56 protein-coding genes, 1 tRNA gene and 1 pseudogene (1 of these 58 running past the window's edge) are annotated in these 57671 nt (G+C 45.4%); 6 read left to right on the plus strand and 52 right to left on the minus strand.

The features are described from left to right. Positions 1-135: 135 nt before the first annotated feature. The 19 genes and pseudogenes from A7K50_RS11370 to ilvE form a co-directional block, all read right to left on the minus strand. On the minus strand, positions 136-702 hold the full coding sequence (locus A7K50_RS11370; protein WP_131930015.1) for a hypothetical protein: 567 nt from the start codon (positions 700-702) through the stop codon (positions 136-138). A 309-nt stretch (positions 703-1011) separates the two neighbouring features. Next, complete coding sequence (locus tag A7K50_RS11375; protein ID WP_119776362.1) at positions 1012-1557, minus strand: putative immunity protein; 546 nt, start codon at positions 1555-1557, stop codon at positions 1012-1014. Between the two features lie 302 nt (positions 1558-1859). Further along, on the minus strand, positions 1860-2024 hold the full coding sequence (locus tag A7K50_RS11380) for a tyrosine-type recombinase/integrase (RefSeq protein WP_199698294.1): 165 nt from the start codon (positions 2022-2024) through the stop codon (positions 1860-1862). A gap of 689 nt (positions 2025-2713) precedes the next feature. Next, positions 2714-3043, minus strand: a pseudogene (locus A7K50_RS11390) (DUF3102 domain-containing protein); the annotation flags it as partial. Positions 3044-3293: 250 nt separating this feature from the next. Then, positions 3294-4010: a hypothetical protein gene (locus tag A7K50_RS11395; RefSeq protein WP_119776367.1), complete on the minus strand. Its 717-nt coding sequence runs from the start codon at positions 4008-4010 to the stop codon at positions 3294-3296. A 990-nt stretch (positions 4011-5000) separates the two neighbouring features. Beyond that, entirely contained in the window at positions 5001-5144 is a 144-nt protein-coding gene (locus tag A7K50_RS14210; protein ID WP_165904921.1) for a hypothetical protein, read from the minus strand. Between the two features lie 16 nt (positions 5145-5160). After that, on the minus strand, positions 5161-6333 hold the full coding sequence (locus A7K50_RS11400; protein ID WP_119776369.1) for a uroporphyrinogen decarboxylase family protein: 1173 nt from the start codon (positions 6331-6333) through the stop codon (positions 5161-5163). A gap of 3 nt (positions 6334-6336) precedes the next feature. Continuing rightward, positions 6337-6975, minus strand: coding sequence for a cobalamin-dependent protein (locus A7K50_RS11405; RefSeq protein ID WP_119776370.1), 639 nt, complete (start codon positions 6973-6975; stop codon positions 6337-6339). Positions 6976-7295: 320 nt separating this feature from the next. Then, positions 7296-8324, minus strand: coding sequence for a 4Fe-4S double cluster binding domain-containing protein (locus A7K50_RS11410; RefSeq protein WP_119776372.1), 1029 nt, complete (start codon positions 8322-8324; stop codon positions 7296-7298). Between the two features lie 56 nt (positions 8325-8380). After that, a complete protein-coding gene (locus A7K50_RS11415) occupies positions 8381-8812 on the minus strand; it encodes a MarR family winged helix-turn-helix transcriptional regulator (RefSeq protein ID WP_119776373.1) in 432 nt (143 codons plus the stop codon). 203 nt (positions 8813-9015) lie between these two features. Continuing rightward, positions 9016-10074, minus strand: a complete 1059-nt coding sequence (leuB, locus tag A7K50_RS11420; protein WP_119776375.1) for a 3-isopropylmalate dehydrogenase — start codon at positions 10072-10074, stop codon at positions 9016-9018. Then, positions 10067-10555, minus strand: coding sequence for a 3-isopropylmalate dehydratase small subunit (locus A7K50_RS11425; RefSeq protein WP_019226847.1), 489 nt, complete (start codon positions 10553-10555; stop codon positions 10067-10069). The genes leuB and A7K50_RS11425 overlap by 8 nt, the downstream gene beginning before the upstream one ends. Continuing rightward, on the minus strand, positions 10548-11822 hold the full coding sequence (gene leuC, locus A7K50_RS11430) for a 3-isopropylmalate dehydratase large subunit (RefSeq protein ID WP_019226846.1): 1275 nt from the start codon (positions 11820-11822) through the stop codon (positions 10548-10550). The genes A7K50_RS11425 and leuC overlap by 8 nt, the downstream gene beginning before the upstream one ends. Positions 11823-11948: 126 nt before the next feature. Beyond that, positions 11949-13484 (minus strand): 2-isopropylmalate synthase, encoded by a 1536-nt coding sequence (locus A7K50_RS11435; protein WP_119776377.1) that lies wholly within the window; start codon positions 13482-13484, stop codon positions 11949-11951. A 518-nt stretch (positions 13485-14002) separates the two neighbouring features. Beyond that, positions 14003-14998: a ketol-acid reductoisomerase gene (gene ilvC, locus A7K50_RS11440; protein WP_119776378.1), complete on the minus strand. Its 996-nt coding sequence runs from the start codon at positions 14996-14998 to the stop codon at positions 14003-14005. A gap of 34 nt (positions 14999-15032) precedes the next feature. After that, a complete protein-coding gene (gene ilvN, locus A7K50_RS11445) occupies positions 15033-15512 on the minus strand; it encodes an acetolactate synthase small subunit (RefSeq protein WP_119776380.1) in 480 nt (159 codons plus the stop codon). Beyond that, positions 15512-17263, minus strand: a complete 1752-nt coding sequence (ilvB, locus tag A7K50_RS11450; RefSeq protein ID WP_119776382.1) for a biosynthetic-type acetolactate synthase large subunit — start codon at positions 17261-17263, stop codon at positions 15512-15514. Before ilvB ends, ilvN begins: the two co-directional genes overlap by 1 nt. A 4-nt stretch (positions 17264-17267) precedes the next feature. Further along, the gene (gene ilvD / locus A7K50_RS11455; protein WP_119776383.1) at positions 17268-18965 is read right to left on the minus strand and encodes a dihydroxy-acid dehydratase; all 1698 of its coding nucleotides are present in this window, start codon (positions 18963-18965) and stop codon (positions 17268-17270) included. Between the two features lie 229 nt (positions 18966-19194). Further along, a complete protein-coding gene (ilvE, locus tag A7K50_RS11460; protein ID WP_119776385.1) occupies positions 19195-20061 on the minus strand; it encodes a branched-chain-amino-acid transaminase in 867 nt (288 codons plus the stop codon). Between the two features lie 380 nt (positions 20062-20441). Here ilvE and A7K50_RS11465 point away from each other — a divergent pair, with 380 nt between their 5' ends. From A7K50_RS11465 to A7K50_RS11475, 3 genes are all read left to right on the plus strand, one after another. After that, positions 20442-21731: a homoserine dehydrogenase gene (locus A7K50_RS11465; protein WP_119776386.1), complete on the plus strand. Its 1290-nt coding sequence runs from the start codon at positions 20442-20444 to the stop codon at positions 21729-21731. A 345-nt stretch (positions 21732-22076) separates the two neighbouring features. Then, positions 22077-22976, plus strand: a complete 900-nt coding sequence (gene thrB / locus A7K50_RS11470; protein WP_119776388.1) for a homoserine kinase — start codon at positions 22077-22079, stop codon at positions 22974-22976. A gap of 236 nt (positions 22977-23212) precedes the next feature. Beyond that, entirely contained in the window at positions 23213-24763 is a 1551-nt protein-coding gene (locus A7K50_RS11475) for a transcriptional regulator (protein WP_119776389.1), read from the plus strand. On the opposite strand, the gene A7K50_RS11480 is transcribed toward A7K50_RS11475, so the two are convergent. From A7K50_RS11480 to A7K50_RS11600, 26 genes are all read right to left on the minus strand, one after another. Then, on the minus strand, positions 24735-25319 hold the full coding sequence (locus A7K50_RS11480; protein WP_119776391.1) for a lytic transglycosylase domain-containing protein: 585 nt from the start codon (positions 25317-25319) through the stop codon (positions 24735-24737). The genes A7K50_RS11475 and A7K50_RS11480 overlap by 29 nt on opposite strands. A gap of 146 nt (positions 25320-25465) precedes the next feature. After that, positions 25466-26053 carry a dephospho-CoA kinase gene (gene coaE, locus A7K50_RS11485; RefSeq protein ID WP_119776392.1) on the minus strand — a complete coding sequence of 196 codons (588 nt, stop codon included), beginning with the start codon at positions 26051-26053 and terminating at the stop codon, positions 25466-25468. Between the two features lie 8 nt (positions 26054-26061). Beyond that, positions 26062-26724, minus strand: a complete 663-nt coding sequence (gene ytaF / locus A7K50_RS11490; RefSeq protein WP_119776394.1) for a sporulation membrane protein YtaF — start codon at positions 26722-26724, stop codon at positions 26062-26064. A 108-nt stretch (positions 26725-26832) separates the two neighbouring features. Next, complete coding sequence (locus A7K50_RS11495; protein WP_119776528.1) at positions 26833-28707, minus strand: ABC-F family ATP-binding cassette domain-containing protein; 1875 nt, start codon at positions 28705-28707, stop codon at positions 26833-26835. Between the two features lie 74 nt (positions 28708-28781). Next, the gene (gene mutM / locus A7K50_RS11500; RefSeq protein WP_119776396.1) at positions 28782-29603 is read right to left on the minus strand and encodes a DNA-formamidopyrimidine glycosylase; all 822 of its coding nucleotides are present in this window, start codon (positions 29601-29603) and stop codon (positions 28782-28784) included. A 12-nt stretch (positions 29604-29615) separates the two neighbouring features. Continuing rightward, positions 29616-32417 carry a DNA polymerase I gene (gene polA, locus A7K50_RS11505; RefSeq protein WP_119776398.1) on the minus strand — a complete coding sequence of 934 codons (2802 nt, stop codon included), beginning with the start codon at positions 32415-32417 and terminating at the stop codon, positions 29616-29618. A 223-nt stretch (positions 32418-32640) separates the two neighbouring features. Further along, the gene (locus tag A7K50_RS11510; RefSeq protein ID WP_119776400.1) at positions 32641-33123 is read right to left on the minus strand and encodes a polymer-forming cytoskeletal protein; all 483 of its coding nucleotides are present in this window, start codon (positions 33121-33123) and stop codon (positions 32641-32643) included. A 152-nt stretch (positions 33124-33275) separates the two neighbouring features. Further along, the gene (locus A7K50_RS11515) at positions 33276-34964 is read right to left on the minus strand and encodes an AMP-binding protein (protein WP_119776402.1); all 1689 of its coding nucleotides are present in this window, start codon (positions 34962-34964) and stop codon (positions 33276-33278) included. Between the two features lie 16 nt (positions 34965-34980). After that, a complete protein-coding gene (locus A7K50_RS11520) occupies positions 34981-35532 on the minus strand; it encodes a cupin domain-containing protein (protein WP_026156158.1) in 552 nt (183 codons plus the stop codon). A 160-nt stretch (positions 35533-35692) separates the two neighbouring features. After that, positions 35693-36229: a 2-oxoacid:acceptor oxidoreductase family protein gene (locus tag A7K50_RS11525; protein WP_119776403.1), complete on the minus strand. Its 537-nt coding sequence runs from the start codon at positions 36227-36229 to the stop codon at positions 35693-35695. Beyond that, a complete protein-coding gene (locus A7K50_RS11530) occupies positions 36229-36972 on the minus strand; it encodes a thiamine pyrophosphate-dependent enzyme (RefSeq protein WP_119776405.1) in 744 nt (247 codons plus the stop codon). The genes A7K50_RS11525 and A7K50_RS11530 overlap by 1 nt, the downstream gene beginning before the upstream one ends. Positions 36973-36974: 2 nt before the next feature. Then, positions 36975-38039: a 3-methyl-2-oxobutanoate dehydrogenase subunit VorB gene (gene vorB, locus A7K50_RS11535; protein ID WP_119776406.1), complete on the minus strand. Its 1065-nt coding sequence runs from the start codon at positions 38037-38039 to the stop codon at positions 36975-36977. Positions 38040-38044: 5 nt separating this feature from the next. Then, a complete protein-coding gene (locus tag A7K50_RS11540) occupies positions 38045-38269 on the minus strand; it encodes a 4Fe-4S binding protein (protein ID WP_083916684.1) in 225 nt (74 codons plus the stop codon). Beyond that, positions 38257-38922, minus strand: coding sequence for a hypothetical protein (locus A7K50_RS11545; RefSeq protein ID WP_020490919.1), 666 nt, complete (start codon positions 38920-38922; stop codon positions 38257-38259). Before A7K50_RS11545 ends, A7K50_RS11540 begins: the two co-directional genes overlap by 13 nt. 128 nt (positions 38923-39050) lie before the next feature. Continuing rightward, complete coding sequence (locus A7K50_RS11550) at positions 39051-40001, minus strand: hypothetical protein (protein ID WP_119776408.1); 951 nt, start codon at positions 39999-40001, stop codon at positions 39051-39053. A 363-nt stretch (positions 40002-40364) separates the two neighbouring features. Next, positions 40365-40667, minus strand: a complete 303-nt coding sequence (locus A7K50_RS11555; protein WP_020490921.1) for a hypothetical protein — start codon at positions 40665-40667, stop codon at positions 40365-40367. 281 nt (positions 40668-40948) lie between these two features. Further along, a tRNA-Leu gene (locus A7K50_RS11560) sits at positions 40949-41035 on the minus strand. Between the two features lie 110 nt (positions 41036-41145). Then, entirely contained in the window at positions 41146-41343 is a 198-nt protein-coding gene (locus A7K50_RS11565; protein ID WP_119776410.1) for a DUF2007 domain-containing protein, read from the minus strand. A 21-nt stretch (positions 41344-41364) separates the two neighbouring features. Beyond that, on the minus strand, positions 41365-41850 hold the full coding sequence (coaD, locus tag A7K50_RS11570; protein WP_119776411.1) for a pantetheine-phosphate adenylyltransferase: 486 nt from the start codon (positions 41848-41850) through the stop codon (positions 41365-41367). A gap of 98 nt (positions 41851-41948) precedes the next feature. Beyond that, the gene (locus A7K50_RS11575) at positions 41949-45365 is read right to left on the minus strand and encodes a DNA polymerase III subunit alpha (protein WP_119776413.1); all 3417 of its coding nucleotides are present in this window, start codon (positions 45363-45365) and stop codon (positions 41949-41951) included. A gap of 273 nt (positions 45366-45638) precedes the next feature. Continuing rightward, positions 45639-46946, minus strand: a complete 1308-nt coding sequence (locus A7K50_RS11580) for a DRTGG domain-containing protein (RefSeq protein WP_119776414.1) — start codon at positions 46944-46946, stop codon at positions 45639-45641. Positions 46947-47025: 79 nt separating this feature from the next. Beyond that, positions 47026-47244: a small, acid-soluble spore protein, alpha/beta type gene (locus A7K50_RS11585; protein ID WP_119776416.1), complete on the minus strand. Its 219-nt coding sequence runs from the start codon at positions 47242-47244 to the stop codon at positions 47026-47028. 16 nt (positions 47245-47260) lie between these two features. Continuing rightward, complete coding sequence (locus tag A7K50_RS14215) at positions 47261-47395, minus strand: cleavage protein (RefSeq protein ID WP_199698291.1); 135 nt, start codon at positions 47393-47395, stop codon at positions 47261-47263. 188 nt (positions 47396-47583) lie between these two features. Then, positions 47584-48279, minus strand: coding sequence for a metal-dependent hydrolase (locus tag A7K50_RS11590; RefSeq protein WP_119776417.1), 696 nt, complete (start codon positions 48277-48279; stop codon positions 47584-47586). Beyond that, positions 48276-49451 carry an MraY family glycosyltransferase gene (locus A7K50_RS11595; RefSeq protein WP_119776419.1) on the minus strand — a complete coding sequence of 392 codons (1176 nt, stop codon included), beginning with the start codon at positions 49449-49451 and terminating at the stop codon, positions 48276-48278. Before A7K50_RS11595 ends, A7K50_RS11590 begins: the two co-directional genes overlap by 4 nt. A 57-nt stretch (positions 49452-49508) precedes the next feature. Continuing rightward, the gene (locus A7K50_RS11600) at positions 49509-49985 is read right to left on the minus strand and encodes a tRNA (cytidine(34)-2'-O)-methyltransferase (protein ID WP_119776420.1); all 477 of its coding nucleotides are present in this window, start codon (positions 49983-49985) and stop codon (positions 49509-49511) included. 228 nt (positions 49986-50213) lie between these two features. Between A7K50_RS11600 and A7K50_RS11605 the strand changes: the two genes are divergently transcribed. Beyond that, entirely contained in the window at positions 50214-52136 is a 1923-nt protein-coding gene (locus A7K50_RS11605; RefSeq protein ID WP_119776422.1) for an aconitate hydratase, read from the plus strand. Positions 52137-52337: 201 nt separating this feature from the next. On the opposite strand, the gene A7K50_RS11610 is transcribed toward A7K50_RS11605, so the two are convergent. From A7K50_RS11610 to A7K50_RS11630, 5 genes are all read right to left on the minus strand, one after another. Further along, positions 52338-52931: an HD domain-containing protein gene (locus A7K50_RS11610; RefSeq protein ID WP_119776423.1), complete on the minus strand. Its 594-nt coding sequence runs from the start codon at positions 52929-52931 to the stop codon at positions 52338-52340. A 91-nt stretch (positions 52932-53022) separates the two neighbouring features. Beyond that, complete coding sequence (locus A7K50_RS11615; protein WP_119776425.1) at positions 53023-53235, minus strand: DUF3006 domain-containing protein; 213 nt, start codon at positions 53233-53235, stop codon at positions 53023-53025. Between the two features lie 42 nt (positions 53236-53277). Next, a complete protein-coding gene (locus tag A7K50_RS11620) occupies positions 53278-54264 on the minus strand; it encodes an MBL fold metallo-hydrolase (RefSeq protein ID WP_119776427.1) in 987 nt (328 codons plus the stop codon). A 31-nt stretch (positions 54265-54295) separates the two neighbouring features. After that, complete coding sequence (locus tag A7K50_RS11625) at positions 54296-54727, minus strand: hypothetical protein (RefSeq protein WP_119776429.1); 432 nt, start codon at positions 54725-54727, stop codon at positions 54296-54298. A gap of 2 nt (positions 54728-54729) precedes the next feature. Beyond that, positions 54730-54930 carry a helix-turn-helix transcriptional regulator gene (locus A7K50_RS11630; RefSeq protein WP_119776431.1) on the minus strand — a complete coding sequence of 67 codons (201 nt, stop codon included), beginning with the start codon at positions 54928-54930 and terminating at the stop codon, positions 54730-54732. A gap of 311 nt (positions 54931-55241) precedes the next feature. On the opposite strand from A7K50_RS11630, the gene A7K50_RS11635 reads away from it, so the two are divergent. Together A7K50_RS11635 and A7K50_RS11640 are read left to right on the plus strand one after the other, a co-directional pair. Then, positions 55242-55739 (plus strand): Lrp/AsnC family transcriptional regulator, encoded by a 498-nt coding sequence (locus A7K50_RS11635; protein WP_020490936.1) that lies wholly within the window; start codon positions 55242-55244, stop codon positions 55737-55739. After that, entirely contained in the window at positions 55736-56905 is a 1170-nt protein-coding gene (locus tag A7K50_RS11640) for an aminotransferase class I/II-fold pyridoxal phosphate-dependent enzyme (protein WP_119776432.1), read from the plus strand. Before A7K50_RS11635 ends, A7K50_RS11640 begins: the two co-directional genes overlap by 4 nt. A 59-nt stretch (positions 56906-56964) precedes the next feature. Here the strand turns inward: A7K50_RS11640 and A7K50_RS11645 are convergent, their stop codons facing one another. Then, complete coding sequence (locus A7K50_RS11645; protein WP_026156163.1) at positions 56965-57588, minus strand: flavin reductase; 624 nt, start codon at positions 57586-57588, stop codon at positions 56965-56967. 55 nt (positions 57589-57643) lie between these two features. Further along, positions 57644-57671, minus strand: the 3' end of a protein-coding gene (locus tag A7K50_RS11650) for a CCA tRNA nucleotidyltransferase (RefSeq protein WP_119776434.1). The gene runs 1553 nt beyond the window's last position; only the last 28 of its 1581 coding nucleotides appear in the window; its start codon lies off the right edge, out of view; its stop codon occupies positions 57644-57646.

Below are 57671 nucleotides of genomic sequence, written 5' to 3' on the forward strand. Positions count from 1 at the left end.
GAAAGCCAGGTTTCAGATAACGTTTAGGCATTCCCGCCGCGCCCTGACCACATTCATAATCCTCCAAGTGGCGGGAATGCTGTGTTAGGCGAAGTCGGACGCTTATAATTCAGAGCCCGCCAGGACGGCGGGCCCTTATACAACCGGCTTCCCATCCGAGTCTAATAAGTAACTATCTCCATTCCAGTCTCTAACTTTTATTCTATCGTTTGAAATGAACAAACAATCTTCTCCTTCAGGATCTACGAAAATATCTGCCCCAGAGAATTGCCATTTGATATTTCCGCTCTTATCTATGCGTGTAATTTCCAGTTCACCATTAACTAAAAAATCACCTGAAAAGCGATAAATACCAAAACAACAAGCATAGTCGCATTCGGTTTGCCAATCTAATACTAAATCCGGAATCGACAAACAAGAAGCTTTGTTCCCTACTATAATTATTAAACTACTGTCATCAATTACAAAGGATTTTGGATGAACCCTAGTAGGGCCACCAGAGCTCATTACAATTGCACTTTTTAAGACATCTCCATCTTTCATAATTGACAAACCACATTTACTCAAAAAATGATGATTGGCGAGTGACCTGTCGTAATATTCATTATCATATATGTACTTATTGTCAGTTGAGTTCAGAGTATACATTAAGTCATCATAAATCTGTAAAATATAGTCACCATCAAACAACTCAACATTCATAAAAAATCTCTCCGATTCTTCTTCAAAATCGACTCGCGCCAAGGATGGCGCGACCCCCGTCCGATTTCGCCTAACGTCTCGTGAATTCCCGAAGTCTGGTTACTACATTCATATTCTCTCAGATTTTGGGAATTCACTGTTATATGCAGTGCCACACTTCTTGCTCAGAGGCCGCCAGGACGGCGGCCCCCTAAACTCCCACATGATCATACTTTAATAATGTGGGCATCTCATACTTTCACACCATATAAATTGGAATTTGTCAATCTTTCTTTTTTCTTAAAATAAATACTACTCATAATTGCAAAATCAATCCGCCATCATAAAATCTGCCCATTCACACGGATAGTCTTTATAATGTTCTCGCCAATAATATATCTGCTCAATATATTCTTGCTTACGCTCCTCAACAACTTTTTTGCATTCTGGTACACCATAGTGTCTAATTATAGCTGTCAAATCATAGATTGGAAAACCGATAGCATGTCCATTCGCATGAACCACGCCGCAAGCTTGCCCGATGGCATGGCACAAAGCTATATCTTCAAGAGAGTCGATTTCCTTTGCCACTGCGTGAGCCTGCAAAATCGCGCGCTTAGCCACGGGCATTTTTACTTTACCAGCAGCCCAGTCTTTTGATGCCAGCACAGCGGATTCGAGTCGCTTTTCGTTCGGATAACGCTCAAACAACCTTTTAACAGTTTCATCGGCAAATTCAAATGCCCACAAGACCATTGTCCGATGATTTTGTTCTTGAATCAATGCTGCTAAATCGGCTAAAAATTCACTATCTTTAGCAAAAAGAATCTGATTTTTTCTCTTAATTCTGTTTTGCACTTCGTTAAGCCAATTCAAATTTTTTCTCTCCTTTGACAGATAAATTCTTGTTTATCTTATGCTATACAAATTTATTCAATCAGAATAGATTAACAATATAAAATAGCTACATAGTAATCTCCATAATCCGCGCATGGAGGCGCGGCGTTTTGTGGCATTGCATATAACGTCCTTTTTCCGCATATGTTGCGGATTACATCCAAATATGGAGGTAAACCGCAAGGGTTGCGGAGATATTTCCTTTAGCAGAATTTACTTCTTTTAAACCTCCATGTCCAGTGCATCGATTGGGCTGTGTATTTTAGCTAGATCCCGTTGGCTTACATGGGTATATATTCGCTAACATATTTTCTTAAAATATTTAGTGTAATTTCAGATAGAATTGAATACCGGTCTTTTCTCCCTTTGGCCTGCCGGATATGGATAAGCATTCTGCTTTTATCAATGTCATTCACTTGCAGATTAACCACTTCACTTACCCTTATAACTTAATTGCACTGATACTTTGATTTACAAATGAGTGCGAATGTTTTTTATCTATCATCAAATGCACAAGATAATTTCTAATGTCCTCTGTTGTCACTTTGCTCTGATCCTTACCAATAAACAAAAGAAATCTTTTGATATGTCCAAGATACCCTTGTCGAGTTTTAAAGCTATACCCCTTTAGAATTAGCTCCTGATCCATTTTATTGAATAGACATAGTATTTTTTTAGGTTCGAATTCAATTAAGTTCAACCACTTCTCTGTACATTTGTTCAAGAATATCTTATCGTCAAAAACTTTGTAAAGAGAAAGAATTGTATCCACTGATCTTGGTACAATCCAGCATCGCAGCCCTGAGTCCCACCTTCGCCCTTTAATAGATTTGATCTTCTCGACTCTTTCTGCTGTATACTCAAAAGTTACAAAGAGTTCCCTTTGATTTTCTTCCCGGGGTTGACATATACAGCCATCTTTCTGCTCCATTCTTACATAATGGAAATATTACTAATAAATACCATTGCAAAAATATTTTAACTTCTTTAATTTGCATGGTCAATCCTAAAAAATAATTTTGGTATTATTTAGGGAACTCCTTTTTATGTCACAACGGGGAGCACCATATTTTATGAGTCCAAGATTTTTTTGACTCACATGGGTATATTTTTCTGTAGTATACCTCCTCGAATTCGGATTCGGCTCCGAATTTGAGTTGGTAAGCTGTCCTTCTCCATACTCTTTGAAGATACGCATCAGTTTATTGGCCCTGCTCTGGGAGAAATCGACCGACTCCTCCAGCCACTTGCCCCATTCTCCGAACTTAAGCAGGGACTTGGCCTCCGTCAACCGTCTTCCAATCTCTACGGTGGCGGCAAGATAGATATTCTCAGCCTGATATTTGATCATGTTAATCTCAGCCGCGATTACATTCGGCGTGCGTCCGCTGATGACATCAGGTACTGTATTGGTTTCTGGATCATTCTCCGGATCGGTTGCTGTATCCTTTGCTGGATCCGTCATGATATCCACACTCCTTTGGAGTAATTTCACTTACAGGATATGTGGCCATGGCTTAAAAGTGTGACAACCTCATTCGTTAAGCTTTTTATTATAGGGAAGTAACTTTCTTATTTTCTTTCTTACTTCCCCCAAATGTGTACGCTTCACCTTGCTGTTGCCAGTTTCGGCAATGCTCTGTTAAATGAAGCTGGTCGCCCCCATATCCAGAGGGCGACAGGACGTCGATCCCTTAAATCAAACAACAATATTTCTAAATTTCTATGGAAAATGTATCAAGAAAGGTTTTAGTATCAAATAGGTTAGCCCATTTCATTTTATCAATCTTAATTATATAAGAGCCGTCATTATTAGTAGGTAGTGGTTCGTAAGAACCATCTATAATAAGTCTCCATTCATTCTGAGTTTTGTAAATATCACTCTTAACAAAATATGGATCTAGAACGCTCCCTGTAGTATTATAAGCTTTTTGATAGTCTCCTTCTTTTGAAAAGTCAGTTAAATCTCGATAAATAATTGGCCCGCTAGTAAATCCAAATTCCGGATTTGCATTTATTTGAGCTTTACGAAGCAGCTCTAAAAGCTCCTCAGAATTAAACAAAAGCACATAATCACCAAATTCTTTTATTGCCAACTTGTAATCATCAGCAAAAATATAGTTAGGGTCATTATAAAATAATATATCCTTTGTAATCATTGAAGCACAGAACAACAAAATAGAATCGTCCCCAACTATTGATTTCATAACAGTAGTTGGCTTAGGTATATAATCGAAAATATTTTGACCAGATTTATTAAGAACTTTTAAACTTGACGGATCAATCGGAACTTGCCCCTCTCTATTATCGCCACGATATATTGTTATATCAGTACGACATTTAGAAATTGGATTAAAATAAATTGACCCATTAGATAACATTTCTAAATGTCTCCGTTTCCCAAACTTTGCAATCAAATAGTTATCTGTCAATTTACCACCTCGAGGTATAGCTTAACATTCCTGTTGAACTCAAATGCCAATCTTCTGAATACGCGCCAGGACGGCGCGGCCTTTGCGGCCAATTTCATTTAACGGTTGGGTGTTACCGTAGCGTCATACTACTTTCATATTGGCAAAGTTACGGTAACACCTTGTTATCTGCTGCCCGTCGGAAATACTCCAGATAAACCGACACATTCATATTTCCTGGATATAAATAGTTGAACTCATGAATATCAGCCATCAATGGATATAAATGTAATTTCTGGGCAAATTGACAAATTCCTTCTTTGCTAAATTCGCAACCGCGGGTCTGTTGACAAATGGGTGTAAGACATCCACAATCCAAATTAAAATTTGGCTATTCTTGGAATTACTACACAGGTGTACTCAAAATCTAAAACGACAAATTTTCAAACTCACTCTATTGGTCTTGTAGAATCAAGCAATATCAATGTCTAAAATGATATAATTAAATAGGGTGATGGTGTAATCAATCATCAAAAAGTCGACTACCATTACAGACATTATATAAATAAATATCACTGAACCTAGACCCATTTCTTAACGATAATTCCACATTATCCCTCAATTTCCTTTATATTTATTCTCTTAAATTTAACGTAAATATTGAAAAGAACAAATAATCACAGCTTTTCAAATCATCGGATCGGGTGGCAAAGGCAATTCCCCAAAAGGCTGGAAATTAAGTTCCCTTGCTATAGTATTATTGCATCTCAACCTCAACTAGAGGTCTATTTGACTATTTGCCCTGTAAAGCCCAGAATATTTTGGGGAAGGACAGTAGCCGAAAAGAAAAATAAAAGCCTTATAAGGCTAATAAAGCTTAACTAAATCTTACTTTTCGGCAAAGTGAAGCAATTGGCAATGGCTTCAAGGTGTTTTCCCAAAATCAAAAGACTGTAACGATTTCAACCATCGTTACAGTCTCTTTACATTGGTCTTCCTTATTCTCTTTGTTTAAAAGAGCGCCAGGAAAGTTACATAGGCGAAAATCATTTCCTGCCCGATATCCCAATTCGTACCCATCGCAGGATCTTTATCTGCGAGCTCCGGATGCTGTTTAACGATATCACTCCAAGAGATCAACAATTGTTCTTCCATCGTGAAGCACCTCCTATTAATAAATACCATACTCCATAACAAACTTGTTTACGGCAATGATGTTTTCCGCCTTGCCGTCAGCTGCCGAAATAAGTTCCTTATCGGTAGAAAAAATATATCCTCCGCCAGGAGCCAGATCATCCAATAATTCTTTCGCTTTAGTAATACATTCTTCCTTCGTACCATATTGTAATAACGTTACCGGGAAAAGCCCTAGTATACACATGGTATTTCCAAGCTTTTGTTTAAGTTCTTTAGGATCACCGTGTTCGAACCATCCCAGTGTTTTCTTGACAGGTAATTCTTGAAGATGATTATAGTAACGTGACCAATCTCCTTCATAGAATGGCATTGGAATTACTCCGTTTGCAACGAAGGCCTCCACAATCGTTTTAAACATAGGCCAGTAAAATTTATCAAAATCTGCTGTCTTAAGCATAGGAGGTAAATGTAAAGGGAGTAGGATGATTTTGGGGTTTGCTTTCGGTGGTGTTGAAAACATCTGACCCATTCCAAACCTTATTACTAACGGAGTAAGTGCTTGAGCAGCCTCTAGCAATTCTTCAGGGCGACGACGCATATCCATAAATGCGCCTTTAATACCCCGGAAGAAATCGGCAATCCAATCTAATGGCATTATCGCTAAACCATCAAATAGCATAGGTATTCCATACTGGGATATTAGATTAGCCTCTGCAGCGCCCTTTTTCGCTCCATACATACCAAATTGCATAGCGCCTTTTGCTAGTGCTAAATCTTTTGCAGGTGTGTCTTTAGCTAATTCGGCATATTTCCGCGGCAAAACTTTTTCAACCATGAACCTAAACGGGTCTTTAATAAATTCAGGATATTCTTCGCTAGTCATTACTTCCGCATTCTCATCTGAATATTGAACAATGTTGCTCTCATTTAAATAATGAAAAGATTTACTGCCTAAAGCCTGATACATGCCACCAGGCCTGGCGTAAAACATGTGCAAGACGTCCATCGGGATGTCGTTAACTACTTTTAGAATAGACTTACTGCATTTATCCAAATCCCAGTTGGATTCGGAATCAGTGTACCCTGCATAGTAGGAAGACCATGTTCCAAGAGCGGAAGAAATCGGAACACGATCCGGTTGTTCCAGATTAATGGCTTTATAAACTCTTTCTACACGTTTTTGGTAAAGATTCATAACTTCACTCATCAATCAACCCACCCATCTTTGGCATATTTTGACCCCTTCAGCTGCGTTTGTCGAAAAGGCATCGGCCCCTATGCTTTTACAAACATTCTCATTAACAGGTACTCCGCCGATAATCACCTTGACCTTATTTCTGAGGCCCGCATTGTTCAGTCCATCAACCGTTTCTTTCATACTATCCAGCGCTAAAGTCAGTACGCCGCTTAAGCCAACAATATCAGGGTTAACTTCTTTTACCTTGTCCACGATCTGGCTAACCGGAACATTGATCCCTAAGTCGATCACCTCAAAATTTGCGGCTTCAACCATGGATCTGAAAATATTTTTGCCTATGTCATGAAGATCTCCGAAAACGGTAGCCAGGACAATTTTTCCGCCTTTTGCTGAGAACCCTGCACTTAAAACCGGTTTGAGTTTGTCCATTACGCTTTGTAACATTTCCCCGGCAAAGACTAAGTCCCCGATAAAGTACTCGCCCGAATCATAGCGTTCACCTACGAGCGTCATACCTTGCTGACAGGCTTTAACAATTTCTTGGACTTCTGCGGCGTTGTCATCTTTGCTTAGCACTTCATCAATCGCCTTGTTTAACACGTCTTCGTCCAAATCGGACATCGCTTGAGTCAGGACTTTCAAATCCACCACTTTCAATCATCCTCCTTAAAATTTTTCTTTGATACCGTTGCGTTGACAGTTTTTTAGCCTGGAATGATAGCTTCCAATCCGCTGTCTATACAAGTAAATATATCAAAAGAAAAGTCCGCATTTCTTATCACGTGGAAAAGATTTTAATCTTTTTTAAATTTTTAAATTATTAGCCAAAAAATTGAGAACAAATTAACCCCTTTTGGTCTCAGCAAAACTTGCAATTGTATATTAGAAAAAGAGCCTCCCAAAATAATTCTGGAAGACTCTTTTACCTATGCTTGATAAAAAATGATGATCCCTTGCTTTACTGTAATTGATTATCTGTTGAAGACATCTTTGTAAATCGTCTGTGCTATATCGCGAATCTTTTCATTTTCATTATTGCATGCCTCCAAGATATATTGCTTGTAGCTTTCCTGATAATTATTCCGCATGAAATTCAATACGTTTACTTTCCATTTCCATAATTCATCCGGAGAAAGGTAAAAGAATTTTGGCTGTATGTTATGCTTATAAAATTCTTCTTCCATTTTCATTATGTTTTCTGGTGTAAGACAAAGCGATATTTCTAAAACACCGGGAAATTCATCCTTCTCCGTCCATTTGCCGCTGTTCATCGGGCATGCGTCCTGACAGGCATCGCACCCGTAGATCCAGGTTCCAAAACTCTTGCCAAGAGGATCGTTTGCCAAATCACGGCCGCCAAAAGTGGTGAGAAAGGAGACACAGCTGAGCGGATTCATTGTATAAGGCGATGAAAGAGAGCAGGTAGGGCAGGCTTTGATACAATTGGAGCAGCCTTCAGGACAAATCGGTAAATTAGTTGATTCAACCAATTCCATATCCCTGTCGGTAATCCACGCTTCTAGTTCCACCCAGGAACCGGATTCCGTATAAAAGAAATTATTTTTGCGTATGATTCCAAGCCCGGCCTTCATGGCCGCCCAGCGCAATCCAACGATGCCAAAATTCCGGTTTGAGGCTGTTTTGAGTCCCAGGTCCTGCAGAAATTGTTCCATCGCAACGCTTCTCTTGAATTCCTTAGATTCCGTATTGACACGTCCGTCAAATAGATAGTGTTTAGCGATATGCCCTTTTAACTCCCCAGGTGCTTTATAATGTCCAAAATGAGAAACAGCGACGATAACAGATTTTGCCCAGGGGTACCGCTCTTGCAGATCCGTCAAACGGCTTTGGCTCCGATAGAACATCTTTGAGACGGGGACTTTATCGATACGTTCCCTTAGACATTTATCATAACCTTCTAAATCCTGAATACGGACAATCCCACACTTTTCATAACCGAATTCATAAGCCTTATCCTGAATCAAATTCTCTACATGCATGATTTTGCTCTCCTTTATATGACATAGTGTATGTGTATATACACGGATAAGGCAAATTAAGATCCCAACCTCTCAATCACGGAAAGGAGAGATGTTAATTTTTCAATATTTTCTTTTCCGAGTTCCTGTTTAATGAAATTCTGCGCATCGTTCCACAGGTATTCCGCCTCAATGTATTTCTCAATCCCTTTTTGGGTTAATTGAAGCTGACGGTTCCGGGCGCCTTTTTGAGAAACATCAATAATTAAGAATGCAGCTTCCAGAGGTTTAAAGTTACGGACTAAAGTCGTCCTGTCCAACCTGATTTTTATAGCCAGGTCACTGACACTAATGGGACCAAAAAACTTTAGATGCTTCAAAATTGAATACTGGCTGACTGTCAATCCGCTTGGGGCCAGCTTTTCATCATATATTTTTGTAATTGCCGAAGCAGCCCTACGTAAATTCAGACAATTACAGATTGACGGCTTCTTTTCATTGTTTTTCATATAGGAAATCACCTCGTATAGTGTATATACACTATATGCATGGTATTATAAAATGATTATGTTGTCAACATTATATTATAGAGCCTTATTTGCTTTGAAATTTTCAAATTACACCATCCTTTGTCACGGATGACACAAAAAAAATCAAAGACCGCAATGATTTCAACAATCATAGCGGCCTTATTCTTAAACACTGTTAAACCTTACAGCGCAGCCACCACTGCGTCTCCCATTTCTTTTGTCCCGAGCACCTTATCTCCAGGTTTGGCCAGGTCGGCTGTCCTGTAGCCCTGATCCAGAACTTTGGTCACAGCATTCTCTATTCTACCGGCTTCTTCGTTCAAGTCAAACGTATAGCATAGCATCATCGCCGCCGAAAGGATCGTCGCCAGTGGATTTGCCTTGTTTTGACCAGCAATGTCCGGTGCGGAACCGTGAGCAGGCTCATACAGTCCTTTCTTACCGTTCAGGCTGGCTGAAGCGAGCATGCCGATCGAGCCGCCGAGCATCGAAGCCAGGTCGGTCAGGATATCTCCAAACATATTCTCTGTGACGATCACGTCGAACTGTTCCGGATAACGCACTAGCTGCATGGCGGCATTGTCAACATACATATGCGTCAGTTCGACATTCGGATATTTTTTTGCAACATCTTCAGCAATCTCCCGCCAGAAACGAGACGACTCGAGCACATTGGCCTTATCGACCGAGCAGAGCTTTTTCCGTCTGCCTCTGGCAGTTTCAAAACCAAGCTCAATGATCCGGCGGACTTCTTCCTCATTGTAGAGAAGGATGTCATAGGCTGCCCTGGGATTCTCATTTCTTCCCTTTTCACCGAAGTAGATCCCGCCGGTCAGTTCGCGAATCACAACCATATCCACATTTCTGACGACTTCTTCCCGTAAGGTGGAAGCTGAAATGAGCGAAGGAATCATTTTGACTGGACGGATATTCGCGAAGAGACCGAGTTCTTTTCTGATCGGCAAAAGCGCACCAAGCTCAGGTCTTTCCTTAGCCGGTAGCGTATCCCATTTGGGTCCGCCGATCGCACCCAAAAGTACTGCATCAGCCTTCTTACAAGCATCCAGTGTTTCGGCAGGCAGTGCTTTGCCGACTTCATCAATTGCGGCTCCGCCGATCAAATAACGATCGAATTCAAACTTGACCGGGCAGTCTTCTAATGCTGCCTGAAGCACTTTCAGCGCTTCAGGAATAATCTCTCTTCCAATCCCGTCGCCGGGCAATACGGCAATTTTAGGCATTCTTTCTTTTCTCCTTTACGTACGGAACCAGCCCACCGGCTTTGATCAGTTCCTGCATAAATGGCGGAAAGGGAGTAGCCTGAAAACTTGTTCCTTTGCTGATGTTTTGGATCGTGCTGCTCTGGAGATCGACCTCGACTTCGTCACCGGCCTCAATGCCTCTGACAGCTTCCGGGCACTCCAGAATCGGCATCCCGATGTTCAGCGCATTCCGGTAAAATATCCGCGCATAGGATTCTGCGATGATGGCTTTGACACCGGCAGCTTTAATCGCCAGCGGAGCATGTTCCCTGGAAGATCCGCAGCCAAAGTTTTTGCCGCCGATCATCATATCTCCGGGTTGCACGTTGGCCGCAAAAGAAGCATCCGCATCTTCCATACAATGGGCGGCGAGATGTTCCGGTTCAAAGCGGTTCAGATAGCGGGCCGGGATGATGACATCCGTGTCAATATCATGGCCGAATTTCCAAGCTTTACCCATTATCAACGACCTCCCTCGGATGAACGATTTGTCCGCATATGGCTGAAGCCGCAGCGACTGCCGGATTGCACAGGTATACTTCGCTTTCAGGATGACCCATCCGGCCTACAAAGTTCCTGTTTGTGGTGGACAGCGCCCGCTCACCTTTGGCCAGAATCCCCATATGGCCGCCCAGACATGGCCCGCAGGTCGGCGTACTGACTGCTGCTCCGGCTTCAATCATGGTCTGAATCCAGCCGCGGCTCATCGCTTCAAGCAGGATATCCTGGGTGCCCGGGAAAATCAGGCAGCGGATATTCGGATGGATCTTCTTCCCTTTCAGAATCTTAGCCGTGATTTCGAGATCCTCAAGACGTCCGTTCGTACACGAGCCTATCACAACCTGATCTATTTTCAAACCCTTTGCTTCCTCCACCGATTTGGTGTTCTCCGGAAGATGCGGGAAAGCGATCTGCAGCGGAATATCTTCCGTGTCAAATTCGTAAACCTTCTCGTATACGGCATCCGGGTCGCTATGATAAACTTTATAATCCCTTTTTGCCCTGGCTTTGACGTACGCCAGCGTAATCTCGTCCGGTTCAATGATCCCGGCCTTGCCGCCAGCCTCGATCGCCATATTGCACATCGTCAGCCTGTTGTCCATAGAGAGTGCTTTGATGCCGTTTCCCGTAAATTCCATCGCTTTATAGCGGGCACCGTCAACGCCGATTTTGCCGATGATATATAGAATCAGGTCTTTGCCGCCGACATACGGCTGGAACTTTGTGCCGTGAAAAACAAATTTCAAGGTCTCCGGAACTCTGAACCAGGCTTCGCCTGTGGCCATCCCGGCCGCGCAATCCGTACTGCCTACGCCGGTCGCAAACGCACCGAGTGCACCGTACGTGCAGGTATGGGAATCGGCGCCAATGATCAGGTCACCGGGAAGTACCACCCCCTGCTCCGGAAGCAGACAATGTTCGATGCCGACTCTTCCGGTATCCCAGTAATGTTTAACCTCATGTTTCCGGGCAAAGTCGCGAACGATTTTGCATTGTTCCGCGGAGGCAATATCCTTGTTCGGGGTGAAATGGTCAGGTACCAGTGCAATTTTTTCTTTGTCGAATACCTTCTCAATTCCTAATTTTTCAAACTCTTTGATCGCGACCGGAGCTGTAACATCATTGGATAAGACCACATCCAGTTTGGCATTGATGATTTCTCCGGGAACGACTTTATCTACTCCGGCATGGGCTGCCAGAATTTTTTCGCTTATCGTCATACCCATGGGCAACAACCTCCTTTTTCATGTGCTCCTTAACATTATCTCATCTCCGTAAACATTCCGTACGCGCAGATGAGATAATAAGTATCCGCAATCATGCATCATCGCGGCCTGTTTTACCTCCAGTTATCATCTTTGCTTCAGGCTGATCCAACCTTTACCGAGCGCCCTGTTGACAGCCTGGACATAGGCCTTGACGCTGGCCTCGATAATATCCGGACTGACACCCCGGCCGGCAACAGTGTGATCACCGAACGAAACCGTTACGGTTACTTCACCCTGAGAATCCTCGCCGACGTCAATTGCCTGTAACGAGAAATTCTGCAGTTTTCCTTCAATCCCGACAATTTTGTCGATTGCCTTATAGGCAGCCGCTACAGGGCCGTCACCATAAGCCGCTTTCGCCAGCTCATTATGATGCTCTTTCCCATCTTTCAGCTCTAGGCCAATCGTTGCCGTAGGCTTCAGGTTATTTCCGCTTAGAATCTGCCAGTAATTTAAGGCCAGTGTTTCCTCTGCCTCCTGCGTTTCAGCAAGCGCATAAAGATCAGCTTCCGTGATAATCTTTTTCTTCTCAGCAAGGATTTTGAAGTCTTCAAAAAGCTTCTCAAAGCGTTCTTCACTGACTTCAATGCTCAGGTCGTCCAGAGACTGTTTGACCGCATGCCTCCCGGAATGTTTGCCGAGGACAATCGTATTCATGTCAAGTCCGATGGCATCCGGGGACATAATTTCATACGTACTGCGTTCTTTGAGGACTCCGTCCTGATGAATGCCTGATTCGTGCGCAAAAGCGTTTTTACCTACGATCGCTTTATTGGGCTGGACCCTCATACCGGACAGTCTGCTGACCAGACTGCTGGTCCGGGAAATCTCCCGGGTGACGATACCTGTCTCGACCTCATAAAGGTCTTTCCGGGTATGCAGCGCCATGGCCAATTCTTCCAGCGCAGCATTCCCGGCCCGTTCTCCGAGGCCGTTGACCGCACATTCAATCTGATGAATGCCTGCCTTAACTGCGGCCAGGGAATTCGCGACGGCCAGTCCGAGATCATTATGGCAGTGGACGCTTACTTTGACTTTTTCAATACCATCGGTTTTGTCCATGATCGCTTTGACAAACTGAGCAAATTCTGCGGGCATCGCATACCCGACAGTATCCGGAATATTGATTACAGTTGCGCCCTCTTTAATGACCAGCGAGAATACTTTGGCCAAAAAATCTATATCGCTGCGCGAAGCATCTTCAGCACTGAATTCTACATCACTAACTTTGGATTTTGCCAGCTTGACCCCATAGACAGCGCGTTCCAACACCTCATCTGGTGTTTTTCTAAGTTTGTACTGCATATGAATCGGAGATGTCGCAATAAATGTATGGATTCGTGGGCTTTCCGCAATATGGATCGCCTCCCAGGCCCTTTCAATATCCTTGGCTTCTGCCCTGGCAAGCGCAGCAATGGTCGTATTTCTGATTTTTTCAGCGATCAGGGATACGGCCTGAAAATCACCCAGAGAAGTGATCGGAAAACCAGCTTCAATAACATCCACACCCAGTTTTTCTAGCTGACGGGCAATCTGTAGCTTCTCTTCCATATTCAGCGCAACGCCGGGAGATTGTTCCCCGTCCCTTAACGTCGTATCAAAAAATTCAATCCGTCTCACCCTATCCACCCCCTGCGACTTTATGATATCCAGTAAATTCGTTTCTAAGATTCGTTCTTATGATTATCCGGGTAGGTCTCCGTAATATATAGCCGCTTACGGCAATTGAGCCCTCCTGGCTCAAAAAGCCGCGCTGCGCACTCCTTGCTCCGCTTACGCTGGCTATATATTACGGAGACTAATCTTTGGAGTATATTTTAGTTATATTATTCTGAAAAATACATTGTTGGAATCGACATGCAAGTATAACATTCTAGAACACAGATTCTTTTAAAAAACCAAACATCTAAATGCTATATTCTGGAAAAAGTTAGCTTATAAAAACTGCTGTATCATACTTAGGATCAGTCTGTGGGCCACAGTTCCGCGACAAGCGAAGCATGGATTGCGCAGCGCGGCTATTTGAGCCATGGAGGGCTCAATTTGCCGAAAGCGGTATTGTGGCCCGCAGACCTACCCGAATATATTATTGTACCTGCGAACCTACTCAAATAGTCAAAATAGGGATTCGGCAGGCTTTATTTTTTCTTCAGCCACGGCATCATGGAACGAAGCTCTTGACCGACTTTTTCAATCTTATGTTCGGCATCCCTGCGGGTCATGGCATTGAATACGGGACGGCCAACCTGGTTTTCGGAAAGCCATTTGCGGGCAAACTCTCCGTTTTGGATTTCAGAAAGTACTTTCTTCATTTCCTTGCGGGTTTCTTCCGTAATGATCCGTCTACCTACCATCAGGTCCCCGTACTGGGCAGTATCGGATACGGAGTAGCGCATCCGGCTGATTCCGCCTTCATACATCAGGTCGACAATTAATTTCAGTTCATGCAGACACTCAAAGTAGGCGATCTCCGGCTGATAACCGGCTTCGACAAGGGTATCAAAACCGGCGCGGACCAATTCGGACGCACCGCCGCAAAGCACGGCCTGCTCACCGAACAAGTCCGTTTCAGTCTCTTCTTCAAATGTCGTTTCGATCAAACCGGTGCGGGTACAGCCAATTCCCTTAGCGTACGCAAGACCGATCTGCTTGGCATTGCCGGTAGCATCCTGATAGACGGCGATAAGTCCCGGTGTTCCTGCACCTTCGGTATAGGTTCGGCGGACAAGGTGTCCCGGGCTCTTCGGAGCAACCATGATTACGTCGACATCAGCCGGCGGCACGATCTGACCAAAGTGAATGTTAAAGCCGTGTGAAAAGCAAAGTACTTTGCCAGCGGTAAGCGACGGCTCGATCTCTTCCCGGTAGATCCTGCTCTGGGTCTCATCCGGCAGCAGGATTTGAATCAGGTCTGCTTTGGCTGCTGCTTCAGCAACCGTCATCACAGTCAAGCCGGCTTCTTCGGCTTCTTTCCACCTTGCGCTGTTTTTGCGCAAGCCCACGATAACATTCAAACCGGAATCTCTAAGGTTTTGGGATTGGGCATGACCCTGACTTCCCCAACCCATTACCGCAATCGTCTTTCCTTTCAGCAGTCCCAAATCAGCATCTTGATCATAATACATTTTAGCCATTTTATTTACTCTCCTTATTCATTATTTTTTAATTTTAATTATCGGACCGGGCAATCGCGATTTTACCGGTTCTGACAAGTTCGAGAATACCGTAAGATCTCATCGTTCTGACAAACGCATCAATCTTTTCTTCATCACCGGTTAGCTCAATAGTTAGATTATTTTTGCCCATATCGACGACTCTGCCTCTGAAAATGTCCACCGTCTGGAGTACTTCGAGCCGGGTGTCCGATTTAACCTTTACCCGAATTAGGGCCAATTCCCTGTTTACCACCGACTCCTGGCTCAGATTGGTCACTTTATGGACGACAACCAGTTTATGCAGCTGTTTAGTGACCTGTTCAATGACCTGGCTGTCACCCTCGACTACAATCGTCATCATGGAAAGGTCAGGATTTTCAGTCTGACATACCGTCAGACTATAGATATTGTAGCCCCTCCGGGAAAACAGGCTTGATACCCTTGCCAGAACCCCCGGATCATTTTCAACCATTACAGCGAGTGTATGCAGCATTATTCCTTCCCCTCCAGTATCTCTGTTATTCCCTGACCGGCAGGGACAAAAGGAAGTACAACTTCATCCGGTGAGATCGTGAAATCCAGCAAAAATGGTCCGGGCGTTGCGACAGCTTCCTTCAAGGCATCCTCAACCTGGTCGGCCTGCTCGACTCTGCGCCCTTTGATCCCATAGGCGTCAGCAAGTTTCACAAAATCGGGATTGGCATCCAGCTGGATCTGGCTGAAACGCTCGTTAAAGAGCATTTTTTGCATCTGCCTGACCATGCCTAAAACCCCATTATTCATCAGGACTATTTTTATGGGAAGGTGATATTGGACCGCGGTGGCGAGCTCATGGATACTCATTTGTAAAGAACCGTCTCCGGTAACCAGAAAGACCAAACTTTCAGGTTTGGCAAACTGGGCGCCGATTGCAGCCGGAAGACCAAATCCCATCGTGCCCAGACCGGCACTAGTAATAAAATGTCTTTCTTGATTAATCGGACAGAATTGGGCCGCCCACATCTGGTGCTGGCCGACATCCGTCACCACAACCGCTTCTTCCCCGCTGATTTTTCCCATTGCTTCCAAAATCGTCTGCGGATTGAGGCGGCCGTCCTGCTCATAGCTTAGCGGGTATTCCTTTTGCCAGTTCCTGAGTTCCTTCCACCAATCCTGAATGACCGGCGGATTGATTTTGGTAACAAACTCTTCCAGGACAAGTCTGGCATCTCCAACAATCGGGATATGTGCTCGGATGACTTTGCCGATCTCGGCAGGATCTATGTCAATATGAATGACTTTCGCTTTCGTGGCAAAACGGTGCTTCAGCCCGCTCGTGACCCTGTCGTCAAAGCGGACACCGATCGCAATCAGTAAATCGCACTCATCGACGGCGAGATTTGCAGTAATGGTCCCATGCATTCCGACCATCCCTAAATGATTCGGATGCTTGGACGGGACACTGCCAATGCCCATCAGCGTTGTGACCACAGGAAGATTGGCTTTTTGGAGCACTTCCTGAAGAATCTTACCGGCGCCGGAGGTTATGACGCCTCCCCCGGTATAAACAATCGGTTTCTTGCTTTGGGCCAGCGCTTTAGCTGCTTCAGAAATCTGACCGGAGTTTCCTTTAGTAAAGAATTTATAGCTTTTGAGCGTAACTTTGGACGAATAAGGCTCAGTGACCTCTGCTGCCATAATATTCTTCGGCAGATCGATCAGGACCGGACCCGGACGTCCTGTACTGGCAATGTAAAACGCTTCTTTCACGATACGCGGAATGTCTCTCGCATCCTTGACCAGATAGGAATGCTTCGTGATCGGCATCGTAATTCCCGTAATGTCAACTTCCTGAAAAGAATCCGTCCCCAACAGATGGGTCGATACCTGACCGGTTAAAATCACAAGCGGAATGGAATCCATATACGCATTCGCAATTCCTGTAACCATATTGGCGGCTCCCGGACCTGAGGTGGCCAGACAGACACCAACCTTGCCGCTGACCCGCGCGTAGGCATCAGCGGCATGAACAGCACTCTGCTCATGTCTCGGCAGGATATGACGGATCGAGCTGTCCAGAAGCGCATCATACAGTGCGAGCAAAGATCCGCCGGGATACCCGAATATCAGCTCTACCCCTTCCTGGTCCAGTACATCGAGCAGCGCTTTGGCACCATTATAATTATCCAAAGCAAGACTTTCTTCGTCTTCCCAGGTAATTTCAGGGTCTCTGGCTATTAAGGCGTCTTCTTTGGACCTATCCATCTATTCATTCCTCCTTAAGTGTCCGGAAAGCTGCTCCTTTATTGGCCGACTGGGCAAATTGGACGTAACGTCCCAGATATCCTGTCCGGCCTGCTACTTTATACACTTTCTCCAACCCTTTCTCCGGGTTAAAGCTGTTTCTTCTTTCTACTTTTTCAGATTCGGGCAGAAGCCAGTCGATGGTCCGTTTTTCTAAATCAATCCGAATCATATCGCCGTTTCCGACAAACGCAATCTCCCCGCCGAGCGCTGCTTCAGGAGAAATATGCCCGATCGAAAGTCCGCGGCTGCCTCCGGAAAAACGTCCGTCGGTGAGCAGCGCCACAGAAGAATCAAGCCCCATCCCCGCCAGCGTTGCGGTTGGCCCGAGCATCTCTCGCATACCCGGTCCGCCTTTCGGTCCTTCATAGCGGATAATCACGACATCGCCCTCTTTAATCACGCCGCTGCGAATCGCTTCGGCTGCCAGGTCTTCTCCGTCGTAAACCTTGGCCGCGCCCTCGAAGACAATATCCCTGTTCGCCAGAGCTCCTACTTTAATCACGGCTCCTTCCGGTGCCAGGTTGCCAAACAGGACACAAAGTCCGCCTTTGGCGGAATACGGATCAATCAGCGGCCGGATGACACTCGGATTTTTGACAGCCGCGCTGCTTAGCCTTTCCGCCATGGTAGTGCCGGAAACCGTCATGCCGGAACCATCGATCAAACCGGCATCCAACAAGCTCTTTAAAACGGCACTGATCCCGCCTGCTTCATTGACTTCGACGAGATAATGCCCGTTCACCGCCGGACTCAGTTTACAGATCTGAGGGGTCCGATCACTGATTGCATTGATCTCGGCCAGGTCAAATTCGATTTCTCCTTCAAATGCGATCGCAGGCAGATGAAGAATGGTATTGGTTGAACACCCTAACGCCATATCAGCGGCAACGCCGTTCCTGATTGAAGTGCTCGTTACGATATCACGCGGCCGGATATTATCCCGCAGCAGATTCATAACCTGATAACCGGTTTCTTTGGCCAAGCGTATTCTCTCGGAATAAACAGCCGGTATTGTACCATTGCCGGGCAGCGCCATGCCTATGACCTCTGTCAGGCAGTTCATGGAGTTTGCCGTAAACATTCCGGCACAGGAACCACAGGTCGGGCACGCATTTTGTTCGAGGCCCTGAAGCCATTCCTGGCTTTCCTGGCCGCTATAGACTTTGCCGACGCCTTCGTAGACGGTAATAAAATCAACATTTTTCCCCTCGTGACGACCCGGCAGCATCGGTCCGCCGCTCACGACGATGGCCGGCAGATTCAGCCGCATTGCAGCCATCAGCATTCCAGGGACGATTTTATCACAGCTTGGAATAAATACCAGGGCATCGACAGCATGTGCTCTGGCCATAATCTCAATGGAGTCGGTAATCAGCTCCCTGCTCGCGAGCGAAAAATGCATCCCGACGTGTCCCATGGCAATACCGTCACAGACACCAATCGTCGAAAATTCGAGCGGCGTACCGCCATTTTCTCTGACTCCGGCTTTAACTGCTTCGGCAATTTGACGCAGATGCATATGCCCGGGCACAAATTCATTAAATGAGTTGACGATACCGATCAAGGGTTTTTTGATTTCCCGGTCGGTAAGTCCGAGAGCTTTAAATAGAGACCGGTGAGGTGCCCTGTCAACTCCGATTTTTACTGCATCACTGTTCATGGGATTGCTTCCTTTCCTGAAATTTTTTTGTCTTTAATCTATTGTTTGTCTTCCACCTATTAATATAATCATTTGGGTCTTGTCTGCGCGCCACATTCCGCTCTCGGCAGATAGCGCCCTCCATGGCGCTATCTGCCGCGCTCCGCATCCATGCTCCGCTTACGCTGGAACTGTGGCACACAGACCCAGCTATGAAGGTTTAAATGTCTAGTTATTTAAAGAACAGTTACTAGATAGGCTCTCCCTCTGTCTTGACATATTCGTGGAATTTAGCCAGCAGCTTTTTAAATACGGGTCCTGGTTTACCGTCCCCTATCTTTCTGGAATCCAGCGTAATAATCGGAATCAGCTCAGCCGCCGTACCGGTCAGGAAGCACTCATCAGCACTGTAGACATCAATCAGATGAAACAACTCTTCTTGAACGGTGATCCCTTCCTGGCGGGCTAAATCGATGACAGAATCACGGGTGACACCTTTTAAAATCCCGGCATAAACTGGAGGTGTGGTTATAACTCCGTCTTTGATAATAAAAATATTGTCGCCGGTGGCTTCACTGACATACCCTTCCTGATTCAACATCAATGCTTCCATCAGACCTGCCCTGTTGGCTTCAATCTTAGCCATAATGTTGTTCAAATAGTTTAGGGATTTGATTCTCGGGCTTAACGCATCCGAACTGTTCCGGCGGGTGGCAGCCGTAATGATCTCCATCCCATTTTCGTACATGCTCTGCGGATACAATGAAATATTCCCGGCAATACAAATAATTTCCGATTTAGGGCATTTCCTTGGGTCTAAACCCATATCTCCGACCCCTCTGGAAATAATCAAGCGGATATAAGCATCTGTAAGGCTGTTTTTTCTTACAGTTTCCACAACGATATCCATCATTTCCCGACGGCTTACCTCAACGTTTAACAGGATTGCATTAGCGGAGTCATACAGTCTGTCGATATGTTCCTTTAACTTGAACACCCGGCTATTATAGGCCCGGATCCCTTCAAATACACCGTCTCCATAAAGAAAGCCATGATCGAATACAGAGATTTTCGCCTCCTGGCTGTCAACAAATTTACCATCGCAATAGATAATCATGTGAATACTCCTTTCCGAAACTCAATTTTGATTTCAACACTATCTATATTGTAACGAAACACAATCAACATGTAAAATATACCTTAATAAAAAAAAACAGGGAGTCTAATTGCTACACTTCCTAAATGTGCATATTCGTATATGAGAAAAACTCTACGTCTTTCTGAAGTATCATTATCTTTTTAACACTGTGTTATAGCACATATAATTATTTTATCTAAGTGTATATGATACAGTTAACTGTGTCAATATATTTTAAATGTACTTTTGATCTGCATTGAACCGATCGAAAAATATCCTTGCCAATTCCAGGATAGCTTGATATAATGTCCACTGTACAGAAACATTTGTTCATTCAGAAGGGATAGGGAGGAAATATTATGAAGAAAATTGTAATTGGTTTACTGGGTTTTGGAACTGTCGGATCAGGTACAGCCGCCATACTGAAAAATAACCGGTATGACATCAGTACCCGTACCAACGCTGATATAACCATAAAAAAAGCTCTAGTCCATGATATCCATAAACCTCGGCCGGATTGCTACGGCATTGTTTTGACAGACGATCCTAGGGAGATCACAGATGATCCTGAAATTGACATTGTTGTCGAAGTGATGGGCGGTATTGAGCCAGCCCGTACGCTTATCCTGACTGCAATGGCAAACGGCAAAAATGTAGTGACTGCCAATAAAGACCTCTTAGCTCAAAACGGTGAAGAACTACTTGAAGCTGCGAAAAAGAACGGTCGGGATTTGTATTTTGAAGCCAGTGTTGCTGGCGGCATCCCGATTATCGCTGCCTTAAGACAATCCCTAACCGCCAACCAGATTTCCTCACTGCTTGGAATCATTAACGGTACGACCAATTATATTTTATCTGCTATGACCGAACAGGGACGCAATTTTGCTGATGTCCTGAAAGAAGCCCAGGAGCTCGGCTATGCCGAGGCTGATCCGGTCTCCGACGTAGAAGGGCTTGATGCTGCCCGCAAACTTGCGATTCTTTCTTCCCTGGCTTTTAATACGCGCGTGACGTTTAACGATGTTTATGCCGAAGGGATTTCTAACATTTCTCCGGAAGACATTCACTACGCGGATGAACTCGGCTGCGTGATTAAGTTGCTGGCCATTGCCAAAAATCAGGAAGAAGGGATCGAGGTCAGGGTACACCCCGCCCTGATTTCAAAAAAACATCCGCTGGCCAATATCAGCGGTGTGTACAACGCGATTTATGTCACCGGTGATGCTGTCGGAGAAACCATGTTTTACGGAAAAGGCGCCGGAGCTTTACCTACAGGCAGTTCCATTGTAGCCGACATTATCCAGATTATACGCAATATGTCCGCCGGATCCGAAGGACTCCTAAATTGCGGCTGTTACCGCAACTATCCGATTATCTCAACGGATGATTTTACAACAGCTTATTACATCCGGCTTAAAGTGAAAGACGAGCCGAAAGTCTTTGCAACATTGGCGTTATTCTTTGCTGAAGCCGGCATCAGCTTTAATTCTATCATCCAGAAACCGCGGCCGGATAAAAGCGCCGAAATCGCACTGGTGACCCACCCCTGCCGGGAAGGACAACTCCGTCAGGCCATCCAGTCCCTGAATTCCTACAGCAAACTGGATAAAATCTATAATGTTATTCGGTTGGAGACGAATGGAATTTGACCGGCTCCAACTTACATTCTAAGTAAGTTATCCAAGCTAGGACAACGTTTTTCAAATAAATAAGCAAGTATATGCAGCCCATAAATATTTAGGGCTGGTCTGGGTGTCACAATTCCGCTTGCGGCAGATAGCGTCCTCCATGGCACTAACAGCCGCGCTCCGCATCCATGCTCCGCTTGACGCTGGAACTTGTGGCACCCAGACCTAATATGGGGTATTGAGGTTCGAATAAAATTATTTGAGCAATGAATTTAAGAATGTTGTACCGACTGTTTACTTCCCTCAATAATTGTTATAGAATTTATTCGAATCAATGGCATAATCGTCGAAAAAATGGAGGAAAAGATGTTCCAAGTAAAAGTACCAGCAACTTCAGCAAATCTCGGACCAGGTTTTGACTGCATGGGACTGGCTTTAAGGCTATATAACTATATCCAGGCTGAAGAAAGTGAAACACTGGAGATTATCCTTAAAGGCACCTATACGAGCAATATTCCTGCAGATGAAACTAACCTCTTATGGAAAACAGCCTGCAGGCTGTGGCAGAAAATTGGTTTCCAGCCTAGGCCGTTAAAAATCATCCTGGAAAGCCATGTTCCGCCTGCCCGCGGACTGGGAAGCAGTTCCACCGCCGTCGTTGGCGGGCTGATCATCGCAAACGCGGTAGCCGGAAACCCCTTAAACAGGCTTCAATTGCTTGAAATTGCTTCTGAAATCGAAGGCCATCCGGATAATGTCTCGCCTGCTCTTTGCGGCGGGATCACCCTGACAGTCATGGATGAAAACAAGCTTATTCCGAGGACGCTGGCAAAGTCTCCAAAATTCAAAGCCGTCGTCGTGATCCCGGATATTCTGGTTGAAACTGAAAAAGCGCGCGGGATACTGCCTGCTTCTGTTTCCAGGACTGATGTGATCTTTAACGCTTCCCGCGTTGGACTTTTAGTTGATGCGTTTATTAATGAGGAATACGATTTATTGGCGGTTGCCACTCAGGATAGGATTCACCAAAATCAGCGGGCTTCTCTGATCTCCGGTATGCCTGAAGCTTTAAAATCTGCTGTTCGCGCTGGCGCGTACGGTGCGGCTCTGAGTGGTTCAGGACCGACTTTGATTGCTTTTTGCCCCTATGGAAAAGAAGATCAGATAGCCATGACGATGAAGAGCGTACTCCAGGAGAATGGTTTGCCTTCTGCAGCCCTGACCCTGGATATTGATTCTGAGGGAGCCGTGCTGACCGAAATTTGATTTTGAGGTAAGCCCTAAACAAGAGTAAATCAACCTATAAGATACTGTTGATAGTTTTATCTATTGGCAGTATTTTTTTACTTCGGACTTACGTCATGTACCCTAACCGCTCTTGACTATTTGCACCATCCTTGGTTTGTCGCTCCTTGCCCGGATAAAAATTTTGTCAAAGAGCATGACAAAATTCTTGCTATTGCTTTAAAATTTCTACATAATTAATCCTGAGGAGGATTTTTATGACTTTTGCAGAAAAATTAGATTTTTTAATGAATATTACGAAAACAAGCAATAGCGCTCTGGCTCAGCATATCTCCGTAGATGCGTCTTTGATCAGCCGTTTTCGGCGCGGAGAACGCCAGCCTTCCCGCAACGCCAACTACCTGAGGACAATGTCTTCCTATTTGGCGCAGCGCTGTACCAAAGCGTATCAAATTACTGCTGTATTTGAACAGCTCAACATGCTGCCGACGGCAGAATCTCAGATCGAGCAGTTTAAAGCCCTGATCCATCAGTGGCTTTCAGGTGAAATCGGCAATGACACCGAAACAGTCAGCGAATTTTTAAACGAACTGTCCAATTTCAAGTTCAAAAATCTGTCCCTACCGGAAAGCAATGAGGAACCAGAACTTGCCATGGAGCTGAAGATGGATGGTGCCGTCTTCTTTGGTGAGGAAGGTAAACGGGAAGCTGTGAGTACATTTCTGACCATGCTGCTGTCCGGCAAGATTTCCCAAACACTTCTTTTATACAGTGACGAGCGGATAGACTGGTTAACTGGGGATTATTCCTTTGCAAAGAAATGGGCTGCATTGCTTAGAAAGGCGATTATAGCCGGAAATAGGATCAAAATCATCCACACGGTCAGCAGGGATTTGGATGAAATGCTCTCGGCAATCACTCAGTGGATGCCCATCTATATGACCGGAGCTGTGGAACCCTATTATTGCCCAAGAAAACGGGATGGGATTTTCGGTCGGACTTTGTTCATTGCCCCCCTGACCGCCGCCTTAACTTCAACTTCTGTAGAAAACAAGACAGCGAATGCCGCTAATTTTCTGGTGACAGATAAAAAAACGGTCAGCGCTCTGACCGATGAATTCGACGATTATCTGTCCATCTGCCGTCCGCTGATGAACATCTATACCCCGGGAAGTCAACAGGAATATCAGAAAAAGTATTCACTGGCACTGACCCATTTTGATAGCACGGAAGCTGATACAATCCTGAAAACCGAATCACTTTCCATGGTAACCATGCCTTCTGCAACCTTCGAACATATTTTGACCCGGATCGGCAGCACGGAAAAAAGAAACATCCTGTCCTACCATAAAAGCCGGACCAGAACTTTTGAAAAAAACCTTCTCCAACATCAGTACTATGAAATTGCGGCTCTCCCGGATCCTGTCCGTATGAAAAAAGGTGAACTGCGTATCGGTTTCTCTTCCTTCATCATCCACGATCAGGAACTATATTATACGCTGGAAGAATACACGGCTCATCTCCAGCACCTTATCTTTCTACTCGAAAACTATGAGAATTATCATCTGCGTCTTGTTTCCAAGGAAGAAAAGAAGGACTATTTGATTTATGCCAAAGATGCGGTCGGCGTGATGATTGCGAAGACCTCCCTGCCTTTTGTTGTGTTTGAAGTCAATGAAAGCAATATGACCTCGGCTTTTTGGGACTCTCTCCACAGTGTTGCAGTCAAACAAAAAAGCAAAAACGACAGACAGCTTACGATTACTAAATTAAAAGCATTTATTCTCGCCCTCCAGAATGTTGAGTAGCATAAAGGGCCAAATATTTTTCATAACTTCTGTAGACTTTCTCGACATATTCCCTGGTCTCTGTAATTGGAATTTTCTCCATACGGTACGCATTCGGGTCCTTCGTCCAATCATCCAGCCAGCTTTGCACCCTACCGATCCCGGCGTTATAAGCCGCCAGGGTAAGAACCGTATTGCCGGAAAACTCCTTATTCAAAGAAGCAAGGTACCAAGTGCCGTAACGAATATTGGTTTCCGGATCAAGTAAGTCAACCTTTGCGTAATCTTCATTGAGCCAGACAGCTATCTCTTTCGCTGTCCCCGGCATCAGCTGCATCAATCCGACCGCCCCTTTGGACGATTTTGATTTGGTGATGAACCTGCTTTCTTCCCTGATTACGGCAATCACCAGCAATGGATCTATTCCATACTTGGCGGCATATTTTTCAACCGTCTGCTTGTATGGAAAAGGGTACATCATTCTGCCGACAAAATTTGACTGGTATACAGCCAGAATCATAAGCAATAAAAAAATAATTGTTATGGTCTTAACAATTTTCCTCTTTGCGATAAACAAAACGCACCCATCCTATTTCATATATTCTAATATCTTGTTAACCCTTAAATGATAACATCATTTTTTTATTATCTTTTGATTATCCGTATGTTCATCTAAGCGGAGATATGATTTAATTCTGAAACATTATATACGACAACGCTGCTTCAAGGCAAGTCGAAGTCTTTCCAAATCATTTCAAGTTGTTTTTCAGTTTCTCTCCAGTCCCTGGAATTATCAATGACCCGGTGGGCTTTCTTTTTTTTGTCCTCAAGCGGCATTTGCGCGGCTAGCCGTCGCTCGGCCTCTTCCCTGGTCAAGCTACTTCGTTCCATCAGCCTGGTGATTTGTATTTCAGCAGGGACATAAACGACCCAAACCTCGTCGACAAATTTTCCCCATCCCGTCTCCAGAAGCAACGGAATATCCAGGATAATCAGCTTTTCACCTTGGATCTCTACTTTCAGGCATTGATCCTGCATCTGCTGCCAGATCAAAGGGTGAACAAGTCTCTCAAGCCTTTGCCTGGCCTCTGGATCGGCAAATATGATTTTTCCCAGCTCCGCCCGGTCAATCTTTCCATCTAGGACGCATTCAGATCCAAACTCTTTGCCGATCAAAGGGATTAACGCCCCGTCATACAACCTATGAACTGCGTCATCCGCGTTAAAGACCGGGATGCCCTTCTGCGCAAACCAGTCGGCAACACGCGTCTTGCCGCTCGCTATTCCTCCTGTAAGTCCAATTTTGATCATGTTTAACCTCAAATTATTTTTAATGACCCGATGAGTATCAGGACAATCCCCGGCAGATACCTGACTCTGGCCAACACGCTCGCCGGAAGTCTGCCTGTCAATACCTGACCAGTAAAGATCATCAGAATCTGCATCAATGTCACCATCCCGATGACATACCAGAGAATTCCTGTCAGCGCAGCGGCTACGCCCGAAGCAAACGCATCCAGGGACAATGCCACGCCCAGAAGCAGACTTTCATTCAGTGTAATGACTCCGGAGCCGTCAATGTCTGCCGCATCAGGTGTCTTCAGAACCTGAATGACCAGACCGAAGAAATTTAAATGAATACTGAACAAAGTACGATATGGATTGTCATCTATCTGCCCAGCTGCAGCTGTCATTACCGGTACAGCTTCGGGAAGTTCCGCTCTGTTTCTCAAAGTCTGAATCAACTGATACAAGCCGATTGCAATAAGAACGACTGCTCCCAGAATACCGGGATGGATCACCGTAAGCTGAGACGTGATCAGATGTCCGCAGTACATGGAGACTGTCATAGCGAGTGTCGTACAAAAACCAATGATCATCATGGAACTAAGCGGGATCCGAATCCTCTTCAGACCGTAGGCCATCCCTACCCCTAAACCGTCAAGACTCAAAGCCAAAGCAAGGATCATTGCCATTCCCATATTCTTTTACCCCTTAAGTATTTCCTTCGGGATAATATATGGCTGTAACCTCGTTTTGGTGTGCCGCGCTGGCTCATCTGTGGTCGTCGGTCTGTCAGTTTTTTCGTACTAATCCTGGTAAGCCAGCCACTCCTCCATCAGATGATCGAGCTCTGTCTGCACTTTCTCATACGACTGGTGAAGTGACAATGTCAGTTCATAATCACTGGCTGCGGCATCGAGCTTATCCTCAATTTCTTGAAGTAATAATTCTGTTTCCGCAATTTTTTCCTCAATTTGTTTGATCTTTTTTTCTATCCGTTTGGTATTCTTGGACTCTTCCCTGTAATCTCTGGCCTTTTGAATCTCTTCATTTTTACAGATCTGATCTTGGGCGGCTTGAGCAGATTCTGTTTCTTCATCTTCACGCTTCTCGCTCATTTCACGATAGGCCGTGTAGTCTCCCTCAAATACCTTCAGACCATTCACTGTCAGCAATGCAATCTTATTGACGATTCGGTTCAGAAAGTACCGGTCATGGGATACGGTCAAAATTGTCCCATTGTAATCCTGCAACACTTCCTCCAGGACTTCTCTCGTCTCCATATCGAGATGGTTGGTCGGCTCATCAAGCAAAAGCAGGTTCCCCTGATTCAGAAAAAGCTTGCAAAGTGCCAGCCTGCTTTTCTCTCCCCCGCTTAAACCAGCAACAGGTTTGAATACATCCTCTCCCCGGAAGCCAAAACGGGCTAAAACATTGCGTATTTCCGGATCGTCAAGCGTTGAAGAATAACGGATTTCGTCCATGACAATTTCCCTTAAGCCAATATTCTCATGCTCCTGGGAATAGTAGCTGACGGAAACATTCGCCCCGGTTCGGATCGTACCGTTATACGGGATTTGTCCTGTAACAGCTCTTAACAGCGTCGTCTTTCCAATCCCGTTTCTGCCGAGCAGGGCAATCTTATCACCCCGGCGCAATTCCAAACCTACATGTTCAAATATGGTCTTCTGCCCGTACTTAACGGCCAGATCGTCTATTTCGAGAACCCGGTCACCTGAGCGGGTTTTGGCCTGGAGGCTTATGTTGAGTTTTTTCGAATCTTTCGGCGCATTCACCGGTGTAATTCTTTTCAGCATGGATTCCCTGCCCCGGGCTTGTTTAGCTTTGATTCCGGCGCCATGACGCCGGATATACTCCTCCAGGTCCGCAATTTTTTTATTGATCCGTTCCGCTTCTCTGGTCAGCGATATTTTTTCAATATTCCGCTGCAATTCAAATTCCGAATAATTGCCGTTATAAGCTTTCAGGAACCTATCCTCAATCAGGAAGGTGCTGTCCACGACCCTGTCCAGGAAGTACCTGTCATGGGAAACGACAAGCACAGCTCCAGCATAATCGCCCAGGTAATTTTCGAGCCATTCCAGTGCTTCAATATCAAGATGGTTCGTAGGCTCGTCAAGAATCAGAACGTCCGGATCACGCAGCAGAAGCTTGCCAAGCGCCAGACGCGTTTTCTGACCACCGCTTAAATGATTAGCTTCAGTCGTCTGATGCCGGTCCATCCCGAGTCCGGTCAGGATCTTGCGGATCCTGGCTTCGAGCGCATAACCACCCGCCCTTTCATATTGTTCCGTAAGCAGACTGTACCTTTCGAGCGTCTTCTCGTCGGCCTGTTCCGCCATTTTATTTTCCAGGGATCTGAGATTGTCCCGCAGATCAAGAATATCTTGACGTTCAGCCAGCATCAGCTCAAATACTGTACCGTGTTCTGCTGTGGCTGCAGTCGTCTGCGGCAGATAACCGACAGTACCCTGCCAGTTGATATCTCCGCTTTCATGAGCAATCTCTCCCATGACAGCCCTGATCAGTGTTGTTTTACCTGCCCCATTGGCTCCGACCAGGCCGGCTTTTTGACCCTTTTCCAAACGCAGCGTTATATGATCCAGCAGGGTGCTCCCTGCTACCTCAATTTTAAGTCCATTGCAATAAAGTATGCTCATCCTTCTGTGAAATACTCCTCTTGGATTCTTTCTTCCTGCATTAAAAGTTATGCCTTCTTCAAAACGGATTTCATCTATCTCTGGCAGTTTGGACAATACACCGTTGTCCTTCCGACTACTTTGATTTTAGCCAATTGACCTCCGCAATATTTACACTCCTGACCGCTGCGTCCGTAAACCATCAGATTTTCCTGAAATGCACCCTTCTTGCCGTCTGCATCACGATAATCACGAAATGATGTTCCGCCAGCTGTGATTCCTTCCTGCAGAACCTCACAGATCGCATCGTAAAGCAGAATAATCTCCGACACCTTTAACGAAACCGTATTCCTATCCGGCAAAATGCCTGCGCGGAACAATGCCTCGTCCGCATAAATATTTCCGATACCGGCTACGACGGTCTGATCCAGCAGCGCAGCCTTGATCGTACTCTTTTTCCTGGCGAGACGCATCCCGAGCTGATCAAATGTAAATGACTCGTCCAGCGGTTCCGGCCCAAGTTTAGCCAAACAAGCGGCGTTACAGGACATTTGAAAAGGCACCAGCTGTATTCTGCCAAATTTCCGGATATCGGAGTAATGAAGTTCTCCCTGATCGAGCCTAAACAGGACATGCGTATGTTTATCTGGCTCGTGCAGCTCAGGATAATAGATCAAACGTCCGGTCATCCTGAAATGAATGATCATCGTAAGGCCGTGACTCAGGTTCATGAGCAGATACTTGCCGCGTCTGTCAAGGCTTTCAATCGTCCGGTTCCTGACCAAAGCGCTGAAATCCTCATCCGCCAGAGAAACTGCTGCCGGAGGCCATCGGACTTCGACATCTTCAATTGTCTTTCCCAGAATCCTTGCAGCCAGGGACAGCCGGATACTTTCTACTTCGGGCAGTTCAGGCATCAGATCGACCTCCTAAAACAACAGCGCACCCACCTGATAAGGGACCATATCATACCAGTTACTTCCGACTTTGCAGTCTACCAGCAATGGAACAGAAATCGAGAAAGCCTGCTCCATCTCTTTCTTGACAATTGCTGCGACCTTTGGAAGCGCTGACGGTTCGACCTGGACTACCAGTTCGTCGTGAACCTGAAGTAAAATTTCTGCCTGCAGGCCCTCAAGCGCTTCAGCTACTTTGATCATCGCAATTTTCATAATATCAGCCGCACTTCCCTGGATCGGCGTATTCTTGGCGATCCGTTCGCCAAACTGCCGCGTCATTCTGTTTGGATGAGACAATTCGGGGATTTTCCGCAGCCGGTTCAGCAGCGTACGAACCTCTCCCTTTTCTTTGGCTTCAATGACAGTATCTTCGAGATACCGGTGAACACCGTTGTATCTTTCAAAATACTGGCTGATATAGTATTTTGCTTCTTTTCTGGAAATGGTCAGATCGCGGGCCAGTCCAAAGTCCGTCAGACCATACATTAAACCAAAGTTAACCGCTTTGGCCTTGCGCCGCATATCTGAATTGACTTCGTTCAGCGCTACGTCAAACACCTCGGCAGCTGTACGTCTGTGCACGTCTTCCCCGACCAGGAAAGACTCACAAAGTATCGGATCTTTCGAATAATGCGCTAAAATTCTTAATTCGATCTGAGAATAATCCGCGGATAACAAAAGCCAGTCTTCCTGAGTTGCCTGGAAGACCTTCCTAAGTCTCCGGCCTTCTTCCAGACGGATTGGAATATTTTGCAGATTCGGTTCGGTACTGGAAAGTCTGCCGGTAGCTGTAACCGTCTGCTGAAACGTGGTATGAATTTTGCCGTCACAGCACTGAGCCAGCAGGCCCTTGACATAGGTGGAATTCAGTTTGACCAGCTGCCGGTATTCCAGTAGTTTTTCCACGACAGCGTGCTCCGTCCGTAATTCTTCCAGCGTTTCCGCATCCGTTGAATAACCCGTTTTGGTTTTTTTGAGTGGCGGGAGCCCTAAATTCTCAAATAGAATCCTGCCAAGCTGCTGCGGCGAATTGATGTTAAAGCTTTCACCGGCCAGATTATAAATCTCGCTTTCTAATCGGCTGATCTTAACCTCAAGTTCCTGACCATATTCCTGGAGTTTTTCCTTGTCCAGTGCAATGCCGGTCTTTTCCATCCTGGCCAGTATGAGGCTTAGAGGCTCTTCAACCTCATGCAAGAGCTTTTCAAGATCGTCTTCCGCCAGCTTTTCCATATAGGAAGCGGCAAGTTTCCGTAGCAGAGCTGCTTCCCGTGTCGGCGTATTCGAAAACAGATCCGTCACATAATCCCCCAGCAATTCGGAAGCGCTGTAATTGGACCGGTTCGGGTTTAACAGATAAGCGGCCAGGCTTAAATCCAAATCAACGCCGGCAAATATCTTATTCTCATTCAGTAGCAGTGAATACAGCCCCTTGCTGTCTGCAAGCACTTTGCGGACACCGTCGTCAGCCAGGATTTCTTCCCAGAGACGCAACACACTTGGAGCAGCATCATACCGATTCAACGAATACGTATGATGTTCATCACAGATCCCCATTTCAGTCCAGAGCCCCTGATGAATATTCCTTCCCTCAAAACGATAACTGAGTGCGAGGACCGGTTTCTGCTCAAGCCAGGTATTCAGCAGCTCCAGCCATCCTTCTCCGTCCATGTTCTTTTCTTGCTGGACAGTATCAATGGTCTCTGCCTTGTGATCTTTCATGCCGCCTTTATTCTGATCTATATTCGGCTCTCCATCTAAATCTTTAATCAAATCTCCATATCGGTCATTCGTTAAATCTGGCTTAGAAGCAGCTATCTCGTGAGTTTTAATCTCCTGATTTCTGTTACCTGATGCTTTTTGCTTCTTGCCTTTTTCAACCATTTGCTCAGGCCCCCTTACCGCAGCGAGGCTCTGTTCAAACAGCGACGCAACTTTATATAAGCTGTAGCTATGGAGGATCTTTCTGCAGGCATCTTTGTCCGGCTCCGTCCATTTTAAGTCGTCAAGAGAAAACGCGACCGGCACATCGTGAATCATTGCTGCGAGCTTTTTGCTTAAGAGTGCCTGATCAGCGTATTGATTCAGCAGTTCCTTTAATTTATTGCCTTTGACCTCATCCTTGTTCTGCAGCACATTTTCGACGGACCCGTATTCGTGAAGCAGTTTCAGTGCTGTCTTTTCCCCCACACCGGGAATCCCGGGGATATTGTCCGAAACGTCCCCCATCAGGCCTTTCAGATCAATAATCTGGGCAGGCTTCAGCAAATATCTTTCTTCCAGCCGTTGTTCGTTATAACACTCAACTTCTGAAATCCCTTTCATTGTCAGCAGCACAGAGCTATGCGGTGAAATCAACTGAAGAGCGTCCCTGTCTCCGGTAAAGATTAAAACTTCTATTTGCTGGGCAATCGCCTGATCATTTACTGTCGCTATGATATCATCCGCTTCGTAACCTTCCATTTCCAAAATCGGAACGGCCATCACGCGCAGAATCTCTTTCAGATAATTAAACTGTGGACGCAAGGTCTCCGGAGTTTCTTTCCGGTGGGCTTTGTAGCCTTCAAACTGCTCGATGCGGATCGTTGCTTTCGTCTTGTCAAAAGCAACGACCCAATAGTCAGGTTTCTGCTCTTTCTGGAGCCTGAACAGCATGGTTAAAAAACCGTGTACAGCATTCGTCGGAAGCCCTTCGTTGGAAGTAAGTGGTGGAAGCGCATAGAAAGCTCTATTTATAAGACTGTTACCGTCTAAGATCAGCATTCGGGGCATTGTAAAACTCCTTTCAAGAACGTTTCTTCAGAATCTACCTCGGAATCATTCGTCAAAAACAATTCGTTTGAATATACCTTTCTATATCATAACCTTTTCTGGAATCAAGTACAACAAGTACACAGCGCAGAAAAATAAACGGCTGCATTGCTGCTAGCCGTTTATATCCGCTAATTTCATTCGTTCATCATCTATAGAATGCACCATCTAATACTCTTTCTTTTTAAGGCATTCTGTTATAGACAATAGGCTTAAAGGATAATTTTGACTTCTTTTTTCCTTCTAATGATACAGGAGTTTCGTTAGGCTCGCTTTCATATTCCGTCTCGAGATTGGATTCCAGTTCAGTTATGTCCTCTTGTTGACCATGATTCTGGCTCTTCCCTATAAACTTTGCTCCCTGTTCAATCTGAAGCAATTTTGTTTTTATATCACCGTAGACTACAGCAGTTGAAGCAATCTCCAATAAATTCTCAGCTGTGATATTTCCATGTACTTCTCCCTGTATCCGAGCGTTTACGGCAAAAACCTCCGCTGTGACTTTTCCGTGCGGACCTACAATCAGATTTCCTTTTGTTTCAATCGTACCTTCCAGCTCCCCGTCAATCACCACATTGACTCTGGAACTGATTTTTCCTGTTATTTTGCATTCTTTGGCAACATACATATCGTTATCTGTTTTTTTACCAAATTCAACGATTTCCATCTTATTCCCTTTCACTTTCCATTATTAAACAGTATATAAATCAAGGATATGCCAAATAATGCTATTTTCCCATAGGCCAAAGGTCCTATATTCATAGGACCTTTGTAGGATATTTCAGGAATAGCTAATGCGTTTATTTATTATCTTCTTTACTATTCGGATCGCAAATCCTTTTCCCTGATTTCAACCCTGCGGATTTTTCCGCTGATCGTTTTGGGGAGCTCGTTCACAAACTCGATGACTCTCGGATATTTATACGGCGCAGTTACCTTTTTGACATGATCCTGCAATTCCTTCATCATGGCTTCCGAGGGTTCATAACCCTTGTTCAGTACGATCGTCGCTTTGACGTTAAATCCTCTGATTGGGTCTGGTACACCCGTAACAGCTGATTCCAAAACTGCGGGATGCTCCGCCAGAGCCGACTCAACTTCAAAGGGTCCGATGCGGTAGCCTGATGATTTAATAATGTCGTCATTCCTGCCGATATACCACAGGAAACCAAGCTCATCACGGTAGGCAAGATCGCCGGTATGGTACAGGCCGTCATGCCAGGAACGCTGCGTATTCGCTTCATCCCGGTAATAGCCCATGAAAAGGCCTTTCGTCTTGGTCTCGTAATCCGGAGCTTTAATGCAAATTTCCCCGGTGACCCCAGGGTCAACCTCTTTGCCGTCTTCATCCGTAATCACCATCTGATACCCCGGTGTGGGCATCCCCATCGAACCCGGTCGTGGCTGCACCCATGGATACAGGATTGAGCAGCAAACGGTTGTTTCCGACTGCCCAAAGCCTTCAAAGATACGCAGTCCGGTAGCCTGCCGCCATTGATTGAATACTTCCGGATTTAAGGCCTCTCCTGCAGTGCAACAGTGTTTGAGTGAAGAAAGATTGTAGCTTTTCACATCTTCCCGCAGCATAAAGCGGTACATGGTCGGTGGTGCACAGAAAGTCGTTATCTGGTACTTTTCCAGTTTTTGCAGAATATCCGCACCATTGAAGGTGTCAAAATCATACGTAAAAATCGCTGACTCCCCTAACCACTGGCCATACATTTTACCCCAGAGAGATTTCAGCCAGCCGGTGTCGGAAATTGTGAAATGCAGACCGCCAGGCTCTACTCTGTGCCAAAAAATGCCAGTCATAGTATGTCCCAAGGGATAAGCATGGTCATGCGAGACCATCTTGGGGTAGCCGGTCGTTCCGGAGGAAAAGGCCATAATCAACATATCCGTGACTTTGGTCGCTTCTTCGCCGGTAGGGCGTTGCCATTGGTCAGACGCAGCTTCAATCCCGGCTTCAAAATCGAGCCAGCCTTCTCCTGCATCCTTATGTTTGGTAACCGCTTTCATTTGAACCGTTTTGCATTCCGGAGCAGCCTCGTCAAAATGCCGAGTACAATCACCGTCTGCTGTAATCACGGCCATCTTGATACCTGCCGCCTGGCAGCGATAGATATAATCTTTTGCCGTCAGCAGGTTCGTGGCCTGAACAGCCACTGCACCAATTTTATGCAGAGCCATCATCGCATACCAAAACAAATAGCTTCTTTTTAAAACCAGAAGGACAAGATCTCCTTTTTTAATGCCAAGTGACTTAAAATAGTTCGCTGTTTTATCAGACCAGCGCTTCATTTCAGCAAACGTGATCCTTTTTTCTTCACCGCTATTGCCTACCCAGAGCATCGCCAGCTGATCCGGCTTCTCCTCAGCTAACTTGTCAAGGACATCGTAGGCAAAGTTAAAATCATCCGGACAGGTCACCTTAAAATTTTTATATAAATCCTCCAGCGTGACATAGTCGTCGCGGTGTCTGCCAATATATTTCTCATACATGATCATATGTGCGCGTCCTCCTTTATTTCATGACGATGGCCAGGAATTTTGCCGGAACATCACCATGAGCCTTCATCGCGTGGGGAACGGACGAATCAAAGTAAACGCTGTCACCTTCACCGAGCTCGTAAACCATCTCACCGATAAAAAAATCCATGGATCCTGAAACCAAGTAATTGAATTCTTGCCCGTCATGGGAATGACGTTCCGGTATCGCATTGTTCGGCTCTACTGTCACCATAAACGGTTCAGCTTTCTTATTACGGAATGTAAATGCCAGGTGCTTGTAATTGTACGCTTTTCGGCGGTTGATCTCATACCCCCCGCCGGCTCTGACCACACAGCAGGTGGACAGCTTTGGCGACTCGCCGCTGATGATATCCAGGACATCTACTCCTAAAATACCCGCGACATTGTATAGAAAACTAAACGAAAAGTCTTTTTCTCCTGCTTCATACTGAAGATAATCCGCCACCGGAACATCAAGTTCCTCAGCAATTTTCTCTGACGTGAAGCCTGTAGACTCGCGCAGCATCAAGAGACGTGCGCCCATATCCTTTAGTTGATCGGTCAAGTTAATGGCACCTCCTTATAATCTGCTTGTTTTAAAATAATTGCCGAATCGTACTACTATACTATAACACTATGTTTCAATAGTATCATGCTGTAATACAATACGGCAATACTTTTGCGATACTTTTTTAAATACTTACGTCAAAACGAGAACACTTTCGTTAAAAATGATACCCTATTTCTATCGCTTCGATGTTGGATGCCAGAAGATCTTTCTTTCTCTCCGGAATGGACTTGGATACGGCTTTATTCAGCATCTCCAGATCAAAAATACCGGCTTCCTTGGCAATTTTCCCAACCATGACCATATTTGCAAGTCCTTTCAGACCGGCATCTTCAGCCAGCTTCGTTGCCGGAATATAAAAGGTCTGGACATCGGTACGCTGTACCTGAATGGAGATCAGTGAAGAATCAACAATGATTGTCCCGTTTTTCTGGACGTCACTTTCAAATTTTTCGAGGGACGGCTGGTTCATTGCAACCAACATCCCGGGATAGGTAATAATCGGTGATCCGATCGGCGTATCACTAACAATCACGTTGATATTAGCTGTGCCGCCGCGCATCTCCGGCCCATAGGACGGAAGCCAGCTGACTTCCTTGCCTGTGAGCAGCCCGGCATAGACAAGGATTTTGCCGGCAAACAGCACACCCTGTCCGCCAAACCCTGCAATCATAAGTTCAAGTGTCGTGCTCATTAGAAAACCTCCTTATCCTTATAGACACCCAGCGGGTAGTAAGGAATCAGGTTCTCCCGCAGCCAGGTGAGCGCTTCAACAGGCTCAAGACCCCAGTTGGTCGAGCAGGTCGACAGAACCTCGACAATCGTAAAGCCTTTCCCGGCCACCTGATATTCAAAAGCCTTTTTGATTGCCTTTTTAGCGTTAATCACATTTTTAACACTGTCAACAGATACGCGTTCCGCATAGGCCGTTCCGTCAACCGTGGAAAGCGTTTCGCAGATTTTGAGGGGGAAACCTGCGTACTTTGGATCTCTTCCGTAAGGAGAGGTCTGCGTGATCTGACCTGGGATGGTCGTAGGGGCCATTTGTCCGCCGGTCATGCCGTAGATAGCATTGTTGACAAAGATAATGGTGATATTCTCACCTCGGGCCGCTGCATGAATGGTCTCAGCCGTCCCAATAGCCGCAAGGTCTCCATCACCCTGGTACGTAAAGACGATATTGGCCGGATTGGCGCGCTTAAGGCCTGTCGCAACTGCCGGAGCCCGGCCGTGCGCTGCCTGCGCCATATCACATTCAAAATAGTTATAAGCAAGCACAGCGCAGCCAACAGGGGCGACACCGACTGTTTTTCCGGTAAGATCAAGTTCGTCAAGAACCTCTGCCACCAGCCTGTGAATAATCCCGTGGGTACAGCCGGGGCAATAGTGACTGGATACATCTGAAAGTGCTTTCGGTCTTTGAAAAACGATTTCCATCATTAGCTCCTTTCCGCCTGCGCAGCGTTTTCTATGGCTTCCAATACAGACTCGGGAGTCGGAACCATACCGCCGGTACGGCTGCAGAGATGAACCGGACGACTGCAGCGAATGCTCAGTTCTACGTCCTGAATCATTTGTCCCATACTCATTTCGACCACCACAAAAGCCTTTGCTTTTTCCGCTGCGGCTTTCAGTTGATTTTTCGGGAACGGCCACAGCGTCACCGGACGAATCAGCCCTGCTTTAATACCCCTTTGACGGGCTTCGTTGATTGCATTTCGGGCAATTCTCGCGCAGATGCCGTAAGCAACAATGATCACTTCCGCGTCTTCGGTCAGATAATTGTCTGTTCTGGCAATTTTCTCAACGTCCGCATATTTTTCGAAACGTTTCAGGTTAAGCATCTCGAGCTCTTCGGCTTCGAGATAAAGCGAATTGATAATATTTCTTTTCCTTTGACCTTTTGTTCCGGTCAGCGCCCAATCCTTGGTAACGGTCGAAGCCGCTTCTCCGCGGCTGATGTCTACAGGCTCCATCACCTGTCCGAGCATCCCGTCGCCTAAGATCATCGTAGTCATCCGGTAACGGTCAGCCAGTTCAAAAGCTTCTACCGTCAGGTCAAACATCTCCTGAACCGTATTCGGTGCGAGCACGATCATGTGAAAATCCCCGTGACCGGAAGAACGCGTTGCCTGAAAATAGTCAGACTGGGACGGACGGATTCCGCCAAGTCCAGGACCGCCGCGCTGGATATTCACCAGCACAGCTGGCAGATCACTTCCTGCCATATAGGACAAGCCTTCACTTTTCAGGGAAATTCCCGGGCTTGATGAAGATGTCATCGCACGGACTCCCGCTGAGGATGCTCCGTAAACCATGTTAATGGCCGCAATTTCACTTTCCGCCTGTAAATAGGTTCCCCCGATTTTCGGCATACGTTTAGCCATATACGCTGCAACCTCAGTCTGAGGCGTTATCGGATATCCGAAGAAATGACGGCAGCCAGCCATAATCGCTGCTTCGGCAATTGCTTCGTTTCCCTTCATTAATACTTTTTCCGCCATTTTCTTTAATTCACCTCTTTTTCAATCTGAATACAAACATCTGGACACATAATCGCACAGAACCCACAGGCAGTGCACGCTTGCTGATCGGTCATTTCCGCAGGATGAAATCCTTTGCTGTTAAGGGCTTCGGGCGAAAGCCTGAGCAGTTTCTTAGGACAAGCGTTTACACAAAGAGAGCAGCCTTTGCACCTGTCTGCCTCGATTGTTAGTTTCGTCACTTTTGCCATTCATACTCCTCCAAATCTATTGGAAATATATTTTGAATATTACTTGCCAGTCCCGGTGCCAGACTTCTCTGCACGGTTGTCATCACAATCGGCAGTCCCGTTCTTTCAGAAATTTGCTCTGCGTAAGGAAGTGAATCCATAACATCGGAGGCGGTAGTAGCATTACCCAGGTTGGAATTATTAATAATTCCGGAAAATTCGATTCGCGCTGCCGCTTCAATTTCATATTTAATTTTAATCGTTGCTTCAGCATCACGGCTTAAAGGCCGGTACATATTCACAACAATGTAGGCAGCAGCATCTGTACGGTGAAGCTGTTCGTAATAGCGGCCGAGAGCATAGGCTCCTCTGTCATCACCGCCAACGTCAATCACCGCATAGGCATCGCGTTCGTCAAATATCGCATTGATTTCTCCCGGAACAGCAGGAATATCAACATTCGAGTTCGCATAATCCGAGGAAATCAGCTTAATCTCTGACCTTTTCAGCATCTGCGCGCTGTCTTTCGTTCTAAAATAAGGGTTAACAATATCCAGATCGGCAATAATGACTTTCTGATGACTTTTTTTCAGCCACAAGGCGTAGTTAACAGCGACACTCGTTTTGCCGCTACCATAGTGACCGGCAAAAATAGTAACCCTTGCACTCTGCACACGAGACCTCCTAAAGTGAGAATGATAAGACAATTAAAATTAATAATACCATTAATTCACGTTTGATATCAACTTCAATACATATTTAATACTGAATGTTTGGCTTATTTAATGGTTGCTTCGTTGTTTTATAATCCAAATAAATCCTTTAATTCCAGCGCGACATCGGTATCCATATAGGTCAGCATCGCGAGCTTTAGATCACTTTTTTCTTCCGCGGTAAGCTTGTTGTATTCTAAAATAACCCTGCCGGCCTGATCGCGATAAGGTGAGGAAGGATTTTGGATCAGATTATTGACAACCGTCATCATGGATCCGACGATTTGTTTTTCCTGCGCTGTTTTCACATTTGTATAGACGGTCCCTAACTGACTGTAAACAGTACGTAGCAGTGCTTTTGTCGCTTCTGAATTAATTTGAGAGCTACTTCCTCCTTGACCGGATGAATTCGCACCTCCAGCAGTACTTTTGCTGTTCGAAGCCTTTTCATCTTTCTTCACTTCGAATGTCATTTTGTCAGGTTTTACCGAAAATGCTATGATCTCAAAAGGAAAAATTTCATCTGTCAAAATAAGGGTGTGGCCTTCAAGGGTAATTCCTTTATCGGCTATCGCCCTGATCTTGCTGATTTTATTGAGGACCAAGCCTTTAGGCAGTGATATTTTGCCTATTTTAAACTTTTCCGGTATATAGACTATGCTCCCGTCACTGTAAAACAGATACCCTTCGGAATACAACTGAAATTTGATTTTTTGCCCAATTTTTCCCCCAATAAATATCTCAATCTTGTTTTTCCCAAGCTTGGAGGCAAGCTGTGTAAAATACGGAACTGACTGCAGTTTCTTTTCGCAATAAAAAGCCATTGCGCTGTTGATCTCATCTTGACTAAATTCAATTGTCCCGCCCTGTTTTTTGATATTCTTCACCTTATCTGCCATTTCTGTCACTGAGACAGTCTGGTAGGCAGGCTCATCTTCTGACCATAAAGCCATAACCGCCGAGATAATCATCACAAACACAATAAGACAGGCAATGCTGACTCCTAAAACTTTTTTTGATAAAAATTTTAGTCCGAACAAAAAAACACTCCCTCTCAGCTCTTACTGCCAGACAGTATAACCTGAAGCGTATTGCACCAGATCTCTAACTTTATACCGACATCTATGTTAAGAATACCATAAGAACGATTCGATTACATCCATCGTTCCACAATACATCATGGTCCGATAAACAGCAAATACGGGTGTTTAGATTCAAATCCGAATCATAACCACCCGTATTCGTCAATTGTCAATTGCGAATTTTTCACCTTTTAATATGTTGTCGTTTTACACTGAAACCAATGTAAAACCTGCCAATTTACTTGCAGTTTTCTAAATTCTTTAAAACAATAGAACCCAAAAAACTTAAAGTAATTGTGAGGGTTACAAAAAGGCACGCAATTAATTCTTTGGACCAAATAAATAAATGGAAAAGTATTCTTCTCCATCTTTTTCAATCCTATACATTGCTTTTTTCTGTTTCGAAGGCATTTTCACAATATTAAAATTATTTGTTATAAAATACCCGAAACCGAGCTCATTCATTGGGAAGTATAATATCCCGTTGTCATCTTTAATTGGTTTAAACGTATCATAAGAAATCTGCTGGATCTTTATGCCATCCGAAGCCTGTTCTGAAAATATAAGCTGGCAGTGTTGATACATCTCAAAGTCATGATACAGTTCAGCAAATTGGTTTTCCATTTCAATCCCCCCTTTCCGGTTTTATTACTTCGCTATGAAGATTTCTTTTCCTGCTAAAAACTCAAAATTTAGCTGATATCCTAAATTTTATACAGGCATATACATGTTTAAAGCATTTCTTGACTCATTTTGCAATCTCCTTAATGACTATATCGTACACGTCTGAGAATAAATTACTTTAGTATATTCGCTATAAAAACCAAACAACCGCTGAATAAGCCATTATTTTTTCTCAGTAAAAAGGCAAAAAAATAAAAAGGCCCTTAAGCCTTGATATTACTTGGTGCCGAAGGCCGGGGTCGAACCGGCACATCCTCACAGATATCGGTTTTTGAGACCGACGCGTCTGCCAATTCCGCCACTTCGGCACGCCTTACTTTTGCTATTTTATAGTATCAGCGTCAAAAACGCAAGTACATCGCCATTTTTTTTACGGCTATTTTCATATTATTTTTTATTACAATAAAGACAACTTGGATTATGAACGCATAATACCGGTCAGAATCTCGTTCGCTTCCTCAGCCTCCGACTCCGGCACGAGTATTTCGACGCTTACGTCGGTGGATTCCTGTGAACCTACTGCTTTTAGCTGGGCTAAGATACCTTCGTCTGCAAATGCTTTTTGATATTTTTCAGCGACTGCTTTATTTGGTGCTATATAAATGACTGTCCACATATTCTATCCTCCAATAAGCATTTAGACCATCTTATTATACTTTTGAATCATTGCTTTCTCCACATTTGGCGGAACTAATCCTGAAACATTTCCTTGCAGACTTGCCGCCGATTTGATCGAGCTGGAACTGATGAACGAATACTCACTTTTTGTCATTAAAAAGACGGTCTCGATGTCGGGAGCCAGCTTTTTATTCATCAAAGCCAGCTGAAATTCGTATTCGAAATCAGTCATGGCCCGCAAGCCTCTGATCAGAGCAACAGCTTCGCATTCACGCGCAAAATCCACAGTCAGACCGCCAAAAGACTTGACTTCAACATTTTCCATATCGCTGGTTTCACATCTCAACAGTTTCTGTCTTTCTTCCAAGGAAAAAAGCGTCTGTTTGTTACTTTCGGAAGCTACCGCCACAATGACACGGTCAAAAAGATAAATGGCTCTATGTAGGATATCAAGGTGTCCATTGGTTACTGGATCGAATGTTCCCGGGTATATTGCAGTTCGCACAAAAAATCTCCTTCAGTCTAGAAAATATCTCAGCGTCATAAAATCTATTTATGGGATTCGCCTCAAAGCAGCAATATCCTGCCTCTTCCAACAAATTTTTATTGCCATCTTACCTGATCATTTCCCAAAAGCGCAATAAGCGCCCTGTCAAGCTCTTCAGATGGCCGGACAAAATAATTTGGACTTATCTCAAAGGTCTTCTTATTATCCTGGCAAAAGAAATAGACAGGATGTGTTCCGCGGAATGCCCCTAGAACCGCCAGAATCTTATCGGTCAGCTCCGTATCCTGATTGCTTGGAATCTTTAGAAACAATTTATCCGGTTTGACGCTGCATTCCTCAATCGGCAGAACTTTTTCAGCAAATATTTTCTTTTCATCTTCATTCACATAATAACGACCGTGAACAACTACAATATGGTCATTGTCCATCCTGACAACTTCCGGAAACAATCTGGGAAATACCAGAACCTCGATCGTTCCGGTCAGATCCTCCAGTAAGAAGGTAGCCATCATTTCCCCTTTTTTCGTTATTGTTTGCCGATAAGAATTTATTATCCCACCTAGAATAACCTTTTTTTCTTCCGCACTTTCGAGACAGGCCGCGATTTCTGAACTTGTGATTTTCCTGAGCAGGTCATTCACGGAATAAAGCGGATGGGCTGTGAGATAAATACCGATATACTCCCTCTCCATCTTCAGGATCTCATTCTCGCTGAATTCCGGTATTTCAGGCATGATCAGCCCTTCATCAAGGTCCTGATCAAGATCAAACAAAGACATCTGGCCGGATTCGCTGTCCTTTTGCCGGTTCTGAGCCAGCTCCAGCGCCTGATCCAGGACTTTCATAGCCTGAGCGCGGCTGCACAGTGACTGAAACGCGCCGGCCTTAATCAGACTTTCCAGCGTTCGTCTGTTCAGAACTTTAGCATCCATGCGTACAATAAAATCATAAAACGACGCAAACGGGCCGTTCGTTCTTTCTACAATGATCCTATCAACCACCTGTGTCCCGACATTACGGACCGCCTCGAGTCCAAAACGTATCGCTCCGTGTTCAATGGTAAAATCCCGGTAACTGTACTGGACATCGGGCGGCAGAATCTCAATGCCGCTGCTCCTGGCCTCCTGAATATAAAAAGTCACTTTATCTGATGCACCGATCACGGAACTCAGCAGCGCCGCGGTGTATTCCAGCGGATAATTCGCTTTTAGATAGGCTGTCTGGTAAGAGATCATCGCATAAGCCGTAGCGTGGCCCTTATTGAATCCATACTCGGCAAATTTGGCCATAAGGTCAAAAATATCTTCAGCTTCCTTTTCCCCTATGCCCAAACGAAGTGCTCCCGGCACAATCCATTCACCGCTGCTGTCCTGTAGTCCATAGATAAAGTTCTGCCTTTCTTCAGCCATGATCTTCTTGTCTTTTTTTCCCATGGCTCTGCGCAGAAGATCTGCTCGTCCCAGAGAGTATCCGCCAAGATTCTGAGCAATCTGCATGACCTGTTCCTGGTAGACGATAATCCCGTATGTGGGTCTTAAAATCTCTTCCATTTTCGGATGCAGAACTTTGATCTGCCCGCCATGCTTCCGGCGCACAAACTCCGGGATCTGTTCCATCGGACCAGGACGATACAGAGCGAGCACAGCAATAATATCTTCAAAACAACTGGGCTTCAAATCTTTTAAGATAGCCCGCATGCCGCCGCTTTCCAGCTGAAATACGCCTGTGCTGTTACCTTCGGAAAGCAGTTGATAGGTCGCCTGGTCATCCAGCGGTAAATGATTCAGATTAAGCTGGATACCGCAGGTCTGTTCAATATTAGACTGGGCTTTGGTCAGGATTGTCAGGTTCCGCAAGCCCAGGAAATCCATTTTCAGCAGTCCGATCTCCTCGACCAATTTCATCGGGAACTGGGTCATCAGCAGCCCATCGGAAGTTTTCTGAAGTGGAAGGTAACTGGTCAATTCATCCCTGGCAATTACGACGCCCGCAGCATGCGTAGAAGCATGCCTCGGCATCCCCTCCAGCGATTTTGAAATCTCATAGAGCTTTTTGATTTCCTCTTCTTCCCGAACCATTTTTTGCAGTTCCGGAGAAACAGTCAGCGCTCTTTCCAGTGTCATACCCAATTCATACGGTACAGCTTTGGCGACTTTATCGACTTTGCTGAGCGGTATATTCAGAACCCTTCCGACATCCCTCAGCACGCCCTTGGCACCCATGGTGCCAAACGTGATGATCTGGCAGACTTTCTCTTCCCCATACTTTTCCGTCACATATTTGATGACTTTTTCCCGGCCTTCCGGGTCAAAGTCAATATCAATATCCGGCATTGAAATTCTTTCCGGATTTAAAAAACGTTCAAAAAGGAGATCATGGCGAAGCGGCTCCACAGAGGTGATGCCGAGCAAGTAAGCAACCATGCTCGCAGCTGCCGAACCACGCCCCGGACCAACCGCAACATCATGCTCCCGGGCATAACGGCAAAAGTCTGAGACAATCAGAAAATAGCCGGAAAAACCTGTCTGGGTAATAATCCCAAGCTCATATTCCAGCCGTTCGCGCTGTTCCGGCGTTGCATCCGGGTAGAATACTGGGAACGCCTTCCAGCATAATTCCCGCAGGTACTCGTCCAGTGTACAGCCTTCTGGAACCTCGTAGACCGGCAGGTAATGCTGGCCAAAAGTGAAGCTGACCTTGCAGCGCTCCGCAATCTCATTCGTCAGGTGTAAAACCTCGGGGGTCTCCCCAAAAAGCAGGTTCATCTCCTGCTTGCTCTTCAGATAATACTCCCGGCCTTCAAAACTCATCCGGGAAGTGTCAGCCAGTGTTTTTCCGGTCTGTATGCACAGCAGGATATCCTGAACCGATGCATCTTCTTTCCGAATATAATGGACATCATTGGTCGCGAGCAGCGGAATCCGTGTCTCCCTGTGAAGGCCCCAGAGGCCGGCATTAACTTTTCTCTGATCCGTTATCCCATGATCCTGTAACTCCAGATAGAAATGATCCTGGCCAAAAATATCCAGATATTCCATCGCTGCCGCTCTGGCTCTGGCCGGATTGTCCTGAAGAAGATACTCCGGGATCTCACCGCCCAGACACGCGCTCAGTGCAATTAAACCTTTACTGTGCTGCTGCAAAAGCTCCTTGTCGGCTCTCGGTTTATAATAAAAACCGTCCACGTTGGCCTGTGAGACAATTTTCACTAAGTTCTGATAACCCTCGTTTGTTTCGGCAAGCAAAACGAGATGATAGTTTTTGTCATCTTTGCCGAGAACCCGTTCCGTTCTTTTTCCCGGTGCCATATAGATTTCACAGCCTATAATCGGCTTGATCCCTTGTTTACCGCAAGCTTTATGGAAATCCAGTACACCGTACATCACGCCATGATCGGTGATAGCAAGCGCCGGCATTTCTAATTCTGCAGCAGAACGTGCAAGGTCGTTGATCCTGGCGGCACCATCCAGTAGACTGTATTCAGTATGAACATGTAAGTGGATAAATCCCACTATCTAACCCTCTTCTTCCCTAAGAAAATTGCTGGTACTATCTATAAAAATGGTGGCTATTTACTTTGTAACAGTTCTTCAAGCCTAACAAGTATTTGTGTCTGATTTTTCAGTTCCTGCATCTGCTCATCCTGCAATATGGCGAGATAGAATAATTAAACTTAGGAATACCCTTTATTTCCTTGTTAATTGACTCTTTTGGATGTATAACATGTTGGTGCTTTTGACCTATACTCTCTGGACTCATCCTCATCCCCCCCTTCATCGTATTTCCTATCTTTTGTCCCCTATCCGGGCTATCATCATTCCTTTAGCCAGGGCTCCCTTGTCGTTGAAAACTTCAATCTCAATATTGCAGTTCTTTTTTGTCACTAGCAATAGTCTGGCCGAAATGCTAACTACTGTTCCGGCCGGAACCGGATGGAATTGATAAAAGCTAAAATTTTCTGCAATCGCATCTAAGCGGTATTTTTTTCGGAGCGCGATGTAACCCGCCGTATTCATCAGGGTTACCAGAACACCGCAGCTGGCTGAACCAAATTCATTCACCATAAACTGCGTGATTTCACCCCGAATAGTCAGGTATTCCGATTCTTCCACATAACCAAAACCGCTTAAAACCAGATTATCCACGGTCTCGCCGAACTGAGGCTGCTTCTGGATCTGCTGAAAAGCCTCGAGTACATCCTGCAAGCTTATGACTCCGATCAGCTTGCCGTTTTCGAGTACGAGCGCAATCTCCCAGCCCTCCCAGACCATTTTACGGGAGATATGGGTAACCGGATCGTCTCTTCCGACGGTCAACGGATTCCTGTTCATGACTTTGGTGATTTTGACCTCTACGCCTTCACCGGCGACATCGACCGCGGTCACAATACCGAGTAGGTTGTGCTGGTTATCGATGACTGGGAAGCGGCTGTGTCCGGTCTTTTGCGAAAGCTTGTACCAGTCTCCGATCGTAGCACTGTCTTCAAGAACCTTCGCATCCTTGACCATGATATCTTCAACAAGCAGTAGTTCCTTACTGATGAGCCTGTCAAAGAGCGCCCGGTTGATCATCGTTGTAACTACGAATGTGTCATACGGGGAAAGGATGATCACCGAATTCAGGCTCTTGGCCAGCGCCACAACCTCTTCCGTAGGTTCCAGGCCTCCGGAGATAAGCAAAGGAACATTATTTTTCAAGGCAAGGAGCTGGGCATCCGTCCTGTTGCCGACGATACAAAGTGCGCCTTCTTCCAGATAACGCGCTAAATCTTTCAGTTCCATCGCCGCAATAATAAACTTATTCGGACATTCCGTCAGCCTGTTCCCTCCGCAGATGACAAGCCCTTCCACGATTTGGGCCACTTCCTGAAGCGTAAGATCTTCAATCTGTTTTTCTTTGACGCCTTCAATCCGCAGCGTCCCAACCTTCGGGATCGAACGGACAAACCCTTTGTTCTCCGCTTCTTTAATCGCACGGTAAGCAGTCCCTTCGCTGACATCGAGCTCTTTGGCGATGAACCTGACTGATACCTTACTCCCTATGTCGAGATTCTCAATAAAGTTAAGAATCTGCTGATGCTTTGTCTTTGTCAAATAAAAACGCCTCACCTGTTTTTTTCATTAATTATATCACATGGTAAGGCTTTGAACTATTTATTGTATAGAATAGCCTTTATTTGTTGATCCGTTTTAATCGCTGAGACAATTTTCCGCCTATTTTGCCGGAAATTCGGGGAGACAAAGAATCCCAGCCCTCGTTTTTGACCTGCTGGATGATGCCGAGTTCCGACGCAATTTCCATTTTCATTTCCTCAATAAAGTCGGGCCTCTTCTTCTTGTTATCCTTTTTGTTCGTATTGCCTGTATTTAGCTTGGTGCTGTTTTCTTTCATGCTTTAACGCTCCTGTTCAGAGTATGGAGACTGCGGCCAGTGAACCATCCCGGTTAGGGCATTCGGGGGCCTTCAGCCCATGGTTGTTTTCCAGACGGCAGACGCCGTCCACAGCATAAATGCATTCTTTCGCGCATTCTTTGGTTCTCATTCTGTTCTCATCTCCTTACCGTGTATTTTTGCCCTAAAAAGCAAAAAATATCCTGTAAGGATTACAGGATTTTCTTTAAAGCACATCTATCTGTGTTCATTTTATATAGATATTGGTTTTTATATTTGAATTGCTTTATCTTCTAGTCTTCTTGATATGATTTTGCGCTGCATTAATGTCTTTGGATTCTATAACTTCATACGTTGTCCCGGATCAAGGATCATTCCCTTGCTCTGCGGTGCTTTTCTGCTTAGCAGCGCGAGAAAGTCCCTGGAATCCTGCTGTTCTTCCTCAAATGTATTGTAATGCATCGGAACCACGACTTTGGCCTGGAGCATCCGAGCTGCTTCGGCCGCATCTTCCGGCCCCATTACAAAATTATCCCCGATCGGCAGCATAGCCAGATCGATTCCCATCAGGCTGCCAATAAGTTGCATATCCCCGAACAAACCGGTATCCCCGGCATGGTAAAGCTGCTTGCCTTCAATCTGAAGCAGAAAACCACAGGCCAAACCACCATACAAACAGGTTCCGTCAACCTGCTCGATCCCGGAACCATGAACGGCCTGAGTCAGCTTTACAGTTCCAAACGGAAAGACGTGCTTACCTCCGATATGCATCGGATGGATCCTCACCCCAAAGGTCTCCGCATACCGGCATAGTTCAAAATTAGAGATCAGGACTGCCCCGGTCAGCCTGGCCAGTTCGACCGCGTCTCCCAAATGATCGCTATGACCATGCGTGACCAGAATTGCATCGAGCGCTTTAAAATCAACCGGCTTAACCTTTGCTTTCGGATTCTTCCGCAAATAGGGATCTATCATCAACCGACCTGCGTCAGACTGGATTTCAAAACAGGCATGGCCGTGAAAGATGATATTCATATTTTATTCCCCATTTTGATCTTTTCTTCTTGACTCTGCCCTTCTGGATTCAGCGTTTCTGCCTGACTCTGCTCTTCCATTTTATGCTGCATTCCCTCTCCATCCTTCTCAAGTTCCTTTTTATCTTCCCTGTCTGTAGAAACTGACCTTGTCACCGTGTACCAGTTATGCAGGCGGAACTTTCTGAACATAATTCGTAAAATAATGCCGAGGTCAATAACCACCAGAATCGCCGCGATATACCAGTGTCCATAGGCGGAGAAAATTGCCGCCAGCCCGAAACACAGGCTAATCCCATACAGAACAAACACTGCCTGGCGCTGGGTCAGGCCGGTATCAAGCAAACGGTGATGAAGATGCCCCCTGTCTGCCCGGACAATCGAATGTCCTTTCCACTTTCTCCGGATAATCGCAAACAGCATGTCCGTTAAAGGCATGCCGAGCACCAGCAACGGGAAAACCAAACCGAGTATCGTAGCGGTTTTCAGCAAACCCCAAATGGAGACTGCCCCGATCATATAGCCGAGAAACATACTTCCGGAATCACCCATAATGATTTTAGCAGGATTAAAGTTATAGAACAAAAAGCCCAGCGTTACACCGCTCAGGGCCAGCATCAAAAGATCAGCCCCCGGATAGGCCGAACGGATCGTTGCTGACCAAAATAATGTGATCGCCGCAATAAAGCAAATGCCCGAAGCGAGGCCATCCATACCGTCGGATATATTCACGGCATTGACCAGACCGACAATCCATAACAAGGCAAATAGGTTGCCGATCAAGCCGAGTTGGACGACTCCATATAGGGGCAGCGTGATATGCGGGACTGCCATGCCGAAAAAAATCAGAATCACCGCGGCCAGGATCTGCCAGAGCAGTTTGACCAGAGGCCTCATTCCTTTTACATCATCATAGATGCCGACCACAAAAATAATTGTGCTGCCGAGGAAAAGTCCGATCAGCATTTTATTCACGGCCACTGTCAAAAAAACAGCCAGCCAAAAAGCCAGATAAATCGCAGCGCCGCCGAGACGCGGAATCGGGGTCTTATGTATTCTCCGCTCACCCGGATAATCCATCACACCCCATTCTCTGGCCAGGATAATGGAGACGGGTGTTAAAATCAAAGCAAATAGGACTGCCAGCAAAAATGTTGATAAATAGGAAAGCATACTACCTCCGGATATCGTAAGTTAAAGGGCATCGCGACATTAGGCCATCCGTGGCCGTCACACCTGACCTGGGAAGCCCCATTGACGCAGAACCTCATACGCAATCACTGCGACCGAATTGGACAGATTTAAGGACCTCGCATCCTTTCTCATCGGCAAGCGGATCTGCCGGTCAGGATAGCGCTGTAGGATTTCCGGCGCCAGCCCCTTTGTTTCCCGTCCAAAAAGCAGATAGCAGCCATCTGGAAACTCCACATCTGTATAAAACTTAGATGCTTTGGTCGTGGCCAAGAAAAGCTGACCTTCAGCGTTCTGGGTTTCAAATTCGTTAAAATTTTCATAAACATGCACCTTCAAGAGATGCCAGTAATCAAGTCCTGCTCTTTTTAAATGCTTATCATCAATACTGAAGCCGAGCGGCTTCACTAAATGCAGGTCGGCCTGAACCGCTGCGCACAATCTGGCAATATTTCCTGTATTGGGAGGTATCTCGGGTTCAACTAGTACAATGTTTAACCTGCTGTCCGTCATCATCATTTTCTCCAAAAACTGCTCTTAAATCCAATTAAATAAACACAACAGCTATATTATAACCCGAAAACAACTAAAAATGAACGTTGAAATATTCACACCGCAAAAAAACTACCCATATCCTTAAAAAATCTGCTATATTATGTATACTTTTTTGTTATACTGGATGAATCAGGCTTATTCTGTTATATTATAAAGTTGGATCATAAATTAAATAAAGGGGTAAGAAATATGAAACAAAATTTAACACAAAAAATATTATCCGCCCATCTCATCTCCGGTGAACTTGGGGCCGGAGGAGAAATCGGCATCAAGATAGATCAGACTTTAACTCAGGATGCCACAGGAACCATGGCTTATCTTCAGTTTGAAGCCGTTGGTATTCCAAGAGTCAAAACAGAATTATCCGTCAGTTACATCGATCACAACACCCTGCAGACCGGTTTTGAAAATGCTGACGACCACGCTTTTCTCCAAAGCTGCGCTTCCCGCTTCGGGGTTTATTTTTCACGTCCCGGCAACGGGATCTGCCACCAGGTCCATCTGGAGCGTTTCGGAAAACCTGGTAAAACCCTGTTGGGCTCGGACAGTCACACCCCTACCGGCGGTGGAATCGGCATGCTGGCCATGGGCGCCGGCGGCCTCGATGTTGCCGTAGCCATGGGCGGCGGCGAATTCTATCTGCCTGACCCGAAAGTTGTTAAAATCAATCTAACCGGGAAATTAGCTCCTTGGGTGTCCGCCAAAGATGTCATTTTAGAAGTCCTGCGCCGCCTGTCCGTCAAAGGCGGTGTCGGCAAGATCTTTGAATATGCCGGTCCTGGCGTCTCCTCGTTAAGTGTCCCCGAAAGAGCCACCATCACCAACATGGGCGCCGAGCTCGGTGCTACGACCTCTGTCTTCCCTAGCGATGAACAGACCCGGATCTTCCTGAAAGCTCAGGGCCGCGAAAATGACTGGATTCTGCTTGAAGCTGATGCAGATGCAGCATACGATGAAGAAATCTGTATCGACTTGTCTGCCTTGGAACCGCTTGCAGCTCAGCCGCACATGCCTGACAACGTTGCAGCCGTAAGTACGTTAACGAATATCAAAGTTAATCAGGTAGCGATTGGCAGCTGTACGAATTCTTCCTACCGCGACCTAATGACCGCCGCTGCCATCTTAAAAGGTAAAGTGGTCGATCCGAGCGTCAGTCTGGTTATCGCCCCGGGCTCCCGTCAGGTTCTGACCATGCTGTCCAATAACGGCGCGCTGACCGATCTGCTGGATTCCGGAGCCAGAATTTTAGAATCAGCCTGCGGACCCTGCATTGGCATGGGCCAGTCCCCTTCCTCCGGTGCCGTCTCCTTAAGAACCTTTAACCGCAACTTTGAAGGACGCAGCGGAACTGCGGACGCGGGCGTATATCTGGTCAGCCCGGAAGTTGCTGCTGCAAGTGCGCTGACAGGTTACTTTACCGATCCCCGCACGCTGGGCCCTGCTGCTGAAATTCCAATGCCAGAAAATTTCCGGGTCGACGATTCGTTGATTATTTCACCCGGTTCTCCGGACACGGCCATCGTGCGCGGCCCAAATATCAAACCGTTGCCGATTGCTCCGAAGCTTACGCCGGATCTGGAGCTTCCTGTCGTCATCAAGCTCAATGACAATATTACCACAGACGATATCATGCCTGCAGGCGCGAAAATCCTGCCGCTCAGATCCAATATCCCTGCCCTTTCCGAATATGTTTACAGTAAAATTGATGACGGATTCTCTGCCAGAGCCAGACAACTTGGTCAAAGCATCATTGTGGCCGGTCAGAACTACGGTCAAGGCTCCAGCCGCGAACATGCCGCACTGGTCCCAATGTACCTCGGTGTTAGAGTTGTCCTGGCCAAGAGTTTTGCCCGGATTCATAAAGCCAACCTGATTAACTTTGGTATTCTTCCGCTTACTTTTTTCAATGAGAGTGACTATGATCTGATTAAGGACGACAGCAAGCTTATCTTTACGAATCTGACTGAAGCCCTGTCTAACTCCGAAGAATTTGATATATTGTTAAGTGAAAAGAATGCTTCCATCAAGGTCAGCCATAGCCTGACTGAACGCCAGATTGGAATCATCTTAGCCGGAGGCTTACTGAACTATACCAAAGAGGCTGGCAAATAAGTTTTGTCTAAGAAAAACTCTCCTGCTTGTGGAGCCCACAGCAAAAAGCCCGAAGGCCAAGGAAGTATAACTCCTTGAACTTCGGGTTTTTATCTGGTTCGAATAATCTTCTTGTTTGAATACTAATCTGTTCGATCATAATCTTAGTTTGAATAAAAGATTATAATTCTAATAATAAAGATAGGGGCATCCCCGTCTTTTTTAGCGAGTTGAAAGAGTCTGGTCCTCTTCCTGCTTGTCCGGTTTGGAATCGAAAAGATCGCTGACGGCTTTCGCAAATGTAAGATAAAGCTTCTTAAAATCATCATCCACCGGAGGATGCATTAAGCTTTGCACGAGATTACGGTAATACCATTCCTGCTTCTCCCTGCCCCGGTTAAACCGCATCCAAAGCTTCTCGCCCTCTTTTTGATAGTCTTCCAGCATCGTCAGAACATTATGCAGCTTGTCCGCGCAGGCCACGGCCTTGATCACCGGTATCGCTGTTTTCAGGTATTCAATGGTATGTTCTTTGCGTTCTTCCCACTGTAGTGATTTGTCCGGTTCCGAACATCCCTCTACGATCAAGGCAACCTTGTTGCCAAATTTATTGCGGAGATATTCCAGATTAATGATGGTATCCTCAACGGTATCATGCAGGATCCCAGCAACAACAATGTCTTCCGCACATCCTTCTTTCTGCAGGATCATTCCAACTGCATACGGGTGTGTAATATAGGGCGTATTGGTCCCTTTCCTGAACTGATTCTTGTGGGCATTTGCTGCGATGTCTATTGCGGCGAATACTTTGTTCATTCTTCCTCCTAAAGGTTAACCCCAATATGATCAACTATCAATTTAACGCTTTTTCGAAATCCTGTCCAGTCAAAAATGTGGGATTTGACAACTACTCGAACACATCACGGGCCAGTACATCAATTTCCGCTTTCAGTCTGGCTGTTTGATTCTGATCAAGCTGCCATTTACCATCATCAAATAGGATGACATCACCTTCCTTAATCCCCGCAGGAAGATCAGTGAGGTTAATATTCTTTCTGTTGTTACCATCAAACTCCACCACAGCGACGCTGTCTTCGAAACGATCAATAACACCCTTCATTTTGATACCACCTTTTTGAGGTAATCATGCCTATTGGTCCCATTATTTTGATGCAATCTCCAGCGTATGAAATGTCACTTCTGATCCGTCGGATACCGCAACAATCGTCCCTTCCAGATCCGTCCTGAATACCTTGACTCCCCTATTCTTTAGCTTATCCAGTGTATCCTGTGCAGGGTGATCATAATCATTTTCTTTCCCGACGCAAATCATTGCATATTCAGGGTCTATCAGATCCAGAAAGGGCCCGGATGTTGCGTCGCCGCTGCCATGATGACCAACCTTTAGGACCGTCGACTTCAGAGCATACATGCTCACATTGCGCAGCATTTCTGACTCTGACATTTCTCCTACATCACCAGTGAATAAAAAAGAAGTGCTGCCGAATGCTATCCTGATCACAGCGCTGTAATTGTTCAGATCTTCATAATCCGAACCGTTCGGAGCGAGTACAACGGCAGTCACACCGTCCCCTAAGTTCAGCTTCACACCTGTTTTTGCCGGTGTTATTTTGAGGCCTTTATTTTTTACCGCGCTAAGTACATCCTTGAACGTTTCAGTCGTATGTGTTTTGCTTGGCATGATGACTTGCCCGATTTTAAAGGCATCGATTACGGCATCGAGACCCCCGATATGATCCTCATGGGGATGGGTGCCAACGACAATATCCAGTTTGCTTATTTTCTGTTTTTCTATGTACGAGATAACCGTTTCTGCATCTTCATTATTCCCTGCATCGATCAGCATGGTTTTCCCCGAAGGGGCTTTGATAAGGATGCAATCCGCCTGCCCGACGTCAATGAAATGGACTTGAAGAGTGCCTGAGACTGGAGCAATATCCGCACCTGAGCCGGTATTGGAGGCATTCGGATTTGACGACAGCGTACCTTTTTGATCTTTGACCGCAGTCGCTGTCTGCCGCGACTGATCCGAAAAAGTCACTGAGCTGCCGTTCAGTGAGCTGTAACCAAGTAAAACTAGTACAATTAGGCAAAGAATCGTTAGAAGTAATCTTTTTTGCTTTTTCATTGAGCTTCCTTTTCATACAATAATGATCGTTTCACATTTCTTTTTCATACTTTGATCTGTAATAGATTCCTGAGAATACAACAAATAAATAGGAAATAACCAATATGATAATCGCCGTCAAATCAATCTGCATTAAACCAAATGCCAGGATGATCACGCCATATACATAGATCATTTTATCATAAGCCTTAGCTTTGGCCTTATTGGTAATGGTTAGATTTCTTTCATCGTTTTGCTCAATTTCTATTTTCTTGACCTCGTCCGGATAATTTTTCAGCGCCATACTGCTAATGATTTTCCCTAAATGGTGACCGAATAGTCCGCATCCCATACCAACACAGACGTATGGCAAGACTTGCATACTTCTTTGTGGTTCATGAATGGCCTTTATCAAAACGAACCCTATTACGATTAATAGTATTCCTAAAATGGAAAAGCCAATTGCTTTAATATTCTTTGTCATATTTATTTTTCCCCCTCATAAATAAATATTTCTTCAACATTCATCCCAAAGAAGCGTGCAATTTTGAATGCTAAGATGATGGATGGATTATACCGTCCATTTTCAAGTGAACCTATGGTTTGTCTAGATACTTCCAAAGCTGCGGCAAGCTCTTCCTGCTTTATTCCTCGCTGCCTGCGTATTTCTTCTAATCTGTTATTCATAGACTCACTCCTAATGTTTATGGAAAGTTTGCTTTCCATAAACATAACATATTCCAGATAGAATGTAAAGTTAACTTTCCATAAAAAAACTGGTGCTCTAAACCTGTAAAAAATTAATATCTATAAGAAAGAGGTAAAAATCAGGAAAATCCAAGGAATTCAATCAAATCCGCAAAGTTTAATGAATTGCAGAGGTAGCATATACGGAATAGTCTGAGGAAAATCACAGGATGAGGTTGTTATCTGCTGTCTTCTTATGCTATTATAATTTAATAATATTAATTCAGAAGCGCAGAAAGGAGTTTTCGAGAATGTTGTCCGAAGATGATCGGCGCCTCCTTCATATCCTGTCCCAGGACTGCCGTCTGACTGTGGAAGATTTAGCAATTCAGACCGGCCTGACAGCGGATTATATTAAAAAGAAAATTAAACAGTGGGAAGATGATAAGGTCATCGCAAAATACGGTATCCTTATCAATTACGACCAACTGGAAGAAGACAGGGTTACTGCATTAATTGATGTCAAAGTCCTGCCCCAGCGCGGCAATGGCTACGATAAAATTGCGCAGCGGTTCCAAAAGTTCAGTGAGATTAAATCCGTTTATCTGATGTCTGGGGATTTTGACCTTTGTATCATTATTGAGGGCCGTAACATGCATGAAATCGCCCAGTTTGTTTCCGATAAATTGTCTCCCCTGGATGTAATCCAGTCAACTTCGACCCGCTTTATTCTGCGCAGGTATAAGCAGGATGGCATAGAATTTCACGGAGAGGAAGAGAGACCGCAGCGTCTCATGATAACGCCATGAAGCAATACTTATCACCACTGGCTTTTAATCTGAAGCCATCAGGAATACGAAAGTTTTTTGACCTAGCCGCCACTGTAGAAGGCGTAATCTCCCTCGGTGTCGGAGAGCCTGATTTTGCGACTCCCTGGGTCATGACTGAAGCCGCTATTTTTTCTCTGGAACAGGGTCAGACCATGTATACCAGTAACGCGGGTTTGATCGAGCTCCGCAGGGAATTATCAAAATATATGGCCAAACATCAAGGCTTAAGTTATAATGCCGATCAGGAAATCTTTATCACCGTCGGCGCCAGCGAAGCGATCGACCTAGCGATGCGTGCGCTGATCGTGCCGGGTGACGGCGTGCTGATCCCTGATCCTTCTTTTGTGGCCTATGCTGCCTGTGCGGAAATCTCCGGCGCAGAGGTTCATTATGTTAAAACAAGTGCAGAACACGATTTCCGCCTGCAGGTCGAAGACCTTCAGATGGCGTATACGCCAAACTGCAAGATTTTGGTTCTGTCTTACCCAAATAACCCTACCGGCGCAGTCATGACCAGAGAAGAGCTGCTGCCGATTGCCCGGTTTGCGTCCGAAAATGATCTGATCGTTATTTCCGACGAGATTTATTCGGATCTTAACTACGGCGGAGAACATACACCCTTTGCAACTTTACCGTACATGCGGAACCGCACGCTTCATGTCAGCGGCTTCTCGAAGGCCTATGCAATGACAGGCTGGCGAATTGGCTATGTTGCTGGCCACCCTGATCTGATTCAGGCCATGCTTAAGATCCATCAATACACCATTATGTGCGCCCCGATTATGGCACAGGTTGCTGCACTGGAAGGACTGAAATCTGGAGAAACGGCCAAACAAGAAATGGTGATGGAATATGACCGACGCCGCCGGATTATGGTTCACGGCCTTAGAGAAATGGGTCTTACCTGTTTTGAACCCTTAGGTGCTTTCTATGTTTTCCCCGATATTACAGCTACCGGATTAAACTCCGAAGCATTTGCCGAACAGCTGTTGAAGGAAGAAAAAGTTGCCGTTGTTCCCGGTACGGCCTTCGGTCCGGCCGGTGAAGGACATGTCCGCTGTTCCTACGCTTACTCGACGCAGCAGCTGCAGGAAGCATTGACCAGAATGTCCAGGTTTGTTAAGAAAAGGATAAACTGCAAGTAAAAAGAGAGAAAATGCTTCGAATGAGGCGTTTTCTCTCTTTTTATATTGCTCATGATGGTTTACTTTGTCTTCCTGAAGTAAGCATACGTCATCGGCTCACCGGTACTTCGGACTTCGGCCACCGTGACTCTGCCCAAGAACAAGGTATGTGTACCGGTATCCATTGAATTCACGACTTCTGCTTCCATGGTGGTCAGTACTTCATCAGGCAGCATGATACCGGATGATCCGCGGTGCGCTTTGATTCCGTCAAATTTATCGGTCTCTTTCCCTGACCTGTAGCCAAATCTTCTGACGAGGTCATGTCCTTTCTGGTCCAGGACGGATACGCCGAATCTGCCGCTTTGCATGATCAGTTCATGCGTGTAGTTTTTCTTGTTAATACCAATCGCAATCTGCACGGGATCAGAAGTGATCTGGAAACAAGTGTTGGCTGCCTGCCCGTTGTCTTTGCCGTTATAGGCTGCCGTAATAATAAACAAACCGTAGGAAATTGACTGTACCGCTTTCACAATCGCTTCCTCGGGACTTAATATGGTCTGAACAGAATTCATCGTGGTACTGCCGGCATTATTGAAGGAATCCGTGACAAAGTTGCTGGAATCAACACCGCAGACTGGACAGGTTTCGGGAGGATTATCCCCTTCATGTATGTAGCCACAAATAACACAGCGCCATTTCATATGTCCCCACTCCTTTTTGAAATAACAATCTATTTATAATTATTATAACTTACTTCTACATATTTTTGAACTCCCAATATACT

Origin of the sequence: Dehalobacter sp. MCB1, assembly GCF_003590275.1 — a bacterium.
GTDB lineage: Bacteria > Bacillota > Desulfitobacteriia > Desulfitobacteriales > Syntrophobotulaceae > Dehalobacter.

What these genes read in the sequence shown, in the direction of transcription:
- A7K50_RS11370 (WP_131930015.1), bottom strand. Translation starts at nt 702, where the DNA reads ATGAATGTTGAGTTGTTTGATGGTGACTATATTTTACAGATTTATGAT.
- A7K50_RS14210 (WP_165904921.1), bottom strand. Translation starts at nt 5,144, where the DNA reads ATGGAAGAACAATTGTTGATCTCTTGGAGTGATATCGTTAAACAGCAT.
- A7K50_RS11400 (WP_119776369.1), bottom strand. Translation starts at nt 6,333, where the DNA reads ATGAGTGAAGTTATGAATCTTTACCAAAAACGTGTAGAAAGAGTTTAT.
- A7K50_RS11410 (WP_119776372.1), bottom strand. Translation starts at nt 8,324, where the DNA reads ATGCATGTAGAGAATTTGATTCAGGATAAGGCTTATGAATTCGGTTAT.
- A7K50_RS11415 (WP_119776373.1), bottom strand. Translation starts at nt 8,812, where the DNA reads ATGAAAAACAATGAAAAGAAGCCGTCAATCTGTAATTGTCTGAATTTA.
- leuB (WP_119776375.1), bottom strand. Translation starts at nt 10,074, where the DNA reads ATGCCTAAAATTGCCGTATTGCCCGGCGACGGGATTGGAAGAGAGATT.
- A7K50_RS11425 (WP_019226847.1), bottom strand. Translation starts at nt 10,555, where the DNA reads ATGGGTAAAGCTTGGAAATTCGGCCATGATATTGACACGGATGTCATC.
- leuC (WP_019226846.1), bottom strand. Translation starts at nt 11,822, where the DNA reads ATGGGTATGACGATAAGCGAAAAAATTCTGGCAGCCCATGCCGGAGTA.
- ilvC (WP_119776378.1), bottom strand. Translation starts at nt 14,998, where the DNA reads ATGGCTAAAATGTATTATGATCAAGATGCTGATTTGGGACTGCTGAAA.
- ilvN (WP_119776380.1), bottom strand. Translation starts at nt 15,512, where the DNA reads ATGCTGCATACACTCGCTGTAATGGTTGAAAATGATCCGGGGGTTCTG.
- ilvB (WP_119776382.1), bottom strand. Translation starts at nt 17,263, where the DNA reads ATGGATAGGTCCAAAGAAGACGCCTTAATAGCCAGAGACCCTGAAATT.
- ilvD (WP_119776383.1), bottom strand. Translation starts at nt 18,965, where the DNA reads ATGAACAGTGATGCAGTAAAAATCGGAGTTGACAGGGCACCTCACCGG.
- ilvE (WP_119776385.1), bottom strand. Translation starts at nt 20,061, where the DNA reads ATGATTATCTATTGCGATGGTAAATTTGTTGACAGCCAGGAGGCGAAA.
- A7K50_RS11465 (WP_119776386.1), top strand. Translation starts at nt 20,442, where the DNA reads ATGAAGAAAATTGTAATTGGTTTACTGGGTTTTGGAACTGTCGGATCA.
- thrB (WP_119776388.1), top strand. Translation starts at nt 22,077, where the DNA reads ATGTTCCAAGTAAAAGTACCAGCAACTTCAGCAAATCTCGGACCAGGT.
- A7K50_RS11475 (WP_119776389.1), top strand. Translation starts at nt 23,213, where the DNA reads ATGACTTTTGCAGAAAAATTAGATTTTTTAATGAATATTACGAAAACA.
- coaE (WP_119776392.1), bottom strand. Translation starts at nt 26,053, where the DNA reads ATGATCAAAATTGGACTTACAGGAGGAATAGCGAGCGGCAAGACGCGT.
- ytaF (WP_119776394.1), bottom strand. Translation starts at nt 26,724, where the DNA reads ATGGGAATGGCAATGATCCTTGCTTTGGCTTTGAGTCTTGACGGTTTA.
- A7K50_RS11495 (WP_119776528.1), bottom strand. Translation starts at nt 28,707, where the DNA reads ATGAGCATACTTTATTGCAATGGACTTAAAATTGAGGTAGCAGGGAGC.
- mutM (WP_119776396.1), bottom strand. Translation starts at nt 29,603, where the DNA reads ATGCCTGAACTGCCCGAAGTAGAAAGTATCCGGCTGTCCCTGGCTGCA.
- polA (WP_119776398.1), bottom strand. Translation starts at nt 32,417, where the DNA reads ATGCCCCGAATGCTGATCTTAGACGGTAACAGTCTTATAAATAGAGCT.
- A7K50_RS11510 (WP_119776400.1), bottom strand. Translation starts at nt 33,123, where the DNA reads ATGGAAATCGTTGAATTTGGTAAAAAAACAGATAACGATATGTATGTT.
- A7K50_RS11515 (WP_119776402.1), bottom strand. Translation starts at nt 34,964, where the DNA reads ATGATCATGTATGAGAAATATATTGGCAGACACCGCGACGACTATGTC.
- A7K50_RS11525 (WP_119776403.1), bottom strand. Translation starts at nt 36,229, where the DNA reads ATGAGCACGACACTTGAACTTATGATTGCAGGGTTTGGCGGACAGGGT.
- A7K50_RS11530 (WP_119776405.1), bottom strand. Translation starts at nt 36,972, where the DNA reads ATGGAAATCGTTTTTCAAAGACCGAAAGCACTTTCAGATGTATCCAGT.
- vorB (WP_119776406.1), bottom strand. Translation starts at nt 38,039, where the DNA reads ATGGCGGAAAAAGTATTAATGAAGGGAAACGAAGCAATTGCCGAAGCA.
- A7K50_RS11540 (WP_083916684.1), bottom strand. Translation starts at nt 38,269, where the DNA reads ATGGCAAAAGTGACGAAACTAACAATCGAGGCAGACAGGTGCAAAGGC.
- A7K50_RS11555 (WP_020490921.1), bottom strand. Translation starts at nt 40,667, where the DNA reads ATGGAAAACCAATTTGCTGAACTGTATCATGACTTTGAGATGTATCAA.
- A7K50_RS11565 (WP_119776410.1), bottom strand. Translation starts at nt 41,343, where the DNA reads ATGTGGACAGTCATTTATATAGCACCAAATAAAGCAGTCGCTGAAAAA.
- A7K50_RS11585 (WP_119776416.1), bottom strand. Translation starts at nt 47,244, where the DNA reads ATGAAAGAAAACAGCACCAAGCTAAATACAGGCAATACGAACAAAAAG.
- A7K50_RS14215 (WP_199698291.1), bottom strand. Translation starts at nt 47,395, where the DNA reads ATGAGAACCAAAGAATGCGCGAAAGAATGCATTTATGCTGTGGACGGC.
- A7K50_RS11590 (WP_119776417.1), bottom strand. Translation starts at nt 48,279, where the DNA reads ATGAATATCATCTTTCACGGCCATGCCTGTTTTGAAATCCAGTCTGAC.
- A7K50_RS11595 (WP_119776419.1), bottom strand. Translation starts at nt 49,451, where the DNA reads ATGCTTTCCTATTTATCAACATTTTTGCTGGCAGTCCTATTTGCTTTG.
- A7K50_RS11600 (WP_119776420.1), bottom strand. Translation starts at nt 49,985, where the DNA reads ATGATGACGGACAGCAGGTTAAACATTGTACTAGTTGAACCCGAGATA.
- A7K50_RS11605 (WP_119776422.1), top strand. Translation starts at nt 50,214, where the DNA reads ATGAAACAAAATTTAACACAAAAAATATTATCCGCCCATCTCATCTCC.
- A7K50_RS11610 (WP_119776423.1), bottom strand. Translation starts at nt 52,931, where the DNA reads ATGAACAAAGTATTCGCCGCAATAGACATCGCAGCAAATGCCCACAAG.
- A7K50_RS11615 (WP_119776425.1), bottom strand. Translation starts at nt 53,235, where the DNA reads ATGAAGGGTGTTATTGATCGTTTCGAAGACAGCGTCGCTGTGGTGGAG.
- A7K50_RS11620 (WP_119776427.1), bottom strand. Translation starts at nt 54,264, where the DNA reads ATGAAAAAGCAAAAAAGATTACTTCTAACGATTCTTTGCCTAATTGTA.
- A7K50_RS11625 (WP_119776429.1), bottom strand. Translation starts at nt 54,727, where the DNA reads ATGACAAAGAATATTAAAGCAATTGGCTTTTCCATTTTAGGAATACTA.
- A7K50_RS11630 (WP_119776431.1), bottom strand. Translation starts at nt 54,930, where the DNA reads ATGAATAACAGATTAGAAGAAATACGCAGGCAGCGAGGAATAAAGCAG.
- A7K50_RS11635 (WP_020490936.1), top strand. Translation starts at nt 55,242, where the DNA reads ATGTTGTCCGAAGATGATCGGCGCCTCCTTCATATCCTGTCCCAGGAC.
- A7K50_RS11640 (WP_119776432.1), top strand. Translation starts at nt 55,736, where the DNA reads ATGAAGCAATACTTATCACCACTGGCTTTTAATCTGAAGCCATCAGGA.
- A7K50_RS11645 (WP_026156163.1), bottom strand. Translation starts at nt 57,588, where the DNA reads ATGAAATGGCGCTGTGTTATTTGTGGCTACATACATGAAGGGGATAAT.